Genomic DNA, 57,671 nt, shown 5'->3' with positions numbered 1-57,671 from the left:
CAACGGCGCCGGCAGCAATCTGCCGTATATAGGCGTAATAAATAGCGGAAGCATAATCTGTAAAAGTATGTGTGGCCGGGTCCCAGTTCCCTTGTCCGCCGGGCGTGTTCAGGTTAGCCAGGTAGCCGAGTTTAATGAGTTGTGTGGCAATGGTATCTCCAGGCAGCAGGGAAGCCAGCAGTGGGATGAGTGCCAGCCAGGAGAGTACACCACCCGCAACCAATACTCCGGAAATGCGAGGTCCTATGATATAACCCACACCCATATACTCCGGGGTAATATCTGCGCTAAGATTGGCTGAGGGTAAGAATTTATTGGCCTGTTTGGTCATGTATCCCGGTGTTTCTGCGATGATGTGCAGGACCTTTTGCAAGAAAGCGTATATGGCGGCGAAGCCGAGGCCCCAGAAGGCTGTTTTGGCGAAGTCGCCTCCTTTTTCACCAGCAATCAACACATCGGCGCAGGCAGTACCTTCCGGATAAGGGAGGGTGCCATGTTCCTTTACGATGAGGGAACGGCGCAGGGGTATCATCATGAGTGTACCCAGCACCCCACCGATGATGGCAAGGGTAAGGATGGTGATATAGTTGAAGAACTGGGCACCGGCGCCGTCGCTGAGGAACAGGAAGGCGGGAAGGGTAAACACCACGCCGGCAGCGATGGATTCGCCTGCGGAGCCGGTAGTTTGAATGATATTGTTTTCGAGAATGGTGGTTTTGAAGAACTTACGGCCAAGGGTAATCGCAATCACGGCAATTGGGATGGAGGCAGATACGGTAAGTCCTGCTTTGAGCGCCAGGTATACGGTGGCAGCGCCGAAGATGATACCGAAGATACATCCCAGGAGGATGGATTTGAAGGTGAATTCCTTCATCCGGGTGGTAGCGGGAACAAAAGGTTTGAATTGGTTATCGGACATATTTGTTTGTGTATGAGTATGGGCAAATATAATATTTCCTTGCACGGAATCGGAGGGGACCGAAGGTCCCCTCATGGAAAACAAAAAAGCCTCGCTCAGCGAGGCTTTTTCAGCTATTTAGCGGTAGCGTTATTTAACACCGTGCATCCATTTTTTCAGGAATGGAGAGATGAGGAACAACAGCACAGCTGCTGTACCAGGCAGGATAACGAATACCATGAAGAATTCGAACAGGTTGTGGATGGTGAAACCGGCAAATGAAGGATAAGTAGCGGAGAGTTTCAGTTCTTTCAGTTTGCTGAGAATTTCAGGAGTGGCAGACACCGTGCCGTTCAAAACACCTTGCAGGTCTACACCAGCTTTGGCAGCATCAGCGTAGTTGTCTGGGTTTGGAGGCAGCAGTGCGCCGAGGGTACCAGCCAGTGCGTAACCGGCGGCGTTCGCGAGGAACCACACACCCATCAGCAGGGAGCTGAAACGTGCAGGAGCCAGTTTTGCCACCAGGGAGAGGCCAATCGGAGACAGGCAAAGCTCACCCAGGGTATGGAACAGGTACATGATAATCAGCCAGCTAACACCCAGTTTAGCACCGCCTTCGAGGCTTTTTACCTGCATGGCGATGATGAGGAAGCCGAGGGACAATAACGCCAGACCGATCGCCTGTTTCACAGGGGAGATTGGCTCCAGGTTACGTTTGCCGAGCTTCAGCCACAGTGCAGAGAAAGGCAGCGCGAAGATGATGATGAAGATGGAGTTAGCATTCTGAATGAAGCTGGGAGGCATATCCCAGCCAAACAGGTGACGGTCGGTTTGTTTATCCGCGATGAAAGTCAGGGAAGAACCGGCCTGTTCGAAACATGCCCAGAAGAAGATTACGAAGAATGCTACGAAATAGAGTACGAGAATCCTTTGTCTTTCTACTGTAGAAATGGATTTATCGGTGAGAATCAATACTGCCAGTGAGATACCGGTAGCGTAAATGAACGGATAGATCCAGGATTTGATCGGATTAGGATCATTGGCCACAAAATGGAAGGTGAGGAACAATGCTACCAGCAGGGCTGCGCAACCGAGGATGGCGCCACTGGTGAATTTAGCTTTGTCTGCTTCGCCGGTGGTGTTGGCAGCCGGGTTGAAGGTTGGTTTGGCACCAATAGGTTTACCATCCGGCGTTACTACATACTTGTTTTTCAGGAAGTAGAACAGGATGGTACCGATGAACATGGCCAGACCTGCAGCGAGGAAGCCCCATTTGAAGGCACTTACTACCCTGGTACCGTCGGTGAGTTTCACGTCGCCGAGGATAGGGCAGATGAGCATACCGAGGAAGGCGCCCATGTTGATACCCATGTAAAAGATGGTGAATGCGGCATCGAGGCGGTTATCATTTTTAGGATACAGGCTACCTACCATGGAGGAGATGTTAGGTTTGAAGAAGCCGTTACCGAAAATGATCACGAAGAGGGCGAGCCACATGACGAGGCGCGCTGTTTCCACGCTTCCCGCATATACGGTGGCGCTAAGCACCATCAGGAGCTGGCCTATACCCATTACGAAGCCACCTAATAAAATACAGTTTCTGTTGCCGAGGTAACGGTCGGAGATGTACCCTCCCAGCATAGGTGTAAGGTAGCAGAGTCCGAGGAACCCGCCATAGGCATAAGATGATTCAGCTTCTGAGAATTGCAGTGCGTTTACCAGGAAGAGGGTCAATAATGCCCTCATACCATAAAAGTTAAACCTTTCCCACATTTCCGTGGCAAAAAGCACTGAGAGGCCCTTGGGATGCCCTTTTTGCGAGGCAGTCTCAGGTCCTTGTGCAACAGCAGTTTGCATCATAAATGGTTAGTTTTGTTGTCGATTGTTTTAAGGTTCTGTTAAGCTTTAACACGAGCAAGTTAAAGAAAATCGGGAATTCGGGTAAAAAAATGCTATAAAAGGCAAATTTTGAGGTTTTTTTGATCTTACTTTGCATTTTCTTTCGCATCTGTTTTAATTCATTATGAACATACTTTTATTAGGAAGTGGTGGTCGGGAACATGCACTGGCCCTGAAAATGTCGCAAAGTCCGCTTTGTGGAAAACTGTTTATAGCACCGGGAAATGCGGGTACGGCCGAGTGCGGTACCAACGTGAACATGGGTGTGAGCGAGTTTGACAAGATAAAAAGTTTCTGCCTGGAGCAGGAAATTACCCTGGTGGTGCCAGGTTCTGAAGAAGCGCTGGTAAACGGTATTTACGATTATTTCGGCCAGGATGAGGCCCTGCAGCACATTCCGGTGATGGGGCCTTCGAAAACAGGGGCTCAGCTGGAGGGTAGCAAGGCATTTGCCAAGCTGTTCATGGAGCGCCAGCATATTCCTACTGCCGCCTACAGGGAGTTCAATGAGGAGACTTACGAGGAAGGGGTAGCCTATATTAAACAGCATTCCTTACCAATCGTGCTGAAAGCCGATGGTTTGGCTGCCGGTAAAGGGGTGGTGATCACTTCCGATCACGATGAAGCGGTGGAAGAGTTTACCCAGATGATCAAGGCTGCCAAGTTTGGTGATGCGAGCAAAACGGTGGTAATTGAGCAGTTTCTGACGGGTATAGAGCTGTCCGTATTTGCTATTACCGATGGGCATACGTATAAGATCCTACCTGAGGCCAAAGACTACAAACGCATTGGTGAAGGCGATAAGGGCCTGAATACCGGTGGTATGGGGGCGGTGTCTCCTGTGCCGTTTGCGGATGCAGCGTTTATGAAACTGGTGGAGGACAAGGTGATCCGCCCTACGATTGAAGGGTTGTCAAAAGAAAAAATAATTTATAAAGGTTTTGTGTTTTTTGGCCTGATTAATGTAGCAGGAGAGCCTTTCGTGATAGAATATAACTGTCGTATGGGTGATCCGGAAACGGAGGTGGTAATGCCCAGGTTACAAAATGATCTGTTAGAGCTGTTTGTTGCTGTAAACGAGGGCAAACTGGCATCACAGCAGATATACACCGATCAGCGTGCAGCCGCCACCGTTATGCTGGTGTCCAAAGGGTATCCTGAAGCTTATGAGAAAAACAAGCAAATTTCAGGTATTCCGGCGCCAACCAAAGATCAGATCGTATTTCATGCAGGCACTAAACAGGAAGGCGATAAAGTACTGACCAACGGCGGTCGTGTGCTGAGTATTACCTCACTGGCCAGCAGTCTTTCACTGGCCCTGGGTCGTTCCGTTCAAACAGCGAATCAGATTGAGTTTGATGGTAAGACCTTTCGAAGAGATATCGGTTATGAATTTATTTAAATAGTCCGGGCTTAAGGGTGGCCTTCGGCCACCCTTAAGCCCGGAGCGAGGCACCACCGCGGGTGGTGCCTCGCTCCGGTAAAATAATCGGGGGCAGCAAAGGGAGGGCTGTTATATTTATCAAGAGAAAGCGGAGCGGTAAGGCGTTATTTTAGAGCGGAGTTATTAAAACGGGATTAAAAATCCGTCTGATTGATCGGTACTTAAAGAGAGCAGTTACTATACCGTTTATACAACAAATAAGATTTTTTAATATTTAGCCGTATTATTGCAGGAATATCCATTTTTTGCATCGTATATTCGTTGGAATTATTCATTTTTGCATTCTAATTTTTGACCGTATCAACAATGGGATTTTTTAATTTTTTAACGCAGGAAATCGCGATTGATCTAGGTACAGCTAACACGCTGATAATACATAATGACCAAGTGGTTGTGGACGAGCCTTCCATTGTAGCGATAGAACGGGCTAGCGGCAAAATTGTGGCGGTTGGTAAGAAGGCCATGATGATGCACGAAAAAACTCACGAATATCTTCGTACTATACGTCCCCTGAAAGATGGTGTTATTGCGGACTTCAACGCCGCAGAGGGCATGATCAGGGAACTGATAAAAATGATTTACCCTAAGAAACCTTTGTTTGCTCCAAGCTGGCGAATGGTGATCTGCATTCCTTCCAGTATTACTGAGGTGGAAAAGAGAGCCGTACGTGACTCTGCCGAACAGGCGGGAGCCAAAGAAGTTTACCTCATTCATGAACCAATGGCAGCGGCCCTGGGTATTGGCATCGACGTAGAAGAGCCTGTGGGTAACATGATTATCGATATCGGAGGTGGTACCACCGGTATCTCCGTTATCGCATTAGCCGGTATTGTTTGTGACCAAAGTATTCGTATCGCCGGTGACGAGTTCACCGCTGATATCATGGAAGCACTCCGCCGCTATCACTCCCTGCTGATCGGTGAAAGAACCGCTGAGCAGATCAAAATTCACATCGGGTCAGCCCTGAAAGAGCTGGATAACCCACCTGATGACATCCCGGTTAATGGTCGTGACCTGGTGACAGGTATTCCTAAACAGATCATGGTATCTTACCAGGAAATCGCCGAAGCACTGGACAAATCTATCTTTAAAATTGAGGAAGCCATCCTGAAAGCGCTGGAAACAACGCCTCCTGAGCTGGCATCAGATATTTACCGCAGAGGACTTTACCTGACCGGTGGCGGTGCGCTGCTCCGTGGCCTGGATAAACGCCTCGCCCAAAAAATCAAATTGCCTGTGCATGTTGCCGACGATCCACTGCGTGCAGTAGTGAGAGGTACCGGCATCGCACTGAAGCATGTGGGTAAATATCCGTTCCTGATGCAATAAACCTATTTTGAGATTTAGGGTAACAGCACTCCTGTTACCCTAAATCAATACATCTCAAAATTCTAGCGCGCTTGTGCGAAACCTAATCATTTTCTTAAGGCGATATTTCAACTTCTTCTTATTTCTGCTGCTGGAAGTGATTTGTATTGTATTGGTCTTTCAAAACAACAGCTTTCAGCGTACCGCCTACATTAACTCCGCCAATAGCATTAGCGGAAAGCTGTACGACAAATACAACAACGTTCAGTACTACTTCCACCTCAAAGCCACCAACGATAGCCTCGTAGCCGAAAATACCCGCCTGCACAATGCCATCGCAAGCAGCTTCGATAGTATTACCACCACCAACGGGGTTAAAATCGATACCATCCGCAAATACAGCGATGATAGTACCCGTAAGGTGATCAGCACGGAAATACGCAAATACAACTACTCAGCGGCCAAAGTAGTGAACAACTCACTGAATAAGCCAATGAACTATATCACCATCCACCGCGGCAGCAAACAGGGCATCCGCCCCAATATGGGCGTGATCAGCTCCAGTGGCGTAGTTGGTGTGGTGCGCAGCGTTAGCGATAACTATGCAGTCATCCTCTCCCTCCTGTCTAAATCCAATTCCGTATCCATCAGCGCCAGATTGCAACATGGTAAGGAAATGGGCTCCGTACACTGGGATGGCGATGATCCTGAATATGCTACCCTCCGCGATATCCCTAAAAGTGCCGTCATGCATAAAGGCGATACCGTGGTTACCAGTGGCTTCTCCGCCCTCTTCCCCGAAAATATCCCCATCGGATATATCGTAGGATACCTGCGCGGCGATAAATCCAGCACCTCTCGCCCGGTTAAGCTGAAGCTGGCTACCAACTTCTATAACCTGCAATACGTTTACGTGATCGAGAACCTGCTGAAAGACGAACAACAAAGTTTGGAAGACTCGACTTACAAGCTGATTAAATGAGTATACTGTTAAGAAATATTATCCGATTTGTGCTGCTGTTGCTGATCCAGGTATTCGTCCTGAACGAAATCCTGCTGCATCAGCTGGTTAGTCCGTATATATACATGCTGTTTATCCTGGCACTGCCCTTCAATCTCCCACGCCCCGCCTTACTGCTGCTGGGTTTGCTGATGGGCCTCTCCCTCGATATGTTTATGAATACCATGGGTATGCACGCCGCAGCATGCGTGTTTATTGCCTACCTGCGCCCGTTTATCATCAACGTACTCTCGCCGCAGGGAGGTTTCGAAACTACCCAGAAAACCCCGTCCATGACCAGCATGGGCGTGTCCCAATTCCTGATCTATGCAGCCATCCTGGTATTTCTGCATCACGCTGTTTACTTCACATTAGAAGTATTCGGCTTTGCCAACCCGTTATACCTGTTGCTGAAAATTATTTTATCCTCCGCAGCCAGCCTTTTCCTCATTATTCTTTACGAAATGTTATTCTTTTCGAGAAAATAACGGAAATCATATATGGCTGATCGTAGGATCAATTGAAGGTTTAAATTTGCAAAAGCTACAACAATTGCATGTCTGTTTTTAATCAGCCCAGGAGAAGAGTAATTCAATTGATCATACTCGGCATGATGTCTATTATCATTGTCCGATTGTTCTTTCTGCAGGTGGTGGAAAAGAAATACGCGAAACTCGCGGATGCCAACGCCGTACTCAGAAAAGTGGTTTACCCGAGCCGCGGTATCATCTACGACCGTAAAGGGAGAGCCATCCTCAGTAACGATGTACTATACGACCTGGTAGTAACTCCCAGAAGCGTAAAGAATATCGATACCGCCTACATGTGCACCATCCTCAAAATCGATAAGGAAGAATTCAAAAAGAAAATCGCCGACTGTATCAAGAAAAATGGTCCTGTACGACAAACCGTGTTCATGTCTCTCCTGCCAGCCGAAGTATATGGGCAACTTCAGGAAAGCATGTACCTCTTCCAGCCAGGTTTTGAACTCATACCCCGACAAATACGCTCCTATCCATACGGCGCCGGCGCTAATATCCTCGGATATATCGCTGAGATTTCGCCTACCATGCTGAAAGACTCCAACTACGCTTCGTATAACTCCGGCGACTATCTCGGTTTCACCGGGCTGGAAAAAACATATGAAAGCGTGCTGATGGGACAGCGTGGAATCCAGTATCTCGTTAAAGACAACCTTAACAGGCCACAAGGCCCATACGAAAACGGAGAGTTTGACAGTGCAGCCGTTGCGGGGAAAAACTTACGTCTCTCCCTGGATATAGAACTACAGGCACTCGGTGAAAAACTCATGCACGGGAAAATCGGTAGCATAGTAGCCATTGACCCTTCCGATGGCGGTATCCTCGCCATGGTCAGCGGCCCGAGCTTCGATCCAAACCTGCTCACCGGCTCCTACAGAAGCGCTAACTTCAACCGGCTGTACCAGGATACCACCCTGCCGCTGTTTAACCGTGCCATCCAGGCGCAATACCCGCCAGGATCCACCTTTAAACCAATGATTGCACTGGTGGGACTGGATGAAGGCGTGATCACGCCGAGCACCGGCTACCCTTGCGGTGGTGCCTACTATGGCTGCGGCCGGCCTATCAAATGCGAACACCATGACGCTGGGCACGCTGCTAATCTACGCCTGGCCTTGTCCCACTCCTGTAACTCGTACTTCTCCCATACCTACCGGCTCAGTGTAGACGCCGCAAAATGGGGTGGTATTCGCGTAGGTGGTATGCAGAAATGGGCCGATTATATGAACAACTTCGGCTTCGGACATAAGATTGGTGTGGATATCCCCAGTGAGAGACCGGGCCGTATCCCTGATAAAAAATACTACGACGCTAAATATAAAGGCTCCTGGAACTCCTGTACCAACGTATTCCTCGGTATCGGCCAGGGTGAGGTGGAAACCACCCCGCTGCAGATGGCCAACGCCATGTGTATCGTGTCCAACAGAGGTTCTTTCTTTATCCCGCACTTCGTGAAAAGTATTGATAACGACAACACCCACCTGCTGGATAAATACAAAGAGCGCCATGTGGTAGCTCACATTTCTGATACCGCCTACAGTGCCGTAATCCACGGTATGACTGACGTAATCGAAAGTGGTACTGGTCGTGGGGCACAAATTGAAGGAATAACCATGGGAGGTAAAACAGGTACCGCGGAAAACTACGCCATCGTAGATGGTAAGCGTACCAAAATGCCTAACCATGCGCAGTTCGTGGCATTTGCCCCGGCGGAAAATCCTAAGATCGCCATCTGCGTGATCGTTGAACGTTCCGGATTTGGTGCTAAGTATGCCGCGCCTATTGCCTCTCTGATGATTGAGAAATACCTGAAAGATTCCATCTCTTCCAATCCCAGAAGGCAGGCAATCCTGAAAACCGTACTGGAAACAGTGACCATTCCGGAAGCTATGAGAGCTAAATCCAAACTCGACTCACTTAACAGTACCGTTATCAAAAAAAGACCATAACAATAACCCATAAACGCACAAACAGATAAACAGATAATGAACCGCCCGCAAACCAAATTGACGCAAGGGATCGACTGGCCAATAGTTGGCCTGTACCTGGCATTGGTGATCATCGGATTGATGTCCATTTTTGCTGCGGAGTACAGAGGAGATGACAATATCTGGCAAAACATCATCCACCTGAATAAAAACTATTCCAGGCAGCTGATGTGGTTCGGTATTTCTATTGTTGTAGCATCGGTCATATGGCTGACCGACAGTAAGTTCTTTACTGCCACAGCCAACCTGGTTTATGCATTTGGGATATTGTTGCTGCTATTAGTATTGGGGATAGGTAAAGATGTAAAAGGCTCGCATTCCTGGCTGGTACTCGGAGGTTTCCAGTTCCAACCGGCCGAGCTGACCAAGCTATGTACCAACCTGGCCCTTGCCAAATATCTCAGCTCACAGGAAACAGACTTTAATAAACTCCGCTCCAGGCTTATTGCAGCTGCTATTGCACTGGTGCCCGCAGGTATCATCATCCTGCAGTCAGAAACAGGGCTGGCACTGGTATACTTCTCCTTCTTCCTGGTAATGTACCGCGAAGGCCTGCCGGGAGTACTGTTAGTAATAGCCTTCTCGGGCATCGTGTTGGTATTATCTGCCCTGCTGGTGGATAAAATGATACTGTTTATTATCTTCTCGGTCATCACCGCGCTGGTCATATACTTTAGCCGGCGTGAGATAAAACGAAAGCGGAGCCGGCTCCTGGTCATCCTTGGTATCTACGGTTTCTGCTCGCTCTTCGTAATGTTTATAGTGCCGTTTGCTTTTACAAAAGTCCTGAAGGACTACCAGGTGCGCCGTATTGAGGTAATGCTGGGTAAAGAAAACGATCCGAAAGCAACCTATAATACCCGCCAGAGTATGATTGCTATTGGCTCGGGGGGCTTCTGGGGGAAAGGTTACCTGAAAGGAACCCAAACCCGTTTCGACTTCGTACCGGAACAAAGTACTGACTTCATCTTCTGTACCATCGGGGAAGACTTTGGTTTTGTTGGTAGTGTACTGTTTATCGCCATCTATGTGGCCCTGCTCTTCCGGATTATCCACGTGGCGGAGCGACAGCGATCGACATTCACGCGAGTCTATGCCTATGGGGTAGCCAGTATTATTTTCTTCCACCTGGCCATCAACATCTCGATGACGATAGGTCTGGCGCCGGTGATCGGTATCCCGCTCCCACTGGTGAGTTATGGAGGTAGCTCCTTGCTGGCGTTTACCATGTTAATATTTATTATGCTTCGACTGGATGCAGACAGGCAGATGGTTCTGAGATAAGATTTTATTTTTTATCGGAAGAGGGGAAAGCACCGTTGGTGCCTTCCCCTCTTCCGATTTATACCACCACCGCAGGTGGTGATATAAATCGGATCAAACTACTTAGTATCTTTGTTCAATGGCACGTATTATACCATTATCCGAAGGGTCATTTACCGTAGACGGAACCAAGCAATTCACTCCATTTAACCTGGAGACAGACAAGATGCAGGACAGGCCACATGGCTCGCTCCTGGTAGAGATTCAGCCATTTCTGGTAATTACTGACAGGGATTATATCCTGTTTGATGCTGGCTTGGGCTTTCGCAACAACGATGGCGTGATGCAGATCCACCAGAACCTGATCAACGAAGGGATTAATCCAATGGAGATCACCAAGGTAATGATGAGCCATTTGCATAAGGATCACTCCGGCGGCATTTCGTCGGTAGACCCAATTACCGGAGAGCGTACGCTTTCTTTTCCCAGTGCTACCTATTATGTGAATAACGAGGAGATGCTGTATGCCCTTGAGCATGCGGGCAAATCCTATCATTCAGAAGATATTGTGATTTTGCAGCAGCGTGATAATATTGTGTTTACCACCGGCAATGGCACCATCGATGGGTATATCCATTACGAAGTTACCGGCGGGCACTGTCCTTATCACCAGGTTTTTCTGGTTGATGACGGGGAGGATAAAGTATTTTTTGGTGGAGATGTAGCCCCTCAGATTTCCCAGATGAAAAACCGCTTCGCTGCCAAGTATGATTATGATGGTAAACGCAGTATGGAATTGCGTCAGGAGTTCCTGGAGCGTGGTAAAAAAGAAGGCTGGACATTTATGTTCTACCATGACGTTAAACAACCAACCGCGAGGTTTGAATAAAATAATATGATATGTACAGCCGCTATACGAGTTTTAGTTTAAGTGGGCAGTCGTATATCAATACTGAACAATTTGAAGGCCGCGACTGGGCGGCCTTCAGCATGTATACCAGTGCCGTGGTGCATGAATTGCTGGTGCCGGATACGGTGGTGAATCTGGTGACTGCCGGGGAAAAACGGATGTATTGCGGCAACAGGGTGATTCACTTACGGCAGGGGGATATCCTGGTGATCCCTGCAGGCTCACTGGTAAGTTCTGAAATTTTGCATGCTGGCGAGGGTTTCAGCAGTTTAAATGTTATAATCCCTGATGAGGTCATTACCACTACTCCGGTACGTTATTCTTCTTTTGTTTCGGGAGAGATGCAATTGCTGCCTGGCGGTAATTGCCAGGCACTGCTAAAGGGCGTTTTATCTGCATTGCTCAACAAATCCGGGGTGAACCTTCATCCGCGGGAGTGGCAGTCGCGCATATGGCGTGAATTGCGGTCGCACAGTGCTTTGGCGGCAATGCTACAGCGGCTTTCGCAATCCCGTATGGACCCGTTGATGGAACAGTTGAGCACAGGCATATCTGATATCAGGGAGATGGAAGACCTGGCCCGGGCAGGCTGCATGAGTGTGGCTACACTCAAGCGCCGGTTCAGGGCATTATATGGTTGTGGGCCCATGGAGTGGATCTGGAAGATGCGATTGCAGCGTGCGGGTTTGTTGCTGCGTTCGGGGCAGGAGCCGGTGCGGGATATCGCGTATAGCACTGGGTTTTCGGATGTATCGCATTTTTACCGGTTGTTCAGGAAACAATACGGCGTTACGCCGGTGGCGTGGCGAATGAATAAGGGATGTGATCAAGGCCTTGGGGCTTGATAAGGAGAAAATGAGCTTTTTAGCCAATGGCACTTCAGTCGTGAATGGTACTTTGTAATCAAAAAAAGATGACGGACAAACAAGCATTTGGACAAGCCTGGGTGGCTGCCTGGAATTCACATGATATAGAAGAGATTATGTCGCACTATGCGGAGGATATTGAGTTTTACTCCCCTGTAGTGCAGCGGTTAAACAATGAACCAAGTGGCCGGTTATCCGGGAAGGAGGCGTTGCGTGCTTACTTTCTGCGGGGACTGGCGGCTTATCCGGATTTACATTTTGAGTTATATCATATACTTGAAGGCGTAGGTTCGGTGGTGTTATATTACAAGAGTATCAATAATAGTTTGAGTGCGGAGATGATGGTGCTGAATGAGGAAGGGTTGGTGAAAGAGGTGCGGGCCCATTATAAACAGCAATAGTCCAACATGGACTTACAACAAAAAGCCCTCGCCAAAGGCGGGGGCTTTTTGTTGAAAAAAAGTTTAATGTTTTGGTTTCTGGAACTGTTGCTGATTTATTCGCTGGGCTCTTTTATTGCTATTGAGATGTCGGATCATCATGCGTCTGAATTCCTGTTCGCTGCTAAAAACGGCGCTGGCTTTCCTGGCGGGCAGTACGCGTTGGAACTCGGCTGTATAGCGGGTTTTAATGTCCAGCATTCGCTTGTCATAGCCGAGGTCTTTATCCATATTGCTTCTGGCGATGGCATCAGCATCGAGGCCGCGGGCGGCTTTATCGTTTAATTTCTTGTTACGTTGTTTATCCGCGATGAGTTGATCGATTTCTCCGCGGTAGTTGTTATATACCGGCCAGAATTTCTGGGCTTCATCGGGGGTAAGGTCCAGTGTACGTGCGATGTAGGCTATTTCTATTGATTTAAGCTGCTGCTTGGCTGCATCGTCTTGCTGGGCAAAGGCGCGGGGGATGCAGGTGAGCAAAACGGCAATAAAAATCAATATGCTGTAAAAATTTCTCATTTATTACTCATTAGGTAATTCATCATTAGCTAGCGAGGCTTCCAGCATATAATGCTGAAGGAGTTCGCCGGGTACTGTTTCATGGATCTGTTTTTCCAGTTGCGGTATGGCTGCTGATTTTGCCGCTTGCGCAAAGATAGTTTCGTTATCAAATGCATCTGCATGGTTTTGCAGATAGGCGATGATGTCTTCGTCACTGATGGCAGTCAGCTGGTTTTCGATGTCGCTGTAATCGTGGTGGTAGTGTTCTTTTCCGATAAAGAAGAGTGCACTTGTACCAAGGATGGCGATGATGCTGGCAGCAGCGGCCCACCGGGTCCATGTAGCTTTCCGGGTTTTACTAATGGGTATAACCGGGGTAGGTTCGGTAATAGCCGTTTGAATATGGTTAAAATAGTTTTCCGGTAGTGAGAAGGGGGTAGTTTTGGGCAGGGCGGCCAGAAAGGGCGACACTGCTTCTAATTCTTCAACTACGGAAAGATCCTGGCTGTGCGCCACCTGGCTGAGTATAGCAGCAGGCAGCTGTTCGAAGTAGTTTTCGGGAGGTGGAGAAAAGGGGGTACGTTGCGACAGGGAGGCGTTTACCGCATCCTGTAAGCGAATTTTGTCCGCAATAATTTCCGGGAGCTGATCAAAGTAGCCGGTGGGTACCGAAAACGTTTGATCTGCCGGCCAGTTGGCCCCGGGAGCTATCTGCAGTAATTCGTTTAATATGTCGTTCCCTTTTTTCATTACTGTTTTTAGACAGTTAGTCAAATAAATGGTTTAATTAGATTTTAATCTTCTTCCAAAAAACTTTAAAAAACCCTTAAAAAGGTGGTGTGGCTAAACTTTTTCAGGTGTTTTTTATATATTCCTCGATTTTTTTTACAGCGTGGTGGTAAGAAGCTTTGAGCGCTCCTTCGGAGGTATCCAGTACTTTGCTCATCTGTTCGTAGGGCATTTCGTCGTAGTACCGAAGGTTAAATACAATCCTTTGTTTTTCAGGTAATTGCAAGATGGCTCGCTGCAGTTTCCATTCTAACTTATTCGGGTCAAACTGCGTGTCTGCCTTTAATTTATTGCTGAGCCCGGATTCTACATCTGTGAGGGAAACAGACTGTTTACGTTTCTGTTGCTCCAGGAATGTGAGAGATTCGTTGGTGGCTATTTTATAGAGCCAGGTGTAGAGCTGTGCGTCTTCCCTGAACCCTTCGAGATTTTTCCAGACTTTAATAAATACATTCTGTAGTACGTCGTTAGCATCGTCATGGTCAATAACGAGGCGTCTCACGTGCCAATACAGCCGTTCCTGGTATTTTTTGATGATTAGCGTAAAGCCTTGCTCCCTGGTTTCCGCGTTGCGGTATATGGCCAGTAGTGATTTATCGTCCTGTGAAACAGCCATAGGTTAAATGGTTCATGACAGGTTTAGTACTCAAATTAGATAAAAAAAGTCGGTGTAGGTTTAATGTAAGGTTGGTAAGTTTTTGAACAGTGCCTTCGGCACTGTTCAAAAACTCAATTCCCCTGCACCTTCGGTGCAGGGGAATTGATCATAAAAGAAAAGCCACCGGATAACGGTGGCTTTTAATATTTATTTCTTTTTACGTGCTATTGCTTTTTCAGCAGCAGCCACGATGTGGGCCGAATCAAGACCGTATTTGGTGAGCAGTTCAACTGGTTTACCGCTTTCACCGAAGGTATCGTTGGTACCTACGTATTCGATAGGCACTGGAATGTGCCGGGAGGCTACTTGCGCGATGGAATCGCCCAGGCCGCCGAGTACATTGTGTTCTTCAGCAGTAACGGCGCAGCCGGTTTTGCTGAGGGATTTGATCACAGCTTCTTCATCCAGCGGCTTAATAGTGTGGATATTGATGATTTCTACGCTATAGCCTTTTTCTTCCAGGATTTTACCGGCTTCTACTGCAATCCACACCAGGTGGCCGCAAGCGAAGAGGGTGATATCAGTACCTTCATGGAGGACTTGCGCCTTACCGATTTCGAAGGTTTGATTTTCCGGGGTGAAGTTAGGCCATTTTGGACGGCCGAAGCGGAGGTATACCGGACCTTCGTGGTCGGCGATGGCGATGGTAGCGGCTTTGGTTTGATTGAAATCGCAAGGTACGATTACCGTCATGCCGGGCAGCATTTTCATCATCCCGATATCTTCCAGGATCTGGTGGGTAGCACCATCTTCTCCGAGGGTCAGACCTGCGTGGGATGCGCAGATTTTCACGTTTTTATTGGAGTAGGCTACGGACTGACGAATCTGGTCGTAAACTCTACCGGTGGAGAAGTTGGCAAATGTAGTGGTGTATGGAATCTTTCCGCCGATGGTCATACCTGCAGCGATGCCGATCATATTAGCCTCGGCAATACCTACCTGTACAAAACGGTCTGGAAATTCTTTAATAAATGCGTTGAGTTTCATGGAACCGAGCAGGTCGGCTGTCAGTGCCACGACATTAGGGTTTTTGCGACCCACTTCAAGGATACCCTCACCAAATCCGGCGCGGGTTTCTTTTTCATTCAGCGGTTGAATATCTTTTACCATAACGGATTTTTAAAATGATGCGTAAAAGTAAACAATTAGAATGATGAGTTCTAATTACTTAAAACTTTATTACGAAGGCTTACTTCCCACTGCCAGGCGGTGCGCATGCAGTCCTCTATGCCAATTTGTGGTAACCAGCCAAGTTTTTCCTTAGCCTTACTGTTATTGGCATAAATGGCAATCACATCACCCGGGCGGCGTGGGCCCATTACATAATTCAGTTTCACACCGGAAATCTTTTCGAAGGCCAGGATTGCTTCCAGTACGGTTACACCATTGCCGGTACCCAGGTTAAAGATTTCGCAGTTGCTTTCATTTTTATGATCCAGCAGGTATTGGAGTGCTTTGGTATGAGCGGCTGCGATGTCGGTAACATGGATATAATCACGTACGCAGGAACCATCGCGGGTATCGTAATCGGAACCGAAAACGGTCATTTTAGGAATTTTTCCTATAGCCGTTTGAGTGATTACCGGCACCAGGTTATCTGGTTTGCCCAGTGGCAGCTCGCCGATCAGGCCGGATGGGTGTGCACCAACCGGGTTGAAGTAGCGGAGGATGATTGACTGGGTATCGTTTACATGGCTGTAATCCTCAATTATCTGCTCGCCCATTTGTTTGGTACGTGCATAGGGCGATTGCGCTTCACCAATAGGTGTTTCCTCCACTACCGGCAGAGCTTTGGTATTGCCATAAACGGAGCAGGAAGAGGAGAATACGAGGTTAGGAATGTTGAATTCCTTCACGCATTTCAGCACATTGACGAGGGAGGTCAGGTTATTGTGGAAGTACAGTAAAGGATCAGCTACCGATTCAGGAACGGTTTTCAGCGCTGCAAAGTGGATCACCCCTACGATATCCCTGTTTTCATGAAAAACGGCGTGGGTGTCTTCCAGGTTGCACAAATCCACTTTATAATTACGGACTTTCTTTCCGGTAATTTTTTCGATGCCGTCCAACAATTGTGTGGTACTTCTGATGTTGCTGTCAACAGACACTACATCGAATCCATTATTAATCAGATCTACAATAGTATGGGCGCCAATATAGCCACAACCACCGGTAACAAGAACCTTCATGATAATTTTAGATTTACGATTTAATTTTTCAGATCAATTTTTGTTGGAGTACGGATTCAAGATATTGTCCGTAGCCGCTTTTCAGCAATGGCTTAGCCAGTTGCTGTAATTGTGAAGCATCAATAAAGCCCTTACGGTAGGCGATTTCTTCGATACATGCGATTTTGATGCCTTGGCGTTGTTCGATTACCTGTACAAACTGTGAAGCCTGCATGAGGGAGTCGAAAGTGCCGGTATCGAGCCATGCGGTACCGCGGGGTAAGATAGATACTTTTAACTTTCCGCGCTTCAAATATTCTTTGTTAACGTCAGTAATTTCGTATTCACCACGTGGGCTTGGTTCCAGGTTTTTAGCGATTTCCACCACGGAGTTATCGTAGAAGTACAATCCTGGTACGGCGAAGTTGGATTTTGGCTTTGCAGGTTTTTCTTCGATGGATACCACTTTCATATCATCTGCAAATTCCACCACACCATATCTTTCCGGATCGGATACCTGGTATGCATATACGATACCACCATCCGGATTCACATTATTTGCCAGTTGAGTACCTAAACCGGCGCCGTAGAAGATATTATCTCCTAATACCAGTGCAACATTATCAGTACCAATGAATTGTTCACCGATTACGAAGGCTTGTGCCAGGCCGTTTGGCTGTGGCTGTTCCGCATAGCTGAGTTTAAGCCCCAGTTGACTGCCATCACCAAAGAGGCGCTGAAAAGAAGGCAAATCATGCGGTGTGGAAATGATAAGGATGTCCTTGATACCTGCCAGCATGAGTGTAGACAGCGGGTAGTAGATCATAGGTTTATCATAAACGGGCATAATCTGTTTGCTGATCGCGTAGGTAATGGGGTGTAATCGGGTGCCGGAACCGCCAGCCAGGATAATTCCTTTCATTGGTAATTCAATTCAGTTTAGTAATCCTACAAAAATAATAGTTTATGCGTATAAATGTAAGGCACACGTTTGCGTAAAATTTTAATGAAAGCGAATTTATAGCAGTCATGAAACCATAAAAGCAAAAAACCTGCGGCAGGCGCAGGTTTTAGCTTATATTACTCCGGAGGTTATCCGTATAAATTAAATGAAAATACTTACGATAGCATAAGTAATGGCTGCCAGGAGGCCGCTGATAGGGATGGTGAGTACCCATGCCCAGAGCAGACTAACGGTAACGCCCCATCTAACAGCGGAGAGGCGTTTGGTAGCCCCTACCCCCATAATAGCACCGGTGATAACGTGTGTGGTACTGGCCGGGATGCCCAAATGTTCGGTAAAGAACAGGGTTACCGCACCCGCACCTTCTGCAGCTACGCCTTCCAGCGGAGTCACCTTGGTGATACGGGTACCCATTGTTTTAACGATTTTCCAGCCACCGCTCATGGTACCAAGCGCAATGGCGGTAAAGCAGGCCAGGGGAATCCAGTCTGGCATCGCCTTGATATTTGGAATATGTCCGGCAGCCACCATAGCGGCCGCAATGATACCCATTACTTTCTGCGCATCGTTGGAACCGTGCCCAAGGCTCAGGGCCGCACTGGACAACAGCTGCAGGCGCTTGAACCAGTTTTCAGCCTTATAAGGATTGGCCCGGCGGCAGATATTTACAATGATCAGGGTGAAGATGAAAGACACAATCATACCGATCAGTGGGGCCAGGACAATAAAGTAAACGATTGGCAGTACTTTATGATAGTTGATTACATCCAGGGTACCGGCACTGGTTACGGCGGCTCCGATGAAGCCCCCGATCAGCGTATGGGAAGAACTGGACGGGATACCCAGCCACCAGGTGAACAGGTTCCAGGTGATAGCGGCTACAAGGCCACTCAAAATTACTTTCAGTGTAATGAATTGTTCAAAAACCGAGCTGGCAACGGAGTTGGCTACTTTAAACTCTCCAATGATATACTTGGCAATGAAAAACGCAGCAAAGTTGAAAACTGCGGCCCAAAGTACAGCCTGAAACGGCGTCAGTACCTTGGTGGATACTATCGTGGCGATAGAGTTGGCGGCATCATGGAAACCATTGATATAGTCGAAGATGAAGGCCAATATAATAATAACAACTAGTAAGGTCATGGTGATACCGTAATTATACGTTCTGGACAGGCAGGCACTCCTTAAGAGTACTTGATAATAATGGTTTCGATCACATTGGCGCAGTCTTCGCACTTATCAGTAGCGATTTCCAGTGCCTGGTAGATCTCACGCATTTTGATCAGTTCAGCTGCGTTTTGCTCTGTTTCGAACAATTCGGCAATCGCCATATCATAGATATCATCAGCATGGTTCTCCAGGCTGTTGATTTTCACACAGGCATCAGTGATGATACGCATGTTTGACATGGTGCGGAGCTCGTGTATAGCTTTGTGCAGCTCCAGAACACCCAGGTGGATCAGTTCAGCCAGCTTGCGGATGCTGTCATTTATATTATGAACTTTATAAATATCCATTCTTTTGGCAGAACCATGGATATAGTCAGCCACATCATCCAGGGTAGCAGCCAGGTAGTGAATATCTTCACGGTCAAACGGGGTGATGAAGTTCTGCCCCAGCTCAACAAATATACGGTGGGTGTAATCGTCATTTTTGTGCTCCAGGCGCTCGATCAGATGCACTTTATCTTTCCTTACTGCCAGGTCGGTGGTAGCTACCAGCTCGTTCAGGACCTGAGACATTTCTACCAGATTGGAAGCAACATCTTCAAAAAGAGAATAAAATACCCGGTCTTTCGGCATGAATAATTTTACAAAAGAGTTGAAGCCTCCCATACGTTTGAGTTTAAAAATTTGCCGCAAAAATAGGCCGCACATCCCATTACTGCCAATTTCCTGTAGGAATTAATAATTCCTTAACATTGGATTAATATAAAAGTAATATAGCGATTTTTCCTTTGCATTGTCAATTTAACTAATAAAACAAGCTGCCCGGCAACTTGTTCATACCTGCAATTGAATGTCAGACAAGCGTCCATTAGATATAGCCGTTATTTCAGATGTACACCTCGGCATCTACGGCTGCCACGCCAAAGAGCTCATACAGTACCTGGACAGCATTGATCCGCGGATCCTGGTGCTAAACGGGGATATTATCGATATCTGGCAGTTCAGCAAACGCTACTTCCCTAAGTCCCATACCAAGGTAATCCGCCGCATCCTTAAAATGATCGGCAAAGGCACCCAGGTGGTATACCTCACCGGTAACCATGACGAAGCCATGCGCAAATACTCCGGGTTTGAGCTCAGCAACTTCAAAATCGACGATAAGCTGATCATCGACATAGACGGGAAAAAACACTGGTTTTTCCATGGTGACGTATACGACGTGACCATGAAAAACTCAAAATGGCTGGCTAAGCTGGGAGGAAAGGGCTATGATCTCCTGATTATCCTCAATCGCCTCGTAAACAATACCCTGGAAAAATTTGGCAAAGAGAAGATGTCCTTCTCCAAAAAAGTAAAACAGGGGGTAAAACAGGCCGTGAAATTTATTTCCGACTTCGAACAAACTGTAGCAGAAATAGCCGCAGATAAACATATTGACGTAGTATGCTGTGGACATATCCACCAGCCACTCATTAAAGAAATGCAGGTAGGTGATAAAACCGTTACCTACCTCAACTCCGGCGACTGGGTAGAAAGCCTTACCTCACTCGAATATGCCAACCAGCAATGGAACCTGTACCAACACCCTGTTTCCAAGTCCCGCGTGGTCATCCCTGAAGACGAAGACGACCGCCCGCTGGTGTTCCCTTCCAATGCCTTTTAATTTTTTACACATTTTATAAAAAGTCATAAGTTTCACATAAACATAACAGGTACTTAATATTAAATTAAAAGTAGGGTTCTACTTTTGCCAGTAAATAAACAAGTATCCGTATTGGACCTTTTGGAACAGAAAGATCATACATCAAGATGAAAGTACTGAAGTTACATCCACTCATGACAATTTCCCTCCTGCAAATGCAACTGCAACGTTTGCTGTCCTGTAACGTAGCAGTATATATGCGTCATTCTGTGGCTAATGCGTTTGATACCCTCAAAGAAGCCGGTTTCGATGAAGAAAACCTGATCGAATTTCCTATCGATGAAACTTTAAGCCTGCGGGAGTTTGAAGAAGAAGTGGAAGAACGGTTCAACTTCACCCTGGAATTGTGCAATAAAGACAATAAACCTTTTACCAATAAAAGCCAGCACCTGTTTCAGATATCTTCTTCCCAACCAAAAAAGGAAGAAAAAAATTATCAGCTGGATATTTCACTGGATATGCTGATGAATAACAGGCAGTTTCCTTCGCAGAATATTTCTTTTTAAGTATCCTTACCATTTTGTTTGCGAATGGGTCAGGGCCGCAGGCCCTGACCCATTCGCTTTATTACGCGTGCCTGCGGCACGCGTAATAAAGCGAATGGGAATTCGTATACCCGATACAGTTAGTACGATTTAATATTAGGATAACCATCCGTTAATACGCTGTTAATATCAGACAAATACTTTTGTAACAGAAATTAGAATGCGATCAGCACCAGATTAGAATCAACGTTTCTGTATACATAGCTTATAAATTACTTCATCCGTGCAACGAATTTATTCTGTACCGTTTTTTACACTGATAGTAATATGTCTCCTTTCACTATCAGCCTTAGCCACAGGACCGGGAAAAGTGACCGGAAAAGTTACCGACAAAAAAACCGGTGAAGCCATTCCAGGCGTTACCATTATAGTACAGGGAACATCCCAGGGTACTGTTACCGACGTAGAAGGCCGCTATGCGCTGGCTGTTACCTCCGGTACCTATACTATCGACTTCAAATATATGGGCTATCAAACGAAGTCCATCAGCGAAGTAAAAGTAAATGATAATCACGCTGCCAGCCTGGATGTAATCCTGGAAGTAGCAGCCTCCAAAGACCTGAAAGAAGTAGTGATCAAAGGCTCCTATAAACAGGAAACCATTAATGCGCTCTACGCTGCACAAAAAAATAATGCGGTGGTATCTGATGGTATCTCTGCTGACCTGATCCGCAAATCACCTGATAAAAACACCGGTGAAGTACTGAAGCGTGTAAGTGGTACCAGCATACAGGATAATAAGTTTGTAGTAGTACGGGGTTTAAGTGAGAGATATAATACCACCCTCATGAACAACGCCGTGATGCCGAGCACGGAACCGGATAAAAAGGCCTTCTCCTTTGATATCATCCCTTCGAACCTGATTGATAATATCACCATCTTTAAAACGGCTTCTCCTGACCTGCCAGCTGACTTTGCCGGCGGTGCAGTGAAAGTATCCACCAAAGACTTTCCTGATCAGGCTTTTCTGGATTTACAGCTGAGCACTGGTTACAATACACAAACTACTTTCAAAGATTTTTATACGACTCCACCAAAAGGAAAAACAGATTGGTTAGGTTTTGACGACGGCTCAAGAAAATTACCAGATGCTTATAAAAATGCTGCTAAAGGTAATTACAGCCTGCTGCCTGATGCGGATAAAATTGCTATCGCCAAACAGTTTCCTAACAGCTATAGCAGCGGCGACCTGCAAGGCAAAAGCCGTCCTCCTTTCGGCGTGCAGCTGGCCAACGGAAACAGTTGGCACACAAAAGGCAATAACCGTTTCGGCTATATCTTCTCCCTAAACTATAGTAACAGCCTGCGCCGCATCTACCGCGAGCGTAGCGAGCAAAACGTGACAGAACACCTTTTTGATTATAAAGATTATTCCTATACCCAAGCCAATAACCTGGGTGCTGTACTGAACCTCGCTTACAATTTTGGAAACAACAAAATTGCGTTCAAGAACTTCTTTAACAACGATTTTAACAACATATTCACCAATCGTGCAGGACTGCAATATGATAACAATGCAGGTCAGCCACGTATCAGCTATAACGCTGAAATGACGCAGAACAGCCTGTACAATTCCACCGTAGAAGGTACACATGTGCTGGGTAACAGAAAATGGAATGTGGACTGGAATATCGCTTATGGCCGTGCTGCCAGAAACCAGCCTGACCAGCGTATCCTCTCTTTCAAACAGTACGCAGGGGATAACTTCTATACCTTAACACTGTCAAACGAAAACAACCCTAACATCCGCGAAGCCGGTCGCGTATACACCAAGTTGACCGAGAATATCTACAGTGCTAACCTGAACATTGCCTTACCATTTGAGCTGTTTGGACAATCGCAGAAATTTAAGTTCGGTGGTACAAAAGTCTACAGAAGCCGCGATTTTTCTGCCGTTGCATTGGGGTACGCTTCTGCTGTGTCTAATACCAATATTGCACTGGATAAAGGCCTGACTGTTGACCAGATTTTCACTAACGAAAATATCGACCGATACAAAATACTGCTGGCGAAAATCGACCTGAATAATAAAGACTATAAAGGTACCGGCGATCTCACAGGCGGCTACCTGATGCTGGATAATAAACTCGCGGATGCACTGCGACTGGTATGGGGTGCAAGAGTAGAATCCTATACACAGGAACTGACTACTGCCGGCGAACCAAAGCAGCACTACAGCAATGTGGATGTATTGCCTTCGTTGAATGCCACCTATGCACTGAACGAGCAATCCAACCTTCGCTTCTCCTACTCGCAAACGGTGAACCGCCCTGAATTTCGTGAGCTGGCTATGTTCCGTTACTATGATTTTGATAACGAATACCTGATTGAAGGTAATAAGAACCTGCAACGAGCCCTGGCTAATAACCTGGATCTGAGATGGGAAATGTTCCCGGGCGCAGGCGAAATCCTCTCTGCATCTGTGTTCTATAAACACTTCAAAAATCCGATCGAACAAACCAACGATGGTAACAGCATCCTATCCTACAATAACGCACCAAGCGCTACAGATATCGGTGCTGAACTGGAATTCCGCAAGCGTTTAAACTTTATTTCTTCTTCATCCATATTTGATAACCTCGTATTCTATGCGAATGCGGCCTACATCAATTCCAATGTAGATCTGCCAGCCGGCAGCGACGGTAAGAAAACGCCGTTACAGGGACAATCGCCTTACCTGATCAATGGCGGATTGACTTATGCCCCGGCGGACAATGACTTCTCCCTAAACCTCCTGTATAACAGAATTGGCCAGCGCCTCCGGTTCAGAGGTACTGCTGATGGACTGGATACTTACGAGCGCCCGAGAGATATTATTGACTTCCAGATCAGCAAGAAAGTATTTCATAAAGCAGGTGAATTCAGGTTAAATATCAGCGATATCCTGGCACAGCCGATTGCATGGTATTATAAGTTCCCCGGCAGTGATAAAACTGCTTACCAGGCAGGACACGATTACATTGTGAATTCCGTGAAACCAGGTACCACTTTCACCCTTTCATTCAGATATAATTTTCTTTCCAAAAAATAATTAAATCTGCACACAACATGAACAAGAATTATGTACTGGCACTGATGGCCGCTGCATCACTCGCTGCCTGCAGTAAGAATGATGATAACAACAGCACGCCTCCGCCAACAACGTCTAAAGACACAGTAATGGTAAGGAATACTATTTCTGCTAACACTACCTGGTCTAAAAACAAAGTATATGTACTCCGTGGATATGTATACGTAGATGCTCCTGCAAAACTGACAATCGAAGCTGGTACTAAAATTATCTCTTACCGTGATTCTGCTGGTGTGCTGTTAGTGTACAAAGGCGCGAAAATCGACGCAAATGGTACTACTGATAACCCAATCGTTTTCACTTCCGGTCATGCTGACGCTAAGCCTGGCGACCTGGGTGGTGTAATCCTGGTGGGTAACGCTACTGGTAACGGTAACCACTCTAAACTGGAAGGTGGTGTAGATGCTGCACATACCCTGTTTGGTGGTACGGATGATACGGATAACTCTGGTAGCCTGACTTACACCCGTATCGAATACGGTGGTAAAGCAGTAGCGCCAAATGATGAGATCAATGGTCTCACGCTGTATGGTGTTGGTAGCGGTACTACCCTCCACCACATTCAGATCCTGAATGGCCTGGATGATGCGCTGGAAATTTTCGGTGGTACGGCAAACCTGAAATACATTATCGCTTACAATAACGCAGATGATGATTTCGATTTTGATGATGGTTACAGAGGTAAAATCCAGTATGCTGTTTCTATCAAACAGCCTTCTTTCACCGATACTAAAACCGGTGGTGATGTGTCCAACAACTTTGAAGTGGATAACACCAACCCTAATACCAAACCTATTACTACCACCCCAATCACTGCGCCTGTACTGTCTAACTTTACCGCCATGGGCCCTGGCGTTGGTACTTCCGTAAGTAAAGATTATGGTTATGGTATGCGTTGGAGAAGAGGTTCTAAATTTGTACTCGGTAACTCTATCGTAGCTAACTCTTACCTGGCTGCACTGCGTATCGATGATCAGGTAGGTATCGACTTCTACACTGCCGGTGACAGCAAATTTGCTAATTCCCTGCTGCAGGGTGCGGGTACTGAAAGCATCTCCCTGTTTGCAAATGGTGGGGTGGTAAATGCTGCTGCACTGACTTTGCTGGTTACTGGCCGTGATGCTTCTACCATCTTTGGTGCAGCTAACCTGGCTGATCTGAAACTGAAAGATCCTACCAACAATGCCAATCCGGATCTGACACCACAAACCGGTTCTCCTGCGTTAACAGGTGCTAAGTTTGATGGTTCTCTGAACGATGCATTCTTTGACAAAGTAGCTTACCGTGGTGCAGTGGATCCTGCTAATGACTGGACTAAAGCGAAGTGGGTTTCCTGGAACAGAATCGTAAAATAATAGTAACGACTATATAACTCTTTAGCTTAAACGTTGATTTTATAAGCTGTATTTACAATTTAATCCCCCGTCCCGGTTTTCCGGGACGGGTTTTTTATTTAGGTGATTATTTGCCGAGTTTGGCCATGTATTTATCCGGTGCTTTCAGGAAAACTTCCTTGCAGGTAGAAGAGCAGAAGTGCAGGGTATCGGTTTTATAAACGGTCCATTCCTGGTAGCTGGTGTCATAAGGCATTTCGCATACAGGATCAGGCAGTTTATCGGTTACGGCAGCAGTGGTGGCTGCGGGTTCAGCGGTGGCTGTGCCGGTGGTTTCCGCTGGTTTTGACTGCTGCGCACATGACATCATGAAGAGGGCAGCTGCTACGAGTACATATTTCATTTTCGTTCTTATTTTCTATCGAAGTTACGGAGTATTAAAAAATTGGAGAATCACGGGAGATATTAGGGCCCATGATTCTCCAATTACTATTTCCCGGAACGGGAGGAATCTATTGTTATTACCAGATTACAACACGTTTTGCTGCAGGCAATACCATTTTACTGGAATCAGTACAAGCCCATGCCTGCTGGAATTCAACCAGGTGAGGCAGCGGACCGTTGATGCGCCATCTTGCAGGAGAGTGCGGATCTGTTTGTACCTGGTTGCGCAGGGCGGCGTCGGTAATGTTACCGTGCCATACCTGTGCCCATCCGAGGAAGAAGCGCTGCTGCCAGGTGTAGCCATCAATTGGCTTAGGTTGTTCTTTACCTTCGAAGGATTTTTCCAGTGCATGGTAAGCAAGGGTTAAACCACCCAGATCCGCGATGTTTTCACCGATAGTGAGGCCACCGTTGATGTTGAAGCCAGGCAGTACCTGGATGCTGCTGAAGTAATCGATATAGCTTTTCGCCAGTTTATCGAAATTGGTACGATCTGAAGCAGTCCACCAGTTTTTCAGGTTACCATCTGCATCAAATTGAGAACCCTGGTCATCGAAACCGTGGGTAAACTCGTGGCCGATTACGGCGATGATACCACCGTAGTTGATCGCATCGTCAGCATTGGCATTGTAGAACGGAGGCTGGAGGATACCTGCAGGGAACACCACTTCGTTGTTGAGTGGGTTGTAGTAGGCATTCACTGTTTGAGGTGTCATACCCCATTCAGACTTATCAACCGGTTTACCGATTTTAGCTACTGCTTCTTTGTGCTGGTAGTTCATTGCGCTGATGGCGTTCTCTACCAGTTTATCCTTTTCAACTACGATAGTGGAATAGTCTTTCCATTTATCAGGGTAGCCGATTTTGTAGGTAAAGGAAGCCAGTTTTTTATGTGCCATTGCTTTGGTTGAATCGCTCATCCAGGTGAGTTTATCGATTCTTTCGCCATATACTTTACGCACGTTTTCGATCATTTCGGAAACTTTCTTCTTAGAGCTTTCAGGGAAGTATTTAGCTGCGAAGAGTTTTCCCAGCGGCATGCCCAAAGTAGCGTCTGTAGAGCGGATAGCGCGTTCAGGACGGGTTTTCTGTGCTTTTTTACCGGTAAGAACGGTACCGAAGAAGTGGAAGTTTTCGGCATCGAAATCTTTAGGCAGGTAGCCCGCGAAGCGAGTCAGCAGTTGCCATTTGGTATAGGTTTTCAGTACATCCAGCGGGGTTGCTTTCAGCAGTTTGCCAGCGTTGGTGAGGTACGCTTTGTTCTGGATAACGAGGGTATCGGTTTTGATATCCTGTTTGCCGGTGAAGCCATCCCAATCGAAATCAGGCGCCAGGGCTTTCAGTTCGCCGAAGGCTGCGCGGTTGTAGGTTGCCACCGGGTCACGCAGGTCCACGTTGGAGAGCTGTATTTTTGCCAGTTTGGTTTCGAAGTCAAGGATAGTTTTACCTGGGGTTGCCTCTTTGAAGCCGGCCAGGGAGAACATTTTGTTTACGTGTGCTTCGAATTCGGCGCGTACGTTTTTAGTGGCAGAATCCTGTCTTTCGTAATAGCTTTTTTCGCCCAGCGACAAACCGTCCTGGCCCTGATACAGCACGTTCATTTTGCTGTTTTTGGCATCAGCCTCAACATAGAAGCCGGTGAAGGTGGAAACGCCGATTTTACCCAGCTCACCATTTACTGCCGACCAGTCGGCAAGAGTTTTGATACCCTCAATTTTGTCAAGGTAAGGTTGTAATGGGGAGATCCCGCGTTTTTCGATGGTAGCGGTGTCGAGGTAGGAAGCATAGTAGTCAGCGATCTGCTGTTCTTCGGTTCCTTTTTTGAGATCAGTTTTAGCACTGATTTCGGCGATGATACCTTTGAGGCGTACTTCCTTGTTTTCTTTGTCGAGGATGTTAAAAGCGCCCCAACGGCTTTCTGTAGAAGGTACAGGGTTGTTTTTCTTCCAATTGCCGTTTACGAAGTTGTCGAAATCGTCACAGGCTTTTACGGAGCTGTCGATATCCGCGAGGTTGAAGGCAGGTACCTTAGTTGTGTCGGCACCAGTGGATTGCGTGGAACTGCCTGAGTTACAAGCTGCAAATGTCACCATTGCAGCGAGTAACGGTAGCTTTACCGCATTAGTTTTACTCATATTATAATCAGGTTTTACTTAAAGTTATAGAAAAGGTACCAAGTATCACAATTGGTATTACATGAGTGGCAAACTTCGGTAAAACTGCCAGAAATACCTAAAAGCCGGAAATTTCTGAATATTTAGGTAGGTTTGTAGCTTATAAAAGGTTGTTGAATGACATTTAAGTTTAGATTATACAGGATTCTGACGTCGATATGCTTGTTTATGTCCAGTTTTACGACGCTAATGGGATTTATTGGATTGATTAGCAGTGGTTTAAATCCACAGATATTCCTCAATGTAGCCTTTTTAAGCCTGTTCTTTGTACATAGCCTGCTGTCGCTCTACCTGCAGCGTAGCTTGCTGATACCCCAGATTCCGCTGAAAGAAAGCACCCCTGGCGGCATCCGCATTACCGGTGGTATTATCATCTTTTTTACTTCCCTGTCCATCATCAGTGGGCTGATCATGCTGGCGAATGCTGATATTTTACTGGCGCCGTTACAGGAAAAGCTGATGTCAGAAAACCCGGAAGCCTTTAAGGATATGAACGTGAGTGTGATTCGGTTGATGGGAGCTATGCTCATTATTTTCCCGGCGCTGTACCTGATTAATGCCATCCTCGGATTCGGCTTCCTGAAAAAATGGAAGCAGCAACAGCAGGAATTGGAAGATAGTAGTCGCCCGGAAGATGATAATCTGATGTTATAAATTAACTAATATCATGGCAATGGAAAAGCATGACATAAAAACCAGGGAAGATATAGAGTTGATGGTGCGATCTTTTTATGACAAGGCTACCAGGGATGACCTGATTGGTTATATTTTCAACGATGTGATGAAGGTGGACTGGCCGAAGCATCTCCCCGTTATGTACGACTTCTGGGATAGTTTGTTACTGGAAGGTACCTATAAGGGGAATGCCATGCAACCACACTTCGCTATTAATAAGCTGGTGCCGTTGGAAACACCGATGTTCCAGCGCTGGCTCCAGATTTTTGAAGCCACTGTAAATGAGTTGTTCATCGGCGAAACTGCTGATCTGGCCATTACCCGGGCCCGTTCCATCAGCGAGATTATGAATTTTAAGATGAACATCATTAATCATCCTGAACAACAGAAAGGTAATATACCGCTCGTTAACCCGGGCAATCAAAACGGATAGCGTATGCAACCATTAGCAGAGCGACTCAGGCCCGCCACCCTTGATGAACTGGTGGGACAGGAACACCTGACCGGAAAAGACAGTATTTTAAGAAAAGCAATTGAGCAGGGCCGCATCCCGTCCATGATCCTTTGGGGACCTCCGGGCGTGGGCAAAACTACCATTGCCAATATTATTGCACATACCCTGAACGTACCGTTTTATACGCTGAGTGCTATTTCAGCAGGCGTAAAAGAGGTGCGGGAAGTGATAGAAATAGCCCGTAAGCAATCACACGCGGTTTTATTTATAGATGAAATCCACCGTTTTAATAAATCGCAGCAGGATGCTTTGCTGGGCGCCGTAGAAAAAGGGATTATCACGCTGATAGGTGCTACCACAGAGAATCCTAGCTTTGAGGTTAATGCGGCGGTGCTTTCCCGCAGCCAGGTATATGTGCTCAAACCTCTCGGGCCCGAGCAGTTGATGCAGTTGCTCCATCAGGCTATGGAGAGAGATAAATGGCTGCAGTCGAAAAATATCGAGTTAAAGGAAACGACCGCCCTGTTTAATATCTCCGGGGGAGATGCCCGGAAGTTGTTGAACCTGTTTGAACTGGTGGTAGGCACCATCCAAACCGACCCGGTAGTGATCACCGACAAAGCGGTGATGGAGATTGCACAGCAGCGCGTGGCTATTTATGATAAAAGCGGTGAGCAGCACTATGATATTATATCTGCCTTTATAAAATCCATCCGTGGCAGCGATCCCAATGCAGCCGTGTATTACCTGGCCCGTATGATTGACGGCGGTGAGGATGTGAAATTTATTGCGCGGCGACTCGTAATCCTGGCTTCCGAGGATATAGGAAATGCGAACCCCAATGCCTTATTACTGGCTACTAACTGCTTCCAGGCAGTAACGATGATCGGTTATCCGGAATCACGCATTATATTGTCACAGTGTGTTACCTACCTGGCCTCCTCGCCAAAGAGTAATGCCTCGTATATGGCAATCAATGCAGCACAGTCGATGGTAGCAAAAACCGGAGACCTGCCGGTGCCGATGCATATCAGGAACGCCCCGACGAAAATGATGAAGGAAATGGGGTATAGTAAAGGATATGCTTATGCACATGATTATGATAATAACTTTGTGACACAGGAATTTTTACCTGAAGCAATTGCCGGTACTAAGTTTTATGATCCCGGAAAAAATGCCAGGGAAGATGAATTGAGGAGGTATTTGAAGCAGTTGTGGAAGGATAAGTATAATTACTAAATAGTTTATTTTGGAAGGGACCTTTGGTCCCTTTCTGTTTTTTGCAACGCCTTCGGCGTTGCGGGGAGTTCCGCGCTGCGCGCGGGCTGCCGGCAGGTAGCCTCAAAAAAAAGTCATGCTATTTTTCCCGCTCTTTATCCAGGATGGTAAACTCGCAGGAGATCCTTTCTCCGTTCTCATCAACGAGTGTAATCGTATGCTTTCCGGCCTGTGGACGTAGCGCCATCTGATGGAAGTCCGTAGTAGTACCAAGGAAATTATTATCCAGGCTCCAGAATATTTTAGCGGCCGTATTGCGGTGTGTGGCCGTGAAGATCGTTTGTCCGGGATTACCATCGATTTCTACGGGTACGAATATACGTGTATTAGGGCGTGGGTAAATCAGTTCCATCGGGGCTTTATCCAGCCCTAAGGAAGCCAGGCAATCCGGCTTGTATGGCGGTAGTGGCTCGTAATAGTTTTTGCTGCGGTAATAATATTCCTGCGAGGGGGGTAACACAAACCAGGGTTTGTGTTGCATATACTGGGGAGATTCACAGGCTTCTGTTACGCGGAACTGCCCGTTACGGTCCAGGTGTATGAGTTGGTGATAAGGGCACACCCCTGACCTGATACCTGCTGCTGGTACCCAGATGGAATCTTTTTCTTCACAGATTTCACTTGCCCTGAAACCGCTTTTGCGACAGACTTCCACTTTTTTCATTTGTTCAAAAGGGGGCGTGAACCAGCTATTGGCGGGCAGTAGGCGGAATATGTCAAACAGTATGGGCGCTGCGGTGGATACGCCAATAAGGCCTGGCCTTCCTTCGCCGTCGGCGTTGCCTACCCATACGCCTACTACGTACTGTGGGGTCACTCCTATGGCCCAGCCGTCTCTGAAGCCAAAGCTGGTACCTGTTTTCCAGGCGATGCGTTGTGAAGAGGAAAACTGTTGCCACAGCAGTTCTTCGCCTGGGCGCATTACTTCCGTCATGGCTTCGAAGGTCCACCAGATGCTGGCTGCATCTAAAGGGGCGCTGTTGCTGAGGCCATGCCGGGAAGGTTGTGCCGCGTTGTGCATATAGTTAGGGGCATGAATATCATCTGCGTCATATTTCCCTTTGTATTGGTCGAGGTGTAGCAGCATACGGGCCATGCTGGCGTACATGCCGCCCATTTCCCACAGGGTGGTTTCGCCGCCGCCGAGGATCATGGAAAGTCCGTAGTGGTCTGCGGGTTTGTTGAGTGTGGAGATGCCCATTTGCTTCAGCAACACATGAAAGCGTTCGTAGCGGTAAGTTTGCAGCATGCGTACTGCCGGTATATTGAGTGAGCGGGCCAGCGCGTGGGAAGCTGGCACGGCGCCGTCGTAGCCGAGGTCAAAGTTTTGCGGGGAGTAGCCGGCAATCTGGGTGGGTACATCCGGGATGAGGGTGTTGGGCAGGATCATTCCATCGTGCAGCATGGCTGCATACAGGATGGGTTTGAGGGTGCTGCCCGGGCTGCGCCTGGCCTGGATGATGTCCACATGGCTTTCGAGTTCAGGATCGGCGGTGTTGTATATATTACCGACGTAGGCAAGCGCGTTACCGGTTTCTACGTCGAGTACCAGTGCAGCGGCGTTGTTGATGCCGTTGGCTTTATAGCTCTGGTGATAGCGTGTAACGATGTCCGTTACATTTTTTTGCAGCGCAGCATCCAGGGTACTTTTAATACGTGTGGGGATATCGGTTGATTGTTGTTTATAGTCGCTGCGAAATTTGTCGAGCAGGTGCGGTGCAAACTGTGGCAGCGGCAAAGGCTGGTCCGGCAAAGGTTCCAGCTGCGCCAGTTCGTAGGTGGACTGGTCGATTGTTTTATTTACATACAGTTTATGCAGCAGTTGATTACGTTTAGCCATCAAAGTTTGTCTGTTTCTTCCAGGGTGCACCAGTGCCGGACTGTTTGGTAGTACTGCCAGCGCTGCCATTTCGCCCCAGGAGAGTTGGTTTGCATTCCTTCCATAATAACGCCAGGCGGCGGCTTCCAGTCCTACCACGTTTCCACCGAAGGGGGCGTTGGCGGCATACAGGGCAAGTATTTTATTTTTTGATGCACCGAATTCCAGTCTGGTTGCCAGTATAGCTTCGATACATTTTTGCCAGAGGGTGCGTGGTTTATTGCGGGCGATGCGGATTACCTGCATGGTAAGGGTACTGCCGCCGCTCACCACTTTATGGCCGGTAATGTTTTGTTTTATGGCGCGGGCCATGGCGATAGGATCAACGCCCCAATGATAACGAAAACGTTTATCCTCATAGGCAATGATGCATCTGCGAAATTTTTCCGGAACGGCTTCCTGGTATGGAAACCGCCACTGGCCGTCCGTTGCGATGGTCGCGCTGAGCAGGTCGCCATTACTATCTTCCAAAACAAAAGAAGTAGGATGATTAAAAAGGTTTTTAGGTAAGCAAAAGTAATAGGCAATCAGGAGCGCGGTGAGGGCGGACAGCCACCACTTTTTGCGCAGGCACCATTGTTTGAATTGGAGTCGGGTCATCAGGGTGCAATGATAGGATAAAAGTTTGATCTGTTCATTATCATCATTCCCCGAATGAAGAATGAACAAAAGGAACAGCCTGAATTTGAAAGGTTCTTGATAGCTTGCGATATTGTTTTTAACCAATCATTTCTAAATCCATATCTTATGACCGAAGCACAATTTGGCGAATTAGTCAAACACATCAAGCATTCCCACAATGAGGTGATCAGAAGTGTAAATGTTAATCTCATTAATCTTTACTGGCAGGTGGGTGAGTATATCCATAATAAGATGAAGACTTCCGCATGGGGAGAAAAAACGATCAGAGAACTCGCGGATTACATTGCTGAAAATCATCCGGAGTTAAAGGGATTTAACCGGCCAGGTTTATATCGCATGCGTTTATTTTACAAAATGTATTATCAGGATATCGATAGTTATAAATTATCAGATAAGGTAATGCATTCTGATAATCAACCTGATATAATTGTCTCAACAGCGTTGAGACAATTTAGCGATATTCGTAATACGATGTTGGTGAAAGTAACATGGTCGCACCATCTCGTATTAATGGGATTAAAATACAGTGATGAAATTAAATTCTATCTGGAACTAGCTATCCGGGAAAATTATACTGTAAGGGAACTAGAACGCCAGCATAAAGCAGCATTGTTCGAACGCTACAAAGTTGGTCAGTATACTATTCCTGATGCTGTTAAAAATCACCATGCAGATACCAGCAGCGCCTTTAAAGACAGCTATGTATTTGAGTTTCTGAATCTTCCGGAATCATTCAAAGAAAGGGATTTGCAGGCCGCGTTGAATGAACGTATTAAAGCCTTTGTATTGGAGCTTGGTAAGGATTTTATTTTTATGGAAGAGAATTACCGGGTACAGGTAGGTAATGTAGATTTCTTTATTGACTTGCTGTTTTATCACCGTAAGCTCCACTGTATGGTTGCGTTTGAGCTTAAGACCGGCGAGTTCAAACCAGAGTATTTAAAAAAGCTAAGTTTTTACCTGGAAGCACTTGACAGGGATGTGAAGTATGACGAGGAGAAACCCAGTGTGGGTGTACTGCTTTGCCAGGAAAAGAATTCACAGATAGTGGAATATTCTATTAACCGTGAATTATCACCAATTCTTATTGCAGAGTACCAAACATTTTTGCCAAATAAAGAAATGTTGCGAAAGAAATTTACGGAGTTGTTCCAGAATGAAAAGACTGAGTGAGAGGTAGGAAGAGTTAATAAAAAGCTGCCACATTCCGTGGCAGCTCCTGGTTTGACTGACTATGGTATAAATCGTACTTACTTCAAGCTAAAGCCCGTCTCTTTCACGTCTCTGCTATTTCCGCCAATAAAGAGTTTGAACTCGCCTGGTTCAGCAGCATATTTCAATTCGTTATTATAAAATTTCAGGTCGTTTTCAGTGATGGTAAAAGTCACCTGTCTGGATTCACCTGCTTTAAGCGCAATGCGCTGGAATCCTTTCAGCTCTTTCACCGGCCTGGTGATGCTTGCAACCACATCGCGGGTGTACAGCTGCACAATTTCCACTCCATCCTGTTTTCCAGTATTCGTTACCGTTACAGTAGCCTTGATGTTGCCACCTGTGGAAAGCGTGTTGGCAGATAAACGGATATCACTGTAACTAAACGTCGTATAACTTAAGCCGTAGCCGAAAGGATACAGTGGTTCATTTGATACATCCAGGTAGTTGGAGCGGAATTTAGTAAACCATTTATCATTGCCGGCAAGTGGGCGGCCGGTAGGTTTTTGTCCGTAGTAAAGCGGTACCTGACCTACGTTTTGTGGGAAACTGGTAGTGAGTTTGCCGGAAGGATTTACTGCTCCAAACAGCACATCCGCAATGGCGGCACCAGCTTCGCACCCACCGAACCATACGTTCAGGATGGCCGGTACATGTTCACTTTCCCAAACCAATGTCATAGGGCGACCAGCGAAGAGCACCAGCACTACCGGTTTACCGGTGGCTACCAGCGCCGCCAGCAATTCTTTCTGTGTATCAGGAATACCTATATCTGTTCTGCTGGCGCTCTCACCACTCATTTCGGAGGCTTCACCGAGTGCAGCAACAATAATATCAGATTTAGCGGCTGCTTCCAACGCTTCTTTTCTTAGCTCGGCAGCGCTGCGGCCATCTCTATGCAGGGAGCGGCCAAACATGGTGCTGTTGATTTCCAGCATGGAGTCCGCAGTAAGGTTGGAGCCTTTCGCGTAATTGATGGTTACCTGGCTGCCTACTTCTTTTTGCAACGCTTCGCGCAGCGAAGCATGCTTAGTGATATCGGCAGATACAGACCAGGTACCGGTCATGTTTTCCCTGGAATCAGCCAGTGGCCCGATCAGCGCAATAGAACCCTGTTTTTTCAGTGGCAGCAGCTGTTGCTGGTTGCGCAGCAATACAAATGATTCAGTGGCTGCTTTGCGGGCTTCCAGGCGATTTTGAGCAGTGTAAATGTCACCGGTACGGTCGCCCTTGGAATTGCGGTATGGGTCCGCAAACAGGCCTAATTTGTATTTAGCTTCCAGTATGCGGCGACAGGCAGTATTGATGGTATTGATATCGATCTTACCTTCTTTCAGTGATTGGGCAATGGTGCCGGTAAAGCCTTCGCCTACCATATCCATGTCTGTGCCTGCCTTCAGTGCCAGTGCAGACACCTGTTGGAGGTCACCCAGGCCATGTGCAATCATTTCGTTGATGGCAGTATAATCCGTTACTACAAAGCCTTTGAAGCCCCATTGTTTGCGGAGTACGTCCGTCATCAGCCATTTGTTGGCGGTGGCGGGAATACCATCTACATCATTGAAGGAGGTCATAACAGTAGCTGCACCGGCATCTACCGCCGCTTTGTAGGGAGGAAAGTAGTCGTTGTACATGCGTACATGACTCATATCCGTAGTGTTATAATCCCTCCCTGCTTCTGCTGCACCATATAGTGCAAAGTGTTTTACGCAGGCGAGGATGTTACTGTTTTCAGAAAAATTATTGCCCTGGTAACCTTTTACCATGGCAGCAGCAATTTTAGAACCGAGGTACGGATCTTCACCGGAGCCTTCTGCAATCCTTCCCCAGCGGGCATCGCGGGCAATGTCCACCATAGGGGAAAATGTCCAGTTGATACCATCCGCGCTGGCTTCGATCGCAGCAATGCGTGCACTTTTTTCAATCATATCCATATCCCAGGAGCAGGATAATGCCAGGGGAATAGGAAAGGTTGTTTTGTAGCCATGCACCACATCCAATCCAAAGAGTAAGGGGATTTTCATGCGGGACTGATCCATGGCGATCTGCTGCGTTCTGCGGATATCTTCTACCTTGGTCATGTTGAGCATAGCGCCTACCTGACCCGCTTTAATCTTAGCTTCCACACCGGTGCTCACTGCAGAACCGGTTACTACTTCACCGGAAGTGAGCAGGTTCAGCTGTCCGATCTTTTCTTCCAGCGTCATTTTATTCATCAGCGCGTCCACAAATGTTTTCATTTGTTGCTGATTTTGTGCAATTGCTGTGTGGCAAAACAGACTGAAAGCCAGCAACAGCAGTAATTTTGTGTGTCTCATATCAGGATCGTGTGGAAAATGTGATTAAAAACGAATGGTGCAAACTACCGGGAAATGGTCTGAAGGAAAACGCAGGTCCCGGGAATCTGTCAGTACTGCGTAGTTCAGTACTTCTATATTATTATTAACAAAGATAAAGTCGATTCGGCCTTCTTTAACCACATTTATCCAATTATGGTATTTAAAGTCCTGGAAGGTGCTGTCCGGACCGTATGGTTTGCTTTTGGATACCAGTTTAGCATCATTGAACTGCCGGGCCATGGTGCCGTATGCGCTGGTGGCAGGGCTTGAATTGAAATCTCCCGTAATAATCACCGGTGTGGATGGATCTGACAGCTGATGAATTTTCTCCAGAATCATTTTTGCTGAATTTTCCCGTGCCTGCACGCCTTCGTTATCAAAGTGGGTATTGAAGAAGTAGAATGTTTTGCCGGTAGTTTTTTCTGACAGCTGTGCCCAGGTGCATATGCGGATATAGGCGGCATCCCAGCCTTTGGAAGGTACTTCCGGGGTTGGTGAAAGCCAGAAGTTACCTGACTTTACGAGCTCGTACTTTTCTTTATTATAAAATATGGCAGAGAACTCGCCGCCTTCTTTTCCATCATTTCTCCCTACACCTACATGTGCATAAGCCGGCATTGCTTCGAGGTCGTGCATTTGGTCAATGAGGGCTTCCTGTACACCAAATACATCAAAATGATGGTATTGAATCAGGTCGCGCACCATTTCTTTACGGTGAGGCCATGCATTTGCGCTATCATAAGCAATGTTGAGGCGGAGGTTGAAGGTAGCAGCTTTCATGGTTACCAGCTGTTGATCTACCAGGTGTGGTGCCAGGGCTTTCTGCCAGATGCGGTAGCCAACTGGCTTCATGTGCAGCTGATCTTCCTTGAAGAGTTCTGCCTTGATGGTACCGTTGGCATTCAGCATTTTGCTATATACGTCTACAAACGAAGTGTTAGGCTGTTTGGCCAGGAATTGTTGAATGGCCTTGTTGGTTTTCACCATTTCCGGCATCAGGCGGGCCCTGCTGGGACTAGGTTTTATGGAGATGTAGGTGACAGAGGTGTTAGGCATCCGCTGTCTGATCATCGTGTACAGGGTTTGAAAGCGCTTAAGCACTGCCGTTGCCTTTACGGTATCAGATGCCAGGTCATTCTCTCCGCAATAAATTACTATTTGCTTCGGTTTGTAGGCAAAAATGACATCGTTGGCGTAGTGCATTACGTCCAGGAGGTTAGAGCCGCCGAAGCCACGGTTAATAATGTGGTGGCCGGGGAAATAGTTATTCACATCCTGCCAGTAGGTAAAAGAAGAGCTGCCGATAAACAGTATTTCGTTTCCGGTAGGGGCATCAATGGAGTCCTGGTGTTTGAACGCCTGAATGTCAGCATAGTAAGGATATTGCTGTTGGGCAAAGGAGCTGCTGAAAAAGCAGAGGCATAGTACTGCAACCAAAATTTTTCTCATGGAACGTCGATTAATAGCTTCACTTTGATGTATAGTGTTACAAAGCTACCATCTTACCCCATAGGGGCATAAAAAATTTATCTGGTTTGGCGGTCGCGCAGCACGATAGTGTTGGTATCGCGCTTAATAATTTCTGTATTCAGCACGGTGGAAAGCACGAAGAGTGCGTCGTCCAGTGACGATATCAGGATGGGTCCGTTTACGGTTCTGTTGCTCAGGGCTTTATTCTCCATGATGATTTTCTTACCAAAGTTATCTTCCAGGTAGAGGAGGATATCGTTCACTTTCGGGTCTTGCAGGATAAGTTTTTGCTCTTTCCAGGCGGAGAATTTTTCAGGAGAGGTGCCGGAGGTGATGAGTTTTTTTTCTATATCGTTATAGGCTACCAGTTGGCCGGGTTCCATGATGATGTCCGGTTCTTTACCGCTGCTAAAGTGGAGTTTGATCTTGCCGCTTTGCAGTACTACTTCGGTTTTCCGGCGGCGCTGGCGAATGTCGAACACGGTGCCAAGTACGGAAACGGTGAGGTCTTTGGTATGTACCAGGAACTTTTCACCGGCCTTTATATGATTAGTATCTTTATTAATATGACTGACATTGAACAGTGCTTCTCCTTCCAGCCATACTTCCCTGTCGTTTCCCTGCTGCCAGTTTTTGCGGTAGGTGATTTTAGAATTGGCGTTTAGGTCCACCTGGGAGCCATCGGGCAGGGTTACCTTGCGCATTTCTCCGTAACCGGTGCTGGCAATCAGCTGTTCGTTGTTGTTGTAAATAAACAGGTAAGTGCCTGTAATCAGTACCAGGCCTGCCACTACCGCGGCTACTCTGAACAGGGTACGGCGTGAGATGAAACGTACTTTGGCGGCCGGTGCAGGCTGCGACAGCGTAGCCTGTATTGCCTGAAAGTGTTGCTGCCAGGAGGCTTCTACTTCCTCATCAGAGGGAGTATGGGTAGCAAACGTGATGCTCTTTAAGTATCTGCGGGCATTTTCTATGGCTTCCTTTTGCTGGGGAACGGCGTGGATCACTTCCTGCCAGAAGTGTTCGGAGTCCGCTGTTGGTGTATACACCCATTCCTGGAAATAGGAATCCGTAAGAAAATCGCTTTCCTTATAGTGAATATATTTATGTGCGATGGATTCTTTTTTCATTCTATTTAATATAGTATCCGGTGCTGCTATTTTTACCCCAAACTATTTTATAAATTTTCTTCAAATTGTATAAACAGCAAATATTAGAATAATAACATAAAGAACATAACCTTTTCTTTGAGCGCTAACAAGCTCCTGGCCATAATCTTATACGTAGCTTTTACCGAGATATTCAGAATGGATGCCACTTCTTTGTATGAAAGATTTTCATAAAACTTGAGGAAGATCGCCTCCAGCTGGCGGCCCGTCAGTGTTTTTATTGCTTTTTGTAGTTTAACTTGCATTTCCTCGTTGAGCTCATGGCTAACAATGACATGCTCGATAGAGAATTCATGTTCTTCCTCTGCAGACTGATTGAATATTATTTTATCGTGCTGCCTGATTTTTTTAATGAGAACGTACCGGAATGAAGAGTAGAGATAAAAATTGGGTGATTCTACATGCGATAGTTTCTCACGCCTGTTCCACAAATCCAGGAATACCTCCTGAATGCTGTCTTCTATTAGATGTGTGTTACTGGTAAACTTCCTGCCGTAGTTGTAAAACCGCTTGTAATATTCTTTGTACAATCCGGAGTAGGCTTCGATATCGCCATTCATTATATGTTGAAAAACCGGATTGTCCATTGTTAAGGTCAGAGATTGGAAAGTTGTGTCCTACAAAATTATCGAAAAAGGAAACGATAATACCAGTTTTTGAGACTTTAGAACCAGCTTATTATGTTAAGTAATTGTTATCAGAAATACTAATGTATGGTAGCCATAGTGAATATGAGAAAAATAAAAATTGATACAGAGAATTTAATGTTATGATTGTCAATAAGTTATAAAATTGTTAGTATTATGCTTGGCCATAGGCATTTTTAATGCCCCATCAGGCCCGAAAAAAATTTAAATCCACCATGGGGTAATTTTTTACGTTCCTGTCACTAACACCTTAAAAGGAACAAATTCCACTTTAACTAACGAAAAAAAATTCGCCAACTATGACGCTGCGCTATTTTAAGCGGTTGCTTGTCGTACTATTGCTGGCTGCAACCAGCCAGGTGTATGCACAGAAAGCTGTCCCTGTAATTGATGCCTTGAAAGCTATTACCCGCGAGTTCAAAGCAGATTTTGTTTATGATCCGCAGGTAGTTAAGAAAAAGACAACCACCTACAATGTTTCCAACTTCGCCGGAAAGTCGCTGGAAGACGTATTGAAAGGAGTGCTCTACCCTAACGACCTCGTATTTCTCTACGTAAAGCCTAACTACTACACTATCGTAGAAAAGGACCGCGTTGGCGAATACCAGGCCCCCGCCAAAAAATTAAATGAAGACAATCTCCAGGCTACCGCACCCGCTAACCAGAAGGTGAAAGTAAGCGGTATCGTTACTGATGCCAACGGTCGCCTATTCAGCGTAATGGTAGTTGAAAAAGGTACCTCCAATGGTACCATGACCAAAGAAGACGGGAGTTACACCCTCACCGTTTCAGGTCCTAACGCCGTTCTGGCTTATTCTATTATTGGCTATACCACCAAAGAAGAAGTGGTAGGCAGTCGCACCGCCATCGATGTACAACTGGCTGAATCTACCAAGCAGCTGGGAGAAGTGGTAGTTACCGCACTCGGTGTTAAACGTGATGAAAAAGCACTCGGTTACGCCGTACAGTCTGTAAAAGGTTCCAATATGCAGACGGTGAAAGGTGTGGATCTCGGTACTTCCCTTACTGGTCAGGTTTCCGGTCTGACTGTTAAAAACTCTACAGAATTCAACGGTGCACCCAAGCTCGAAATGCGTGGTGAAACACCGCTGCTGGTGATCGATGGAGTACCTTATGGTAATATGACCCTGCGTGATATCCCTACTGACGATATCGAAAGCATCAATATGCTGAAAGGCCCTACTGCCGCAGCATTGTATGGTGCACGTGGCGCCGCCGGTGCGGTGATGATCACTACCAAACGTGGTAAGGAAGATCGCCTCACTATCGATGTGAACAGCAATACCATGTTTAATCTCGGCTACCTCGCTATTCCTGAAGTGCAAACTTCCTATGGCCATGGTCTGGATGGTAAAATTGCGACCGACTACGTTTGGGGCCCTAAACTGGACATCGGTAAAACTGCTGTACAGTGGAATCCTATCACCAAACAGAATGAGGAAATGCCACTGGTATCCAGCGGTAAAGACAACCTGAAAAATTTCATGGAAACAGGTTTGATCACCAATAACAGCGTAAGCGTTACCAAAGGTGGACAAAATGGTTTCTTCAGAGCAGGTCTGAATCACATCTACAACAAAGGCCAGTTTCCAAATCAGAAACTGAATATCCTTAACTATACGATGAGTGGCGAACTGAAAGCAGGTGATAAATTCACCCTGGAAAGCCACATGGGATACACCCGTACTACCGCTCCACAACTCTGGGGCAGCGCTTACGATCAACAGGGTTATATCTACCAAATCCTGATGTGGACTGGTCCGGACTACGATATTCGTCAGTATAAAGACTATTGGGTGAAACCAAATGTTCAGCAAAACTGGCTGTACAACGCCTGGTATGACAACCCTTATTTGATTGCATACGAAAAAACAAGAAGTACGGAACAGAATAAACTGAACGCCAGCCTGGTAATGAACTACAACTTTACCAAAGACCTGAAACTGATGTTCAGAAACGGTTACGACTATTATAAAAATGAAGACGTGGTGCAAAACCCTGCTGGGATTAATTCTACCAGGGGTATGACCATCGGTAATACTTTTGCGTTCGACTTTAGTGGTAAAGGTCTTTATGGCCAGAACCAGTCATGGGGTAATAGTATTAACTCTGACCTGATTCTGACCTACAACAAACAAATTGGTAAATGGAATATCGACGCGTTGGGCGGTGGATCTCTCTTCTATTATAAACAAAGAGAGCAGGGTGCAAAAACCAGAAATGGTTTAGCAGTGCCAGGCTGGTACTCTCTGGCTAACGCGGTGCCTTCTACTACTGCGGGCGTGGATGGTATCATCAACACTTACGGTACCTGGGCACGTCAAACCAACTCAGTGTATGGTAAAGCTACCCTCTCCTGGAACAGTGCTGTATTCCTTGATGTAACCGGAAGAAACGACTGGAGCTCCACACAGGCTGCTGATGCAAGGTCTTACTTCTATCCATCTGTGGCTACCAGCGTACTGATGTCTGAGTTTATCAAAATGCCGGAATGGATTGATATGTGGAAAGTGAGAGGCTCCTGGACCATGACCAAAACTCCGCTGGACGTATATGCCAATAACCTGGCTTATACAATTAACAACAGTTGGGGTACTACCAGTGCTACTACGCCGGATAACCTGGCAGGAAGCAATCTGTTGCCAACTACTACCCGCACCTGGGAGTTTGGTACAGCTGCTTACCTTTTCCAAAAACGCCTGCACGTAGATGTGGCTTACTTTACCAAGCTGTATTACAACAACCAGATCAAACAAACTCTCGCACCTTCTTCCGGATATGCTACTACACTGATCAACACCGACGAAACTTATGCTCGTCGCGGTGTGGAAATCACGCTGGATGGTACTGTAATGAAGCAGGGTAAGTTCCAGTGGAATTCCATGGTGAACTTCTCTACGCAGCACAGATACTTTGTGGATATTGATCCTGTATATTCTGCTAAAAACCTCTGGACTAAATCCGGTGGCCGTTATGATGTGTATGCAAGAACAGGTAAGGCGCTCAGAGATCCTCAGGGTAACCTGATTCACCAGGGTGGCCAGGTACAGTTTAATCCTTACACACAACAGTTTGGTTATACGGATCCTGACTTTGTATTCGGCTTTATCAACAACTTCACATACGGTAACTGGAACCTCGGTATCTCCATTGATGGCCGTATTGGTGGTGTATTGTATGATTATATCTATGCTAAAATGTTTGATACCGGCTCTAACCCTGAAACTGATAACCAGTGGCGTTATGATGAGGTGGTTAACGGTCTGAAAAACTATGTGGGTAATGGGGTGAAAATAGTGAGCGGTGAAGTAACCTACGACAACTTCGGTCAAATCAAAACTGATACCCGTAAGTATGCGCCGAATGATGTGCCGGTTAGCTACCAGGCATATGCACGCAGGTTAGGTAACTCCAGCGAAACAGGTGTTATGAGTAAGAGCTTTGTGAAAGTACGTGAGATATCCTTGGGTTATAAGTTCCCGCAGGCATGGTTCGGTAAATCCGGTATCAAAAACGCTTCTGTAGCTGTAACTGGTCAGAACCTGTTCCTGTTCACTAAATTCAAATACTCCGATCCGGATGTTGATTCCGAAGATATGAACGCGCCTGCTCAACGTATGGTGGGTGTTAACATTAAGGTTGGATTCTAAAATTATATACTAACATGACTAAGCATATATCTAAAATATCTGTTATTGCAGCACTGGTGACTGGTTTTGGTCTTAGTAGCTGTACTAAAAAGTTTGATGATATCAACACCAATCCTGATAAGCCCTCCCAGGCTTCGTCAGAATGGCTGGCTACCAATATGCTGACTTCCATTACCTCTAAGGATATTTCCCAGGGTACAGGTTTTCGTCAGCCATTTTCTCTGGGGAAGTATATCAGCTGGACAGAGTTGGTGAGCGATAACCAATATAACAAGCTCACAAGGGTGGATTTTGCACGTTTGCTGGTACTGCGTGATGTAGAGCCTATGATCAAAAATGCAAGTACACCTGAATTAAAAACAACGTTTGAAGGCTTCGGTCATTTCATCCGCGCATGGCAGTTTTTCCTGACCACCATGCAGGTGGGAGATATTCCTTACTCTCAGGCTATTCAGGGGTCTACCGGTGTTATCAAAGCTAAATACGATACGCAGAAAGAAGTATTCATCGGTATCCTGAAAGAGCTGGATCAGGCAGATTCACTGTTTTCAAAAGGTGTGAACTTTACTGGTGATTTCATTTACCAGGGTAATGTGGATAAGTGGAGAAGGTTAGCCAATACCTTCCAGCTGCATGTGTTGATGAACCTGTACAAGAAAACCGCTGACGCAGATCTGGATGTAGTCAATAAGTTCAAGGCTGTGGCTGCACGTCCGCTGATGCGCGATTACAATGATAACTTTGCAGTTACTTACACCGCATCTGCCGGTTATGCCTACCCATGGTCTAATACCCCGGCGCAAATCAACTCTTTTGTGGATTACCCGGTAATGTCCAACAGCCTCATGGATCCAATGATCGCTTCACAGGACAGACGCGTGTTTTACATGGCGGAACCTGCACCAGCTTTAATTAAAGCAGGCAAGTCAGCCAGCGATTTTACCGCTTATCTGGGTATCGATCCTGCCGACGAAATGTCTACGATCGTAACCAGAAAAACCGCCGGCAATTCATGTGGTGTAAATAAACGTTACGAGCAGCTGTATAACGCTGAACCAGTTGGCCTGATGAACTACTGGGACCTGCAGTTTATCCTGGCAGAAGCTACAGTTCGTGGCTGGATTGCCGGTACAGATGCGCAGACCTACTATGCAAATGGTATCAAGTCGCACATGAACTTCTATGTAAAATATACACCTGCTTCCTATGCACATGGCATGGTGATGGACGATGCGTATATCAATGCATTTCCTGCTACGGTAGCGTTGACAGGTTCTACAGAGAATCAGATCAAGCAGATCATTACGCAGAAGTATATCGCAGGTTTCTTCCAGAACTCTGATTTCACCGCATGGTATGAAAACAGACGTACAGGTTACCCGGCATTTACCATCAATCCGGCGACTAACCTGAATACTCCTGCTTCTGCAATGCCTTTGAGATGGCTGTATCCACAAAAAGAACTGGATTACAACGCCGGAAATCTGAGCACTGCGCTGCAAACACAGTATGGTGGCAATGATGATAACAATGTTGTTATGTGGTTGCTGAAATAGGCTTTAACAAGATCAGATATAAAAAGGGTGTTCCGATTTCGGAACACCCTTTTACTTTTGTAGAGACGCGCTGCGCGCGTCTACCCACGCGGAAGGTGGGATTAGCTGATCACTACTTTTTCACTTCCACCCACCTGCCAGGCGTAAATGCGCTGATCGTATTATCATACATCGCTTCACAGCTGGTAGCCGGCAGATAGAACCTGCCCAGGTAAGCTGCATTCAGTAACACGTTGTAAGTACGCGACCTGTTTTCCTCTACATTAAAATAAGTATACACCCTGTCGTCACGTATATCCATATACGTAGCCGGTGAAGATCTGTTGGTGCTGTCGTTGCCCATCAGGCGGGTATTGAGAATTTCCCAACCGGACGGGAATATCTGTGATAACGCCATCTGCTCATAATAACCACGTTTGCCGGGATTACGTATTGTCACGGAGGCCACAAAGTCCTCTCCCTGCCTTAAACTCGCTGGATCTATCGGATGCCCCTCACGGGTAAGATAGTGAACCTGCATATCCAGGATGTCAGGATTGTTGCCTGCAGCAGGTTCGCTGCCAGATTCCGGCTGGCCGCGGGAAATTACTCTCACATACAGCATATTACTGCCGCTGTTATTGATCGCAATGCTGCCGGCACTGTTGGCGGTAAGCGGTATCTGCGATACTACAGAGTTGCTGTTCACAGTAGCTTTGCTACCATTGATCGTATAGCTGAAATTCATTTTGCTGCCACCTTTGTTGGTGCCGGTGAATTTAGCAATCGCAATCAGTGAGTAGGCTGTAGTTTGTGTGCTGTACCAGCTATCGTTTTGCGACAACTTACTGGCTATTTCCCTTGTAAGTGCATTCGCTTTGGCTGTTTGCCCCAGTATCGCCTCTGTTTCCAGAATCATGGCTTTATCACGAAGGTCGGAGCCAAAAGTGCCGCCCAGCTGATTATATGCTTTTACATCCGTGGTAAGACCAGCAACCAGGCTGTTAGCCACCTCCTGTTGCCCGGCGAGCTTATAAGCCGCCGCAAGGCGCCATTTAGCCGGAGCTGAAATATACCTGAATTCCTTCAGCCTGTTCATCGCTCCCAGTTCCGGTACTTTCGCCAGGGCCAGCAAATAGAGGCGGTAAGCCTGTGTAAGATCGCCGCCATAGAAATTGGTGGTATTAGGTGCCCAGGTGTTGGCTTTATTCCGCTGGTACTTCTTCCATTGATCCAGTAAGCCAACTGGCATGGAGTAGCCTCTGGCCTGTGCTTCTACGAGGAAGTGGCCACCATAGTTGGTGCCCCACTCGTCAGCAGTAGCGCCACCCGGCCAGTATGCAAAACCGCCGTCAGAAGTCTGGAAGCTGCGCAACTTATTGATCCCCGCTTTCACGTTACGGTCAATTTCCGCTATCTGTGATTCCTTCAGGTCCATCAGCTGGTTGAGTACCAGTTGCGGGAATACGCCTGAAGTAGTTTGTTCTATACAGCCATGTGGATAACTAATCAGGAACTGCAGTCGTTTACCCAGGTTCAGCGACGGAATAGTGGAAACTTCCAGCACCGCAGTATTGGTGCCTGCCATGCCAACAGGCGTGTAATTAGTACTCCATCCTTTGCTGCCTTCCAGCGTGTATTCTTCCACGTTAGTAATAAACGGATTCGGATTTCTTACCTGCAACTCCACATCATCTTCAGCCTGCTCACGGCCGCTGGCAGCCACCACTTTGATTTTGGCTACACCTACCTGCGGTCTTACCTTTACATCAAAATAAACGATTTGCTCACCCGGCATCGGGAAGGAAACTGTTTTGGTACGCTCACCCACCACTTCCAGTAATGGATTGGTAGTGAGGGTAACGGTGGCACTTTTAACAGTAGGTTCAAGTCCAAATACAGTTACGGGCAGCTGCATGGTTTCTGAAGGCCCCAGCACACGTGGTGCGGAAGTCAATACCATCAGTGGTTTTTTCACCGCCACGGTTTTTTCTGCCTGGCCATAAGCCCCATCCTGGCCCGCAACAACCATGGCTTTTACGGAGCCAATGTATGGCGGTAACTTAAATTTATGGGTTTGTTTCTGCCCTGATTTAAGGTAGAAAGGTCCCATGTATTTTACCACCGGCTTAAACCGGTTGGCTTTAGCCGCACCGGCATTACGGTTCAATCCTTCATCACCGCCGATGCTCAGGATACGGTCCATATCCACGCCCCAGGCACCTATCACGTAGTCAAACAAGTCCCAGGTGCGTACACCCAGTGCTTCGCGTGCATAGAAAGAGCTATGCGGGTCCGGCGTCTTAAACCTGGTCAGGTCAAGTAATCCTTCATCCACAATAGCAATGGTGTATGTCATGGCCTTCCCGCTTGCCTCGCTCACGGTGATGTTAGCTTCTGCTTCTGGCTTTAGCTTGTCCGGCATGGCGATCAGTGGTTTCAGGATCGTCTGCGGATCTTCCACCAGGATCGGAATGGTACCGTACATACGGATAGGCAGGTCATTCAGCGTTTGTGCATGTGGCTGCAGCAAACTAACGTTTACGTATATATTAGGCGCCATGGTTTTGGTCGCCTTAAATTTATAGGTTGTCTGTCCTTTTTTGGTGTTGATCCATTCCGTTTGCAGCACTTTACTGCCGCTTTCAATGCTGACAAGGCCTCTGCCGCCTTCGCTGCTTGGAATGGTAAGCGTAATTTCATCTCCTGTTTTGTAGCTGGTTTTATCAGAGGTGAATACCAGCATCGCTGCTTCTGCAGGGTTTTCCTTCTGCATGCGCTCTGCCCAGCCCGGATAATCGATGTATACGGATTTACCGGCAGTGTGGCCGCTTTGCAGGTCTTTCACGCGGATGAGGAAACGGCCCCACTCAGGTGAGTTGATGCGCAGGCTCCACTGGCCCTTACCGTTGTTGAGGGTGATAACGGATTTTTCCAGCAGCTGGTTATAGCTGTCTTGGGTGAAGTTGGAATAGTCGTCGGCATCGCCGCCGTCCCACCACCATCTCCAGCGTACTTTGTAGAGTTCCACCTGCACTTCCCTGCTGCCGGCAATTAATCTGCCTTCGTCATTTACGTTCACAATGTCTACCTGGTGCGACTGATCCGTGAGCAACATGCCTGTGGTGCGGTCGCCCTGAGGCATACGTACGCCCACATAAGCGTTGTATGGGTTATATGGCAGGGAGAAATTATCGATACTGAAATCGCCGCCCGGCTCAAATACTTTTACTTCAAAGTTAGCTTTGAGCTGCCCCGGGGCAGGCTTACCCAGCGGGATGTTGGCGCTCACCGGCGCACTACCGTTATCACCAAGGCTGCCTTCAAAGATGGTTTTATTCTCTGCCTCAAAACGGGTTACAGGATCATCAAAGCTGAAATCCTGGAAGCCTTTAAAGGATGTTTTTTGCTGGGTGAGATTTACATCTACCTTAGCCTTCAAATGCTGTGCAGTAGCACCAAACAGCCACATGGCAGTGAGTGTACCCTGTGTGCCGGATTTGGATAAGGCATTACCCGGGAAGTCCATTTTAATTTTCAACCTGTTAGGCTTCACCGTTTCTATGCGCACATTTTTGGTAAAGGTGGCGCCACCTACTTTCACTTTGGCGAGCCAGCTACCGGTGATGTCTTCAGACTGTGTGGCCGTAGCAAAGTTATAGAAGCCATTGAGACTGCTGTTGGCATTAATGCGCTTATACAGCTGGCCTTTTGGATTATAGAGTTCCAGCGTTACCGGCATATCGGCCGGCAGCTTTTTATCTTTATCCTCCAGGATGAATGTGAGATAGATGGAGTCGCCGGGGCGCCATACACCACGCTCTCCATAGAGGAAGCCTTTGATGCCCTGTTGTACTTCCTCTCCTTTCACATCGAAGCGACTGAGTGGAAGCGAGCTGCCGTCATCCAGTTTCAGATAACCGCGTTCGGAACCTTTTTTGGCAATAAGCAGGTATGGCTTGCGTTTGAGGTCAAAGGTGGCCATACCATCGCCATCGCTCTTGGTTTTAAAGATCACCTGGTTCTGGAAGTCGAGCAGTTCCAGCTCTACTGCCATCAATGGTTTGGTATCGCGTATATCCGTTACCGCAACCACCATGCTGTTATCGTTGCCACGTTTGGCGGTGAGGCCAATGTTGGACGACATGATATTGCGGGATGACCACCTGTCTTTATTATAGTAGGAATTAGAGCAGGGGTTATCTCTTTCATCCCAGCGGAAACCCATTGGATAGTAAGAGTCGTAGTTACCCCAGAATTCATCCTCATCATCTACTCCTTTATGTTCGGAGTAGTAACCGTAGTCGCTTTCATACCCGTCGCCTTCTTCTTCGGAGGAGGTGGCCGCAGGTGTGTTGTCCGCGTTGCAGGCAGTAAGCGCATAGTCGCGGCGGAAACCAATGGTAATACGGTAAATGGCGCCCGGCTCTGTTTTGATCAGCTGATCCAGGTCCAGGAAGAAACGGTTTTTCTTATGGAGGTTCAGGGATTTATCATTGTCGAGGCGAATAGTTTTCTGTACTACGGGTTTGCCTACACGACGTAGCTCCTGTGAGCCATTCAGGTCGTTTTGTTGCAGGTATTGTGGAATGTTGTTTTCATAGATTTTGATGATGTTCACATCCACAGCTTTCAGATTCACTGCTTCAAACGGCATTACCATTTTGTTGCTTTCCGGTAGTATCACCCCTTTTCCGGGGATACTTACGGAGGGCAGGGTATTCTCGAAGTTTACGTTGGCGCTGTAATTGCTCGCCAGTCGTTTATCCGTTATGTTTAGTATCCCTTCGTTGATTACCACGCTGAAGTTACCTTCCAGGCGGTTGGGGGCATATACTTTTACTTCGCTGCCATCAATGCTGTAGCGGAGGTCACTCTGCCCGCTGATGCTGATCAGCCCTTCCAGTGATTGCGCCATACTGATAGGGTCCGAAAACTGCACCAGCAGGTGTTGTTCCGGTTCGGACATCGCTTTGGTGTTGAGCACCTTGAAATCACCTACTGCCGGCACTTCGATGGTTTCCTTACCCTCTTTATCCACTTTCAGCGGTGCCCCGTTCCAGGTCAATGCCAGGTTGGTGGCACTGTTATGGCGTTGTATGTTATTAATGGTGTATTTAGATGTATGTTCCGCAGCGTTATGCTCCCACGTGATGGGCAGCTTTTTGCCCTGGTAGGTGGCAGTGAGAATTTTCTCGATATCCTGTGGCTGCTCGGCATCAGCTGTGAAGAGGGCGCCCGAAAAGGACATCCGGTCGAGTGACGAGTTATCCGCTGCCCGGAGGCCATTCATCTCTACCGTAAAAGAAGGCTGAATAACTTTAAAACTAAACTCAAATGTTTTAAAGTCCGCAGGTACTTCCATCACCTTGTCCAGCATGAATTTGGCGTTGTACTGTTTTCCGGGCTGCAGATTTTCATCCGGCCTGAATTCGATGGTAGTGGCGTCAATCCAATAGGTTTTACCCTTTATAGACGGCGAAAAGTCGAATACCTGTTTTTCTACAGGTTCGTTTTGTGTGTGGGTAACATTGGCTTGTCCGGCCAGGTGAACGCGAATAGCACTTTGCTTGGAAATAATCCCTGCCGTATAGGCTTCGATGTATTTCGCAAAGGCGGTACTCGGTTCTTTCTTAGTTGTTCTACATGCACTGTACAGGCACACAACTGCTACACAAAATAGGGATGCTAAAACAGCATGACGTATTTTTGGGTACATCAGTAAAGGATTATGGTGATTAACTGGTGCGAATATACTGATTAAATCATGTGGCCCCTTTCCAGGCGCAGGAATTTATTCACACAGGATGGCAGCTCTTCTTCGTAATGCGTCACATATATCAGGGTAACGGGCATATGTTCACATAATTGTTCTATTACTTTTTTGAAATGATTTTTTTGGTGCTGGTCCAGCCCCTGGCAGGGTTCATCAAAAATCAGCAGCGGCGGATTTTTTACCAGGGCGCGTGCCAGGAGTACTAGGCGCTGACTGCTTTCAGGTATTTGTTTAAATGGCTGGTCGGCCGCATCAGCAATACCCAGTATTTCCAGCCAGCTCGCGGCAATAGCTGTTTGTTCTGCTGTGGCGGGTTTGGTGCTGCCAATGATGTCAGAAAAGCCGGAGCATACTACCTGCAGGCTTTTATCTCTTGCGGTAAAATATTGGTGTAATTCGGGAGATACAAATCCTATCTTTTTCTTGATATCCCAGATACTTTCCCCACTGCCCCGTTTGCGGTCAAACAACCAGAGCTTATTAGCGTAGGCTTGTGGATTATCCCCATTCACCAGGCTCAGGAGGGTTGATTTGCCGGCGCCGTTATGTCCTAGCAAAGCCCATTTGTCGTTGGGTTTCACCGTCCAGTTAATATCTTCCAGGATGGTATTTTCCCCGTATTTTACCTTCACCTGCTCCATACGGATGATGGATTCAAACTGCGGTGGTGCAATTTGTTTGGTAAGGGATGCTATCTTTTCGGCTTCAATGAGCGGGAGGTCAGTAGCTGATTCGTCCGGCAAAGGTAGTTGGAGGTATTCATCGCGTGTATACTTTCCCGTTATAGTCCCGTTATCTAATGTAAGTACATGTGTAATATGTGCTGGTATTTCCCGGGGAGATGTAGTGAGTATCACGGTGGTACCGCCGCGTATGATTTCATTTACCATCTGGGTAAAGTCTTTCCGCGTTTGCACATCCAGACCCACATAGGGATTGTCGAGCATCAGGAGTATAGGGTTTTTCAGCAGGCCGTGGGCAATCATTACCCTCCTTGTTTCTCCGTTGGAGAGCTTGATCAGGCGTTTGCCCATCAGTGGCTGCAGCTTCAAAGGCAACAGCAGCGCGGGTATGTCGGTAATGCCCAGGTGTTCCGCTACGGTAGGACTGTTATCCGCATCCATGCTGTTAAAGCGCTGTTGGTAATAGAAGTCCGTAGTGGTATTGGATAAATTTTTAAAGGTATGATGATGCCCCACGAAGGCTATCAGGTTACGATAGTTGAAGTACGGGTCCGTGATGATATGCGAGGATTTATATCTCTCATAAAAATGATAACGGATACCTCCATTGATGATGTTAAACTTACCTAGTATGGTATTGAGCAGCGCCGTTTTGCCGGAGCCACTGGGACCGGTGATGGCCCATTGTTCGTTTTCCTTAATATCCCAGGACAGGTTGGAGAATATTGTTTTGTCGAGATATCTTACGGTAATGTGTTCCAGCGAAAGGAACAGTGCTGCATTGGTTCCCATATTAATCTGTTATTTAGTGATGCCTACAGGGGTAAAAATAGCAGGATTATTGAAAGGTTTGTATTTTTATGTGATAAATCTACGGTTATGCGTTGGGAGATAAAATCATTTGATCAGCTGACTACGGCGGAATTGTATGCAGCGATCCGGCTGAGGGTGGAAGTTTTTGTAATTGAACAGCAGTGTCCCTACCAGGACCTGGATAATGCGGACCAGCAGGCGCTGCACCTGATGGGGTATGATGGGGAAAACAGGCTGGCAGCGTATACACGCTTATTTAATAAAGGTATCAAGTACGCCGAGGCGAGTATAGGCAGAGTGGTAACGGCCTCTTTTGCCCGGGGCACAGGGGCTGGCCGTGCGCTGATGGAGGAATCCATCCGGCAGATTTATCAACAGTTTGGGCAACAGCCTATTCGTATCAGTGCACAGCAGTATCTGGAAAAGTTTTATACTTCGTTAGGATTTAAGACGGTAAGTGAGATGTATCTGGAAGATAATATCCCGCATGTGGAAATGTTGAAGGCATAGGCAGTGTTTTCTTTCTTGCCTTCGGCAAGAAAGAAAACACTGCGAGAGGCGCCGCAGCTGCGGCGCCTCTACCCCAGCAAATAATTAAGTTTTGGAGGCCACAGCTGCGGCCTCCAAAAACGAAAAAGGGACCGGAGGTCCCTTTTTCGTTAATAAATTATCTTGTTGAAACCGGTTTCTTCACCTTTGGTGGCACATCTCTTTCCCGCACCTTATAGAACGGCAATACATAGGAGATGGTGTATTGCATATCAAACACCGCATTCTTGGAACCGCTGCCAAAGCCTGGTATCGTGAGCGGCGTGAATCCATCTTTATCCACATTATTAATTAATATCCTCGTTCTTACATTCCATCCCAGGAAGAAGTTTTTCAGGACTTCTGTTTTCAATCCCAGTACCAGCTCAGCCCAGTGGGCGGTTACATTGGTTTTGGGATAGGAGCCGGAGAGCTGTCCTCCCCAGTAGGGTGCGTGAATGGTGTAGGTGGGTACTTCGTAATTGAAGTGGGAAATACCGTACCGGATACCGCCGAAAAACATATTCTTTTCGTTGACATACTGCCTTTTGAGGAAGTTATAATCGAGCCCTATGGTGGCAAACATACCATTGCCTTTATAGGTATAGTTGGTATCGGAGTATGGAGTATTGGTATAACCTATTTCCAGTGCGGCGTAAGTGTTGGCATTGAGGCGTGCATCGGCCACAATGGTGTACTCCTGGCGGTAGGGGTAATAGATGTTATTCACAATCCTTCCCAGGTCCACGCCTATACGGAGGCCGCCGGGAACGAGCCAGGAGCTGTCTTTTACCGGCGTGGCAGTCACTTTTTTAACAGCGCTTTGATGCGAGGTGTCTGCTGCTGGTTTGGCAGCAGGGGCGGCTGTTTTTTTCTGCGCAAACAGGGTTCCGCAGAACAGGCAGCTACTCAGTATAAAAGAAAAGTTGAAGGTGCGTATCATTGCTGTTTACTACTGACTTTTGAGTAATTATAACCGAGTCGATCAGGTGTCGGGTGGCGATGACTGTATCCAGCATAAAGGTAGTGCCAAAGCCACATCCCGGCGAAATAAACATTGGTGTTCGTTTATACCTGAACGTGAGTGTATCTTTTCCCACGAGGGAGTCGATGCGCAGCATAAAGCGGCAGGTATCGTTCACAGGATCCAGGTTAAAGTACACATTGTTGGTACGCACATTATTCAGGAGGGTATCTTTATCCAGTGCCAGTGTGGTAACGGCACGGAAGGTGGAATCCCACACAAAGCCTGCGCTGTCACGTCGGAACTCCACGTGTGCATCGGCGCGCAACGTTTGGTCGCAGACCTTGGTTTCATTTTCGCAGGCCGCCATCCCGATGAGGAAGAGGCCTGCGATAAGCAGTTGATAAATCGTTTTCATGCTGAAATTTGCGTTGGCAATATATTAAATTCCCAGCTCCTTTTTGAGAAAACGGGCAGTATGGCTGTCTTTACAGGTGCTTACCTGCTCAGGTGTGCCGGTACAGAGTATATTACCGCCGCCTGCGCCGCCTTCCGGCCCCAGGTCTACGATATAGTCGGCCATCTGGATCACATCCAGGTTATGTTCGATCACCAGTACGGTATTGCCTCGGTCTACCAGTTTATTTAGTACCTGCAGCAGCAGTTGAATATCCTGGAAGTGCAGGCCGGTGGTGGGTTCATCGAGGATGTAGATGGTTTTGCCGGTATCTTTTTTGGATAGCTCGGTAGCCAGCTTCACGCGCTGTGCCTCGCCACCGGAAAGGGTAACGGCCGATTGTCCCAGTGTGATATAGCCCAAACCTACGTCCTGTAAGGTTTTGATTTTTCGGTAGATCCATGGCACCGCCTGGAAAAATTCCACGGCCTCGTCTACCGTCATGTCCAGCACATCGGAGATGGATTTGCCTTTATAGCGGATTTCCAGTGTTTCACGGTTGTAGCGGCGACCATTACATTTTTCACATGGCACGTATACGTCCGGCAGGAAATTCATTTCTATGACGCGCATACCACCGCCTTCACAAACATCACAGCGGCCTGTTTTCACGTTAAATGAGAAGCGCCCTGCGTTGTAACCGCGGATTTTGGCTTCCGGCACCTGTGAAAACAGGGTGCGAATATCCGTAAAGAAGCCGCAGTAGGTAGCCGGATTGCTGCGCGGGGTACGACCAATCGGCGATTGATCGATCTCAATTACTTTATCGATATTTTCCAGTCCCTTGATGCTTTTGTACGGCATCGGTACCATTTTGGAGTCGTACGCATGTTTGGACAGGATCGGATATAAGGTTTCGTTGATGAGCGTGGATTTGCCGCTACCGGAAACGCCTGTAACGCAGATGAAGGTACCCAGGGGGAATTTCACGCTAACATTTTTAAGGTTGTTGCCGGTGGCGCCTTTCAGCTCCAGGAAGTTGCCGTTGCCTTTGCGGCGCTCTGCCGGTATTTCCGGCAGGGTGGTGCCGTTCAGATAGCCGGCAGTAGGCGTTTTCAGCTTCAGGATTTCCTTAGGTGTGCCGGAGGCAATGATCTGGCCACCATGTACACCAGCGCCGGGGCCGATATCTACCAGGTGGTCGGCGTGGAGCATGATATCTTTATCGTGTTCCACCACGATAACGGTATTACCCATTTCCTTCAGGTTGCGCAGGGCGTCGATCAGCTGCATGTTATCGCGCTGGTGAAGGCCAATGCTGGGCTCATCGAGGATATAGGTGATGCCCATCAGCTGGGAGCCTATTTGAGTGGCCAGGCGGATACGCTGGGATTCACCACCGCTGAGCGTTCTGGTGGCGCGGTTCAGGGTAAGGTAGGTAAGGCCTACGTTGAGGAGGAAACCGAGTCTTTCCCTGATTTCTTTGAGTATATCTTTAGCGATGACGTTCTGTTTATTTTCCAGTCGGTCTTCGATGCCGGTAAACCATTTGTACAACTGGTCCAGGTCCATGTTGCCCAGTTCAGCGATATTTTTTTCATCTACTTTAAAGTAGAGACTTTCCTTTTTCAGGCGGGTACCTTCACAAACGGGGCAGGTGTCCAGCTGCATAAAGCTTTCGGCCCAGTTGCGCACGTGGTCGGAGGAGGTATCGTTGAAAAAGCGGCGAACTGTGTTGATCACCCCTTCAAATTCGGTGGAGTACTTGGAGGTGTCGATGGTTTCATCGATATCCACATCTGCTTCCAGCTTTCCGTTTTCGTCGCCGAAGAGCAGCATGTTCAGTGCTTTCTGCGGGATGTCGGAGATTGGCGCAGTGAGGGAGAATTTATATTTTTTAGCGAGTTGCTGTACCTGTTTAAAGGTAAAGGTATCGCGGGCTTCGCCGAGTGGTTTAAGGCCGCCATCGTTGATGGAAACGCTGTAATCAGGGATAACCTCGTCCATATTGATCTGGTAGATGGTACCGAGGCCTTTACAGCGAGGGCAGGCGCCGTAGGGCGAGTTAAACGAGAAGGTGTTGGGAGAAGGCTCCTCGTAGGAGAGGCCGGTATCTTCACACATCAGCTGTTTACTGAACTGGCTTACCTTGCCGCTGTCGTGGTCCTGAATAAACAGGAGGCCTTTACCCATGGTGAGTGCTTTTTGTACACTCTGGCTGATGCGGGTGCGGGCATCTTCCTGTACCTGTATGCGGTCGATCACGAGTTCAATTTCGTGGATCTTGTAGCGGTCTACCTGCATACGTTCTTTCAGGTCCATGATTTCCCCGTCCACACGTACTTTGAGGTAGCCTTGCTTACGTACCTGTTCAAAGAGTTCGCGGTAGTGACCTTTACGGCCACGCACCAACGGCGCGAGGATCACGAGTTTCTTCTTGTTATAGTGCTTAAACAGGTGTGCGAGGATTTCCTCTTCGGAGAAGCGGGTCATCCTTTTGTTGGTGTTATAGGAATAGGCGATGCCTACACGTGCATACAGCAACCTGAGAAAGTCATAAATCTCTGTGATGGTACCCACTGTAGAGCGTGGGTTTTTGTTGGTGGTCTTTTGTTCGATGGAAATAACGGGCGACAGGCCGGTGATTTTATCCACATTAGGCCTTTCCATATCGCCGATAAACTGGCGGGCGTATGCAGAAAAGCTTTCCATGTAGCGGCGCTGACCTTCCGCATAGATCGTATCAAAAGCCAGTGATGATTTTCCACTGCCACTGATGCCGGTAATGACTACCAGTTTGTTTTTGGGCAACTGCAGATCCAGATTTTTCAGATTATGCTCCCTTGCGCCGTAAACGGCGATATGGTCATCTGAAGGAATCTGTGGAGCTAAAGCAGCAGATACATTCTCTTTTTTCTTTGCCATAATAAGTCAGGTGTTCACCAAAGTGCAGTCCGCTTAGAATTTATAGTTCAGGTTAGCAGCATCTTAAGTAAGCGGGCCAGTTGTGAACAGGAATTAAGGTATAAAGTTACCGGATTTTTGGGAAAGAAAAGAGGCCTGCCGGAATTGCGGACAGGCCTTTGTTTGAGGTCAATTTGCAGGCGATGGTGGTTATGGGACAGGCTCCCAGTTGAGCGAATATTGTATCTCTCCCCATTTATAGGATAGTAATTTCTTTTGGTTATCAATTACGTGGTCGGTCAGTATTATCTGAATATTCGAGCCGGCATAAGCAAGGTTTACAATTTTTCTTTTGAAATGATATGGCACCAAACTACTAAGGCGCATGATTCTGAGCGGAAATTCATCTGGTTTGTCCAGTTCATCGTAAAATGCATAATTCGTTTCCGCAGTATCAATGGCCAGGTTCTGCTTGTAATTGAGGGAAATTGATGGTTGACCGTTGGGTGCCCAGGTTTTTACTAAGGGTTCGTATCCCGGTGCATTCCAATAGAAAATC

44 protein-coding genes (2 of these 44 only partly in view) are annotated in these 57,671 nt (G+C 47.1%); 20 read left to right on the top strand and 24 right to left on the bottom strand.

Annotated features, from left to right (window positions below; all coding sequences use genetic code 11):
• From BUB18_RS04300 to BUB18_RS30170, 3 genes are all read right to left on the bottom strand, one after another.
• Window positions 1–919, bottom strand: partial view of an OPT family oligopeptide transporter gene (locus BUB18_RS04300; RefSeq protein ID WP_073078300.1) — the beginning only. The gene continues 1,121 nt to the left of window position 1, outside the view; only the first 919 of its 2,040 coding nucleotides appear in the window; its start codon is at window positions 917–919; its stop codon lies beyond the left edge, outside the window.
• A gap of 129 nt (window positions 920–1,048) precedes the next feature.
• Window positions 1,049–2,755 (bottom strand): peptide MFS transporter, encoded by a 1,707-nt coding sequence (locus BUB18_RS04295; protein WP_143159827.1) that lies wholly within the window; start codon window positions 2,753–2,755, stop codon window positions 1,049–1,051.
• Window positions 2,727–2,894 (bottom strand): hypothetical protein, encoded by a 168-nt coding sequence (locus BUB18_RS30170; RefSeq protein ID WP_178372081.1) that lies wholly within the window; start codon window positions 2,892–2,894, stop codon window positions 2,727–2,729. The genes BUB18_RS04295 and BUB18_RS30170 overlap by 29 nt, the downstream gene beginning before the upstream one ends.
• A 27-nt stretch (window positions 2,895–2,921) precedes the next feature.
• Between BUB18_RS30170 and purD the strand changes: the two genes are divergently transcribed.
• The 9 genes from purD to BUB18_RS04250 all read left to right on the top strand — a co-directional run bounded on the left by purD (window position 2,922) and on the right by BUB18_RS04250 (window position 12,519).
• A complete protein-coding gene (gene purD / locus BUB18_RS04290; protein WP_073078296.1) occupies window positions 2,922–4,199 on the top strand; it encodes a phosphoribosylamine--glycine ligase in 1,278 nt (425 codons plus the stop codon).
• Between the two features lie 348 nt (window positions 4,200–4,547).
• The gene (locus BUB18_RS04285) at window positions 4,548–5,570 is read left to right on the top strand and encodes a rod shape-determining protein (RefSeq protein WP_073078293.1); all 1,023 of its coding nucleotides are present in this window, start codon (window positions 4,548–4,550) and stop codon (window positions 5,568–5,570) included.
• Window positions 5,571–5,643: 73 nt separating this feature from the next.
• Window positions 5,644–6,531, top strand: a complete 888-nt coding sequence (gene mreC, locus BUB18_RS04280) for a rod shape-determining protein MreC (protein ID WP_073078291.1) — start codon at window positions 5,644–5,646, stop codon at window positions 6,529–6,531.
• Window positions 6,528–7,037: a hypothetical protein gene (locus BUB18_RS04275; protein ID WP_073078289.1), complete on the top strand. Its 510-nt coding sequence runs from the start codon at window positions 6,528–6,530 to the stop codon at window positions 7,035–7,037. The genes mreC and BUB18_RS04275 overlap by 4 nt, the downstream gene beginning before the upstream one ends.
• A gap of 68 nt (window positions 7,038–7,105) precedes the next feature.
• Window positions 7,106–9,040, top strand: coding sequence for a penicillin-binding protein 2 (gene mrdA, locus BUB18_RS04270; RefSeq protein WP_073078287.1), 1,935 nt, complete (start codon window positions 7,106–7,108; stop codon window positions 9,038–9,040).
• A 36-nt stretch (window positions 9,041–9,076) separates the two neighbouring features.
• A complete protein-coding gene (gene rodA, locus BUB18_RS04265) occupies window positions 9,077–10,363 on the top strand; it encodes a rod shape-determining protein RodA (protein ID WP_073078285.1) in 1,287 nt (428 codons plus the stop codon).
• A 118-nt stretch (window positions 10,364–10,481) separates the two neighbouring features.
• Entirely contained in the window at window positions 10,482–11,231 is a 750-nt protein-coding gene (locus BUB18_RS04260; protein WP_073078283.1) for an MBL fold metallo-hydrolase, read from the top strand.
• 11 nt (window positions 11,232–11,242) lie between these two features.
• Window positions 11,243–12,097 (top strand): AraC family transcriptional regulator, encoded by an 855-nt coding sequence (locus tag BUB18_RS04255; protein WP_073078281.1) that lies wholly within the window; start codon window positions 11,243–11,245, stop codon window positions 12,095–12,097.
• A 68-nt stretch (window positions 12,098–12,165) separates the two neighbouring features.
• Window positions 12,166–12,519 (top strand): nuclear transport factor 2 family protein, encoded by a 354-nt coding sequence (locus BUB18_RS04250; protein ID WP_073078279.1) that lies wholly within the window; start codon window positions 12,166–12,168, stop codon window positions 12,517–12,519.
• A gap of 63 nt (window positions 12,520–12,582) precedes the next feature.
• Here BUB18_RS04250 and BUB18_RS04245 read toward each other — a convergent pair whose 3' ends face one another.
• The 8 genes from BUB18_RS04245 to BUB18_RS04210 all read right to left on the bottom strand — a co-directional run bounded on the left by BUB18_RS04245 (window position 12,583) and on the right by BUB18_RS04210 (window position 19,473).
• Window positions 12,583–13,077, bottom strand: a complete 495-nt coding sequence (locus BUB18_RS04245) for a hypothetical protein (protein WP_073078277.1) — start codon at window positions 13,075–13,077, stop codon at window positions 12,583–12,585.
• A 3-nt stretch (window positions 13,078–13,080) separates the two neighbouring features.
• The gene (locus tag BUB18_RS04240; protein ID WP_073078276.1) at window positions 13,081–13,809 is read right to left on the bottom strand and encodes a hypothetical protein; all 729 of its coding nucleotides are present in this window, start codon (window positions 13,807–13,809) and stop codon (window positions 13,081–13,083) included.
• Between the two features lie 103 nt (window positions 13,810–13,912).
• On the bottom strand, window positions 13,913–14,464 hold the full coding sequence (locus tag BUB18_RS04235; RefSeq protein ID WP_073078274.1) for an RNA polymerase sigma factor: 552 nt from the start codon (window positions 14,462–14,464) through the stop codon (window positions 13,913–13,915).
• A gap of 189 nt (window positions 14,465–14,653) precedes the next feature.
• The gene (locus BUB18_RS04230) at window positions 14,654–15,616 is read right to left on the bottom strand and encodes a transketolase family protein (protein ID WP_073078272.1); all 963 of its coding nucleotides are present in this window, start codon (window positions 15,614–15,616) and stop codon (window positions 14,654–14,656) included.
• Between the two features lie 50 nt (window positions 15,617–15,666).
• The gene (galE, locus tag BUB18_RS04225; RefSeq protein WP_073078270.1) at window positions 15,667–16,695 is read right to left on the bottom strand and encodes a UDP-glucose 4-epimerase GalE; all 1,029 of its coding nucleotides are present in this window, start codon (window positions 16,693–16,695) and stop codon (window positions 15,667–15,669) included.
• 28 nt (window positions 16,696–16,723) lie between these two features.
• Window positions 16,724–17,596, bottom strand: a complete 873-nt coding sequence (gene rfbA, locus BUB18_RS04220; RefSeq protein ID WP_073078268.1) for a glucose-1-phosphate thymidylyltransferase RfbA — start codon at window positions 17,594–17,596, stop codon at window positions 16,724–16,726.
• Between the two features lie 183 nt (window positions 17,597–17,779).
• Entirely contained in the window at window positions 17,780–18,781 is a 1,002-nt protein-coding gene (locus tag BUB18_RS04215) for an inorganic phosphate transporter (protein WP_073078266.1), read from the bottom strand.
• Window positions 18,782–18,822: 41 nt separating this feature from the next.
• The gene (locus BUB18_RS04210) at window positions 18,823–19,473 is read right to left on the bottom strand and encodes a DUF47 domain-containing protein (protein WP_073078264.1); all 651 of its coding nucleotides are present in this window, start codon (window positions 19,471–19,473) and stop codon (window positions 18,823–18,825) included.
• A gap of 184 nt (window positions 19,474–19,657) precedes the next feature.
• Between BUB18_RS04210 and BUB18_RS04205 the strand changes: the two genes are divergently transcribed.
• The 4 genes from BUB18_RS04205 (at window position 19,658) to BUB18_RS04190 (ending at window position 25,479) form a co-directional block, all read left to right on the top strand.
• A complete protein-coding gene (locus BUB18_RS04205; RefSeq protein ID WP_073078262.1) occupies window positions 19,658–20,470 on the top strand; it encodes a UDP-2,3-diacylglucosamine diphosphatase in 813 nt (270 codons plus the stop codon).
• Between the two features lie 146 nt (window positions 20,471–20,616).
• Entirely contained in the window at window positions 20,617–21,015 is a 399-nt protein-coding gene (locus tag BUB18_RS04200) for a hypothetical protein (protein ID WP_073078260.1), read from the top strand.
• A gap of 262 nt (window positions 21,016–21,277) precedes the next feature.
• The gene (locus BUB18_RS04195; RefSeq protein WP_083549334.1) at window positions 21,278–24,085 is read left to right on the top strand and encodes a TonB-dependent receptor; all 2,808 of its coding nucleotides are present in this window, start codon (window positions 21,278–21,280) and stop codon (window positions 24,083–24,085) included.
• Between the two features lie 17 nt (window positions 24,086–24,102).
• Window positions 24,103–25,479 carry a hypothetical protein gene (locus BUB18_RS04190; RefSeq protein ID WP_073078258.1) on the top strand — a complete coding sequence of 459 codons (1,377 nt, stop codon included), beginning with the start codon at window positions 24,103–24,105 and terminating at the stop codon, window positions 25,477–25,479.
• Window positions 25,480–25,585: 106 nt separating this feature from the next.
• Here the strand turns inward: BUB18_RS04190 and BUB18_RS04185 are convergent, their stop codons facing one another.
• Both BUB18_RS04185 and BUB18_RS04180 read right to left on the bottom strand, forming a co-directional pair.
• Entirely contained in the window at window positions 25,586–25,861 is a 276-nt protein-coding gene (locus BUB18_RS04185; protein WP_073078256.1) for a YHS domain-containing protein, read from the bottom strand.
• Between the two features lie 118 nt (window positions 25,862–25,979).
• Window positions 25,980–28,037, bottom strand: coding sequence for a M13 family metallopeptidase (locus tag BUB18_RS04180; protein WP_073078255.1), 2,058 nt, complete (start codon window positions 28,035–28,037; stop codon window positions 25,980–25,982).
• Window positions 28,038–28,244: 207 nt separating this feature from the next.
• On the opposite strand from BUB18_RS04180, the gene BUB18_RS04175 reads away from it, so the two are divergent.
• The 3 genes from BUB18_RS04175 to BUB18_RS04165 are packed head-to-tail and all read left to right on the top strand — an operon-like array spanning window position 28,245 to window position 30,444.
• A complete protein-coding gene (locus tag BUB18_RS04175) occupies window positions 28,245–28,730 on the top strand; it encodes a hypothetical protein (RefSeq protein ID WP_143159816.1) in 486 nt (161 codons plus the stop codon).
• A 19-nt stretch (window positions 28,731–28,749) separates the two neighbouring features.
• Window positions 28,750–29,184 carry a group III truncated hemoglobin gene (locus BUB18_RS04170; protein ID WP_073078498.1) on the top strand — a complete coding sequence of 145 codons (435 nt, stop codon included), beginning with the start codon at window positions 28,750–28,752 and terminating at the stop codon, window positions 29,182–29,184.
• 3 nt (window positions 29,185–29,187) lie between these two features.
• Window positions 29,188–30,444 carry a replication-associated recombination protein A gene (locus BUB18_RS04165; protein WP_073078251.1) on the top strand — a complete coding sequence of 419 codons (1,257 nt, stop codon included), beginning with the start codon at window positions 29,188–29,190 and terminating at the stop codon, window positions 30,442–30,444.
• A 118-nt stretch (window positions 30,445–30,562) separates the two neighbouring features.
• Here BUB18_RS04165 and pbpC read toward each other — a convergent pair whose 3' ends face one another.
• On the bottom strand, window positions 30,563–32,962 hold the full coding sequence (gene pbpC, locus BUB18_RS04160) for a penicillin-binding protein 1C (RefSeq protein WP_073078250.1): 2,400 nt from the start codon (window positions 32,960–32,962) through the stop codon (window positions 30,563–30,565).
• Between the two features lie 147 nt (window positions 32,963–33,109).
• Between pbpC and BUB18_RS04155 the strand changes: the two genes are divergently transcribed.
• The gene (locus BUB18_RS04155) at window positions 33,110–34,177 is read left to right on the top strand and encodes a PDDEXK nuclease domain-containing protein (RefSeq protein ID WP_073078493.1); all 1,068 of its coding nucleotides are present in this window, start codon (window positions 33,110–33,112) and stop codon (window positions 34,175–34,177) included.
• A 77-nt stretch (window positions 34,178–34,254) separates the two neighbouring features.
• On the opposite strand, the gene bglX is transcribed toward BUB18_RS04155, so the two are convergent.
• The 4 genes from bglX to BUB18_RS04130 form a co-directional block, all read right to left on the bottom strand.
• The gene (bglX, locus tag BUB18_RS04150) at window positions 34,255–36,456 is read right to left on the bottom strand and encodes a beta-glucosidase BglX (RefSeq protein ID WP_245805608.1); all 2,202 of its coding nucleotides are present in this window, start codon (window positions 36,454–36,456) and stop codon (window positions 34,255–34,257) included.
• Window positions 36,457–36,558: 102 nt separating this feature from the next.
• A complete protein-coding gene (locus BUB18_RS29810) occupies window positions 36,559–38,004 on the bottom strand; it encodes an endonuclease/exonuclease/phosphatase family protein (RefSeq protein WP_083549332.1) in 1,446 nt (481 codons plus the stop codon).
• A gap of 77 nt (window positions 38,005–38,081) precedes the next feature.
• Window positions 38,082–39,155 carry a FecR family protein gene (locus BUB18_RS04135; RefSeq protein WP_073078247.1) on the bottom strand — a complete coding sequence of 358 codons (1,074 nt, stop codon included), beginning with the start codon at window positions 39,153–39,155 and terminating at the stop codon, window positions 38,082–38,084.
• Window positions 39,156–39,238: 83 nt separating this feature from the next.
• A complete protein-coding gene (locus BUB18_RS04130; RefSeq protein WP_178372080.1) occupies window positions 39,239–39,754 on the bottom strand; it encodes an RNA polymerase sigma factor in 516 nt (171 codons plus the stop codon).
• A gap of 386 nt (window positions 39,755–40,140) precedes the next feature.
• Between BUB18_RS04130 and BUB18_RS04125 the strand changes: the two genes are divergently transcribed.
• Both BUB18_RS04125 and BUB18_RS04120 read left to right on the top strand, forming a co-directional pair.
• Window positions 40,141–43,512: a SusC/RagA family TonB-linked outer membrane protein gene (locus BUB18_RS04125; protein WP_073078243.1), complete on the top strand. Its 3,372-nt coding sequence runs from the start codon at window positions 40,141–40,143 to the stop codon at window positions 43,510–43,512.
• 14 nt (window positions 43,513–43,526) lie between these two features.
• Complete coding sequence (locus BUB18_RS04120; RefSeq protein WP_073078241.1) at window positions 43,527–45,068, top strand: SusD/RagB family nutrient-binding outer membrane lipoprotein; 1,542 nt, start codon at window positions 43,527–43,529, stop codon at window positions 45,066–45,068.
• A gap of 112 nt (window positions 45,069–45,180) precedes the next feature.
• On the opposite strand, the gene BUB18_RS04115 is transcribed toward BUB18_RS04120, so the two are convergent.
• Together BUB18_RS04115 and BUB18_RS04110 are read right to left on the bottom strand one after the other, a co-directional pair.
• Window positions 45,181–50,766 carry an alpha-2-macroglobulin family protein gene (locus BUB18_RS04115; protein WP_073078239.1) on the bottom strand — a complete coding sequence of 1,862 codons (5,586 nt, stop codon included), beginning with the start codon at window positions 50,764–50,766 and terminating at the stop codon, window positions 45,181–45,183.
• A 41-nt stretch (window positions 50,767–50,807) separates the two neighbouring features.
• The gene (locus BUB18_RS04110) at window positions 50,808–52,298 is read right to left on the bottom strand and encodes an ATP-binding cassette domain-containing protein (protein WP_073078238.1); all 1,491 of its coding nucleotides are present in this window, start codon (window positions 52,296–52,298) and stop codon (window positions 50,808–50,810) included.
• An 87-nt stretch (window positions 52,299–52,385) separates the two neighbouring features.
• Between BUB18_RS04110 and BUB18_RS04105 the strand changes: the two genes are divergently transcribed.
• Entirely contained in the window at window positions 52,386–52,829 is a 444-nt protein-coding gene (locus tag BUB18_RS04105) for a GNAT family N-acetyltransferase (protein WP_073078236.1), read from the top strand.
• Window positions 52,830–52,986: 157 nt separating this feature from the next.
• Here BUB18_RS04105 and BUB18_RS04100 read toward each other — a convergent pair whose 3' ends face one another.
• From BUB18_RS04100 to BUB18_RS04085, 4 genes are all read right to left on the bottom strand, one after another.
• A complete protein-coding gene (locus BUB18_RS04100; RefSeq protein ID WP_073078235.1) occupies window positions 52,987–53,790 on the bottom strand; it encodes a DUF6048 family protein in 804 nt (267 codons plus the stop codon).
• Entirely contained in the window at window positions 53,753–54,229 is a 477-nt protein-coding gene (locus tag BUB18_RS04095) for a DUF6452 family protein (protein WP_073078233.1), read from the bottom strand. Before BUB18_RS04095 ends, BUB18_RS04100 begins: the two co-directional genes overlap by 38 nt.
• Before the next feature lie 24 nt (window positions 54,230–54,253).
• A complete protein-coding gene (gene uvrA, locus BUB18_RS04090) occupies window positions 54,254–57,133 on the bottom strand; it encodes an excinuclease ABC subunit UvrA (protein ID WP_073078231.1) in 2,880 nt (959 codons plus the stop codon).
• Between the two features lie 189 nt (window positions 57,134–57,322).
• Window positions 57,323–57,671, bottom strand: partial view of a hypothetical protein gene (locus tag BUB18_RS04085; protein ID WP_073078229.1) — the 3' end only. Its footprint extends 506 nt past the window's final position; the window shows 349 of its 855 coding nt (coding positions 507–855); its start codon lies off the right edge, out of view; it ends in the stop codon at window positions 57,323–57,325.

It is taken from the genome of Chitinophaga jiangningensis (assembly GCF_900142605.1).
In the GTDB taxonomy this organism is placed as follows: Bacteria; Bacteroidota; Bacteroidia; order Chitinophagales; family Chitinophagaceae; genus Chitinophaga; species Chitinophaga jiangningensis.
This window is presented reverse-complemented; position numbering and strand designations above follow the sequence as displayed.

Bases quoted from the DNA above. Each gene is read 5' to 3' on its own strand.
- BUB18_RS04285 (WP_073078293.1), top strand. From the start codon at position 4,548: ATGGGATTTTTTAATTTTTTAACGCAGGAAATCGCGATTGATCTAGGT.
- BUB18_RS04135 (WP_073078247.1), bottom strand. From the start codon at position 39,155: ATGAAAAAAGAATCCATCGCACATAAATATATTCACTATAAGGAAAGC.
- BUB18_RS04275 (WP_073078289.1), top strand. From the start codon at position 6,528: ATGAGTATACTGTTAAGAAATATTATCCGATTTGTGCTGCTGTTGCTG.
- BUB18_RS04130 (WP_178372080.1), bottom strand. From the start codon at position 39,754: ATGAATGGCGATATCGAAGCCTACTCCGGATTGTACAAAGAATATTAC.
- galE (WP_073078270.1), bottom strand. From the start codon at position 16,695: ATGAAGGTTCTTGTTACCGGTGGTTGTGGCTATATTGGCGCCCATACT.
- BUB18_RS04215 (WP_073078266.1), bottom strand. From the start codon at position 18,781: ATGACCTTACTAGTTGTTATTATTATATTGGCCTTCATCTTCGACTAT.
- mrdA (WP_073078287.1), top strand. From the start codon at position 7,106: ATGTCTGTTTTTAATCAGCCCAGGAGAAGAGTAATTCAATTGATCATA.
- BUB18_RS04175 (WP_143159816.1), top strand. From the start codon at position 28,245: ATGTCCAGTTTTACGACGCTAATGGGATTTATTGGATTGATTAGCAGT.
- BUB18_RS04235 (WP_073078274.1), bottom strand. From the start codon at position 14,464: ATGGCTGTTTCACAGGACGATAAATCACTACTGGCCATATACCGCAAC.
- BUB18_RS04100 (WP_073078235.1), bottom strand. From the start codon at position 53,790: ATGATACGCACCTTCAACTTTTCTTTTATACTGAGTAGCTGCCTGTTC.
- BUB18_RS04110 (WP_073078238.1), bottom strand. From the start codon at position 52,298: ATGGGAACCAATGCAGCACTGTTCCTTTCGCTGGAACACATTACCGTA.
- BUB18_RS04210 (WP_073078264.1), bottom strand. From the start codon at position 19,473: ATGGGAGGCTTCAACTCTTTTGTAAAATTATTCATGCCGAAAGACCGG.
- BUB18_RS04115 (WP_073078239.1), bottom strand. From the start codon at position 50,766: ATGTACCCAAAAATACGTCATGCTGTTTTAGCATCCCTATTTTGTGTA.
- rfbA (WP_073078268.1), bottom strand. From the start codon at position 17,596: ATGAAAGGAATTATCCTGGCTGGCGGTTCCGGCACCCGATTACACCCC.
- BUB18_RS04295 (WP_143159827.1), bottom strand. From the start codon at position 2,755: ATGCAAACTGCTGTTGCACAAGGACCTGAGACTGCCTCGCAAAAAGGG.
- BUB18_RS04155 (WP_073078493.1), top strand. From the start codon at position 33,110: ATGACCGAAGCACAATTTGGCGAATTAGTCAAACACATCAAGCATTCC.
- BUB18_RS04170 (WP_073078498.1), top strand. From the start codon at position 28,750: ATGGAAAAGCATGACATAAAAACCAGGGAAGATATAGAGTTGATGGTG.
- BUB18_RS04125 (WP_073078243.1), top strand. From the start codon at position 40,141: ATGACGCTGCGCTATTTTAAGCGGTTGCTTGTCGTACTATTGCTGGCT.
- BUB18_RS04120 (WP_073078241.1), top strand. From the start codon at position 43,527: ATGACTAAGCATATATCTAAAATATCTGTTATTGCAGCACTGGTGACT.
- purD (WP_073078296.1), top strand. From the start codon at position 2,922: ATGAACATACTTTTATTAGGAAGTGGTGGTCGGGAACATGCACTGGCC.
- rodA (WP_073078285.1), top strand. From the start codon at position 9,077: ATGAACCGCCCGCAAACCAAATTGACGCAAGGGATCGACTGGCCAATA.
- BUB18_RS04105 (WP_073078236.1), top strand. From the start codon at position 52,386: ATGCGTTGGGAGATAAAATCATTTGATCAGCTGACTACGGCGGAATTG.
- BUB18_RS30170 (WP_178372081.1), bottom strand. From the start codon at position 2,894: ATGCAAAGTAAGATCAAAAAAACCTCAAAATTTGCCTTTTATAGCATT.
- BUB18_RS04185 (WP_073078256.1), bottom strand. From the start codon at position 25,861: ATGAAATATGTACTCGTAGCAGCTGCCCTCTTCATGATGTCATGTGCG.
- BUB18_RS04245 (WP_073078277.1), bottom strand. From the start codon at position 13,077: ATGAGAAATTTTTACAGCATATTGATTTTTATTGCCGTTTTGCTCACC.
- BUB18_RS04205 (WP_073078262.1), top strand. From the start codon at position 19,658: ATGTCAGACAAGCGTCCATTAGATATAGCCGTTATTTCAGATGTACAC.
- BUB18_RS04255 (WP_073078281.1), top strand. From the start codon at position 11,243: ATGTACAGCCGCTATACGAGTTTTAGTTTAAGTGGGCAGTCGTATATC.
- BUB18_RS29810 (WP_083549332.1), bottom strand. From the start codon at position 38,004: ATGAGAAAAATTTTGGTTGCAGTACTATGCCTCTGCTTTTTCAGCAGC.
- pbpC (WP_073078250.1), bottom strand. From the start codon at position 32,962: ATGACCCGACTCCAATTCAAACAATGGTGCCTGCGCAAAAAGTGGTGG.
- BUB18_RS04230 (WP_073078272.1), bottom strand. From the start codon at position 15,616: ATGGTAAAAGATATTCAACCGCTGAATGAAAAAGAAACCCGCGCCGGA.
- uvrA (WP_073078231.1), bottom strand. From the start codon at position 57,133: ATGGCAAAGAAAAAAGAGAATGTATCTGCTGCTTTAGCTCCACAGATT.
- BUB18_RS04180 (WP_073078255.1), bottom strand. From the start codon at position 28,037: ATGAGTAAAACTAATGCGGTAAAGCTACCGTTACTCGCTGCAATGGTG.
- BUB18_RS04165 (WP_073078251.1), top strand. From the start codon at position 29,188: ATGCAACCATTAGCAGAGCGACTCAGGCCCGCCACCCTTGATGAACTG.
- bglX (WP_245805608.1), bottom strand. From the start codon at position 36,456: ATGAAAACATTTGTGGACGCGCTGATGAATAAAATGACGCTGGAAGAA.
- BUB18_RS04200 (WP_073078260.1), top strand. From the start codon at position 20,617: ATGAAAGTACTGAAGTTACATCCACTCATGACAATTTCCCTCCTGCAA.
- BUB18_RS04095 (WP_073078233.1), bottom strand. From the start codon at position 54,229: ATGAAAACGATTTATCAACTGCTTATCGCAGGCCTCTTCCTCATCGGG.
- BUB18_RS04250 (WP_073078279.1), top strand. From the start codon at position 12,166: ATGACGGACAAACAAGCATTTGGACAAGCCTGGGTGGCTGCCTGGAAT.
- BUB18_RS04260 (WP_073078283.1), top strand. From the start codon at position 10,482: ATGGCACGTATTATACCATTATCCGAAGGGTCATTTACCGTAGACGGA.
- BUB18_RS04190 (WP_073078258.1), top strand. From the start codon at position 24,103: ATGAACAAGAATTATGTACTGGCACTGATGGCCGCTGCATCACTCGCT.
- BUB18_RS04240 (WP_073078276.1), bottom strand. From the start codon at position 13,809: ATGAAAAAAGGGAACGACATATTAAACGAATTACTGCAGATAGCTCCC.